Annotated in this window: 54 protein-coding genes (1 of these 54 running past the window's edge); 48 read left to right on the top strand and 6 right to left on the bottom strand. The window is 58.5% G+C overall.

Features of this window, described 5'->3' with window-relative positions:
• A protein-coding gene (locus H7K56_RS22525) for a DUF932 domain-containing protein (protein WP_150361465.1) crosses the window boundary here: on the top strand, positions 1–753 show its 3' portion. 69 nt of this gene lie to the left of the window's left edge; 753 of the gene's 822 nt are visible here — the last part of the coding sequence; its start codon lies beyond the left edge, outside the window; the stop codon is at positions 751–753.
• A gap of 22 nt (positions 754–775) precedes the next feature.
• Here the strand turns inward: H7K56_RS22525 and H7K56_RS22520 are convergent, their stop codons facing one another.
• Positions 776–1309, bottom strand: coding sequence for a lytic transglycosylase domain-containing protein (locus H7K56_RS22520; protein ID WP_150361481.1), 534 nt, complete (start codon positions 1307–1309; stop codon positions 776–778).
• Between the two features lie 612 nt (positions 1310–1921).
• Between H7K56_RS22520 and H7K56_RS22515 the strand changes: the two genes are divergently transcribed.
• Positions 1922–2335, top strand: a complete 414-nt coding sequence (locus H7K56_RS22515; protein WP_249042755.1) for a relaxosome protein TraM — start codon at positions 1922–1924, stop codon at positions 2333–2335.
• A gap of 568 nt (positions 2336–2903) precedes the next feature.
• On the opposite strand, the gene H7K56_RS22510 is transcribed toward H7K56_RS22515, so the two are convergent.
• Positions 2904–3509: a hypothetical protein gene (locus H7K56_RS22510; protein ID WP_150361464.1), complete on the bottom strand. Its 606-nt coding sequence runs from the start codon at positions 3507–3509 to the stop codon at positions 2904–2906.
• Between the two features lie 211 nt (positions 3510–3720).
• Here H7K56_RS22510 and H7K56_RS22505 point away from each other — a divergent pair, with 211 nt between their 5' ends.
• The 9 genes from H7K56_RS22505 to H7K56_RS22465 all read left to right on the top strand — a co-directional run bounded on the left by H7K56_RS22505 (position 3721) and on the right by H7K56_RS22465 (position 8785).
• Positions 3721–4143, top strand: a complete 423-nt coding sequence (locus H7K56_RS22505) for a type IV conjugative transfer system pilin TraA (protein ID WP_150361462.1) — start codon at positions 3721–3723, stop codon at positions 4141–4143.
• Between the two features lie 3 nt (positions 4144–4146).
• Positions 4147–4452 (top strand): type IV conjugative transfer system protein TraL, encoded by a 306-nt coding sequence (gene traL, locus H7K56_RS22500; protein ID WP_059012497.1) that lies wholly within the window; start codon positions 4147–4149, stop codon positions 4450–4452.
• Between the two features lie 51 nt (positions 4453–4503).
• A complete protein-coding gene (locus H7K56_RS22495) occupies positions 4504–5112 on the top strand; it encodes a TraE/TraK family type IV conjugative transfer system protein (RefSeq protein ID WP_150361461.1) in 609 nt (202 codons plus the stop codon).
• The gene (gene traK, locus H7K56_RS22490; protein ID WP_150361460.1) at positions 5109–5849 is read left to right on the top strand and encodes an F-type conjugal transfer protein TraK; all 741 of its coding nucleotides are present in this window, start codon (positions 5109–5111) and stop codon (positions 5847–5849) included. The genes H7K56_RS22495 and traK overlap by 4 nt, the downstream gene beginning before the upstream one ends.
• On the top strand, positions 5846–7228 hold the full coding sequence (traB, locus tag H7K56_RS22485; RefSeq protein ID WP_150361458.1) for an F-type conjugal transfer pilus assembly protein TraB: 1383 nt from the start codon (positions 5846–5848) through the stop codon (positions 7226–7228). The genes traK and traB overlap by 4 nt, the downstream gene beginning before the upstream one ends.
• A 12-nt stretch (positions 7229–7240) precedes the next feature.
• Entirely contained in the window at positions 7241–7768 is a 528-nt protein-coding gene (gene rfaH / locus H7K56_RS22480; RefSeq protein ID WP_150361456.1) for a transcription/translation regulatory transformer protein RfaH, read from the top strand.
• Positions 7769–7827: 59 nt separating this feature from the next.
• Positions 7828–8256: a hypothetical protein gene (locus H7K56_RS22475; RefSeq protein WP_150361455.1), complete on the top strand. Its 429-nt coding sequence runs from the start codon at positions 7828–7830 to the stop codon at positions 8254–8256.
• Complete coding sequence (locus H7K56_RS22470) at positions 8249–8428, top strand: hypothetical protein (protein WP_150361453.1); 180 nt, start codon at positions 8249–8251, stop codon at positions 8426–8428. The genes H7K56_RS22475 and H7K56_RS22470 overlap by 8 nt, the downstream gene beginning before the upstream one ends.
• A gap of 171 nt (positions 8429–8599) precedes the next feature.
• A complete protein-coding gene (locus H7K56_RS22465; RefSeq protein WP_150361452.1) occupies positions 8600–8785 on the top strand; it encodes a hypothetical protein in 186 nt (61 codons plus the stop codon).
• Here the strand turns inward: H7K56_RS22465 and H7K56_RS22460 are convergent.
• Positions 8773–9021, bottom strand: a complete 249-nt coding sequence (locus tag H7K56_RS22460) for a hypothetical protein (protein WP_150361450.1) — start codon at positions 9019–9021, stop codon at positions 8773–8775. The two genes, H7K56_RS22465 and H7K56_RS22460, sit on opposite strands and share 13 nt — an antisense overlap.
• A gap of 278 nt (positions 9022–9299) precedes the next feature.
• Between H7K56_RS22460 and H7K56_RS22455 the strand changes: the two genes are divergently transcribed.
• From H7K56_RS22455 to H7K56_RS22365, 19 genes are all read left to right on the top strand, one after another.
• Entirely contained in the window at positions 9300–9671 is a 372-nt protein-coding gene (locus H7K56_RS22455; RefSeq protein ID WP_150361449.1) for a hypothetical protein, read from the top strand.
• A gap of 104 nt (positions 9672–9775) precedes the next feature.
• Entirely contained in the window at positions 9776–10312 is a 537-nt protein-coding gene (gene traV, locus H7K56_RS22450; RefSeq protein ID WP_150361447.1) for a type IV conjugative transfer system lipoprotein TraV, read from the top strand.
• The gene (locus tag H7K56_RS22445) at positions 10312–10545 is read left to right on the top strand and encodes a hypothetical protein (RefSeq protein ID WP_150361445.1); all 234 of its coding nucleotides are present in this window, start codon (positions 10312–10314) and stop codon (positions 10543–10545) included. The genes traV and H7K56_RS22445 overlap by 1 nt, the downstream gene beginning before the upstream one ends.
• Complete coding sequence (gene traC, locus H7K56_RS22440; RefSeq protein WP_150361444.1) at positions 10535–13180, top strand: type IV secretion system protein TraC; 2646 nt, start codon at positions 10535–10537, stop codon at positions 13178–13180. The genes H7K56_RS22445 and traC overlap by 11 nt, the downstream gene beginning before the upstream one ends.
• Positions 13181–13195: 15 nt before the next feature.
• Positions 13196–13642, top strand: coding sequence for a type-F conjugative transfer system protein TrbI (trbI, locus tag H7K56_RS22435; protein WP_150361442.1), 447 nt, complete (start codon positions 13196–13198; stop codon positions 13640–13642).
• On the top strand, positions 13639–14262 hold the full coding sequence (gene traW / locus H7K56_RS22430; RefSeq protein ID WP_150361440.1) for a type-F conjugative transfer system protein TraW: 624 nt from the start codon (positions 13639–13641) through the stop codon (positions 14260–14262). Before trbI ends, traW begins: the two co-directional genes overlap by 4 nt.
• Positions 14259–14543, top strand: coding sequence for a hypothetical protein (locus tag H7K56_RS22425; RefSeq protein WP_150361439.1), 285 nt, complete (start codon positions 14259–14261; stop codon positions 14541–14543). Before traW ends, H7K56_RS22425 begins: the two co-directional genes overlap by 4 nt.
• The gene (locus H7K56_RS22420; RefSeq protein ID WP_150361437.1) at positions 14540–15109 is read left to right on the top strand and encodes a hypothetical protein; all 570 of its coding nucleotides are present in this window, start codon (positions 14540–14542) and stop codon (positions 15107–15109) included. The genes H7K56_RS22425 and H7K56_RS22420 overlap by 4 nt, the downstream gene beginning before the upstream one ends.
• Before the next feature lie 287 nt (positions 15110–15396).
• Positions 15397–15738 (top strand): hypothetical protein, encoded by a 342-nt coding sequence (locus tag H7K56_RS22415; RefSeq protein ID WP_150361435.1) that lies wholly within the window; start codon positions 15397–15399, stop codon positions 15736–15738.
• Positions 15735–16727: a conjugal transfer pilus assembly protein TraU gene (gene traU, locus H7K56_RS22410; RefSeq protein ID WP_150361433.1), complete on the top strand. Its 993-nt coding sequence runs from the start codon at positions 15735–15737 to the stop codon at positions 16725–16727. The genes H7K56_RS22415 and traU overlap by 4 nt, the downstream gene beginning before the upstream one ends.
• Before the next feature lie 10 nt (positions 16728–16737).
• Entirely contained in the window at positions 16738–17364 is a 627-nt protein-coding gene (gene trbC, locus H7K56_RS22405; protein WP_150361431.1) for a type-F conjugative transfer system pilin assembly protein TrbC, read from the top strand.
• Positions 17361–19217, top strand: a complete 1857-nt coding sequence (traN, locus tag H7K56_RS22400; RefSeq protein ID WP_150361430.1) for a type-F conjugative transfer system mating-pair stabilization protein TraN — start codon at positions 17361–17363, stop codon at positions 19215–19217. The genes trbC and traN overlap by 4 nt, the downstream gene beginning before the upstream one ends.
• Positions 19214–20011 carry a type-F conjugative transfer system pilin assembly protein TraF gene (traF, locus tag H7K56_RS22395; protein ID WP_150361429.1) on the top strand — a complete coding sequence of 266 codons (798 nt, stop codon included), beginning with the start codon at positions 19214–19216 and terminating at the stop codon, positions 20009–20011. Before traN ends, traF begins: the two co-directional genes overlap by 4 nt.
• A gap of 10 nt (positions 20012–20021) precedes the next feature.
• On the top strand, positions 20022–20495 hold the full coding sequence (locus H7K56_RS22390) for a hypothetical protein (protein WP_150361427.1): 474 nt from the start codon (positions 20022–20024) through the stop codon (positions 20493–20495).
• Positions 20492–20704, top strand: coding sequence for a hypothetical protein (locus H7K56_RS22385; protein ID WP_150361426.1), 213 nt, complete (start codon positions 20492–20494; stop codon positions 20702–20704). The genes H7K56_RS22390 and H7K56_RS22385 overlap by 4 nt, the downstream gene beginning before the upstream one ends.
• Complete coding sequence (gene trbB / locus H7K56_RS22380; protein ID WP_150361424.1) at positions 20694–21317, top strand: F-type conjugal transfer protein TrbB; 624 nt, start codon at positions 20694–20696, stop codon at positions 21315–21317. Before H7K56_RS22385 ends, trbB begins: the two co-directional genes overlap by 11 nt.
• An 80-nt stretch (positions 21318–21397) precedes the next feature.
• A complete protein-coding gene (locus H7K56_RS22375) occupies positions 21398–21715 on the top strand; it encodes a hypothetical protein (RefSeq protein WP_150361422.1) in 318 nt (105 codons plus the stop codon).
• Positions 21708–21986, top strand: coding sequence for a hypothetical protein (locus tag H7K56_RS22370; protein ID WP_150361421.1), 279 nt, complete (start codon positions 21708–21710; stop codon positions 21984–21986). The genes H7K56_RS22375 and H7K56_RS22370 overlap by 8 nt, the downstream gene beginning before the upstream one ends.
• Before the next feature lie 61 nt (positions 21987–22047).
• A complete protein-coding gene (locus H7K56_RS22365) occupies positions 22048–22485 on the top strand; it encodes a hypothetical protein (RefSeq protein ID WP_150361420.1) in 438 nt (145 codons plus the stop codon).
• Between the two features lie 319 nt (positions 22486–22804).
• Here H7K56_RS22365 and H7K56_RS22360 read toward each other — a convergent pair whose 3' ends face one another.
• Positions 22805–23551, bottom strand: a complete 747-nt coding sequence (locus tag H7K56_RS22360) for a hypothetical protein (RefSeq protein WP_150361418.1) — start codon at positions 23549–23551, stop codon at positions 22805–22807.
• Between the two features lie 140 nt (positions 23552–23691).
• Here H7K56_RS22360 and traH point away from each other — a divergent pair, with 140 nt between their 5' ends.
• From traH to tnpC, 18 genes are all read left to right on the top strand, one after another.
• Positions 23692–25059 (top strand): conjugal transfer pilus assembly protein TraH, encoded by a 1368-nt coding sequence (gene traH / locus H7K56_RS22355; RefSeq protein WP_150361417.1) that lies wholly within the window; start codon positions 23692–23694, stop codon positions 25057–25059.
• Between the two features lie 62 nt (positions 25060–25121).
• A complete protein-coding gene (gene traG / locus H7K56_RS22350; protein WP_150361415.1) occupies positions 25122–28202 on the top strand; it encodes a conjugal transfer mating-pair stabilization protein TraG in 3081 nt (1026 codons plus the stop codon).
• Between the two features lie 15 nt (positions 28203–28217).
• The gene (locus H7K56_RS22345; RefSeq protein WP_150361414.1) at positions 28218–28829 is read left to right on the top strand and encodes a hypothetical protein; all 612 of its coding nucleotides are present in this window, start codon (positions 28218–28220) and stop codon (positions 28827–28829) included.
• A 97-nt stretch (positions 28830–28926) separates the two neighbouring features.
• Positions 28927–30954, top strand: coding sequence for a type I restriction-modification system subunit M (locus H7K56_RS22340; protein ID WP_150361412.1), 2028 nt, complete (start codon positions 28927–28929; stop codon positions 30952–30954).
• The gene (locus tag H7K56_RS22335; protein ID WP_150361410.1) at positions 30951–32252 is read left to right on the top strand and encodes a restriction endonuclease subunit S; all 1302 of its coding nucleotides are present in this window, start codon (positions 30951–30953) and stop codon (positions 32250–32252) included. Before H7K56_RS22340 ends, H7K56_RS22335 begins: the two co-directional genes overlap by 4 nt.
• Positions 32253–35510 carry a type I restriction endonuclease subunit R gene (locus H7K56_RS22330; protein ID WP_150361408.1) on the top strand — a complete coding sequence of 1086 codons (3258 nt, stop codon included), beginning with the start codon at positions 32253–32255 and terminating at the stop codon, positions 35508–35510.
• A gap of 4 nt (positions 35511–35514) precedes the next feature.
• Positions 35515–36783 (top strand): ISL3-like element ISKpn25 family transposase, encoded by a 1269-nt coding sequence (locus H7K56_RS22325; RefSeq protein WP_150361407.1) that lies wholly within the window; start codon positions 35515–35517, stop codon positions 36781–36783.
• 287 nt (positions 36784–37070) lie between these two features.
• Entirely contained in the window at positions 37071–37802 is a 732-nt protein-coding gene (gene traT, locus H7K56_RS22320) for a complement resistance protein TraT (RefSeq protein WP_141496878.1), read from the top strand.
• Between the two features lie 30 nt (positions 37803–37832).
• Entirely contained in the window at positions 37833–38132 is a 300-nt protein-coding gene (locus H7K56_RS22315) for a hypothetical protein (protein WP_150361406.1), read from the top strand.
• A gap of 321 nt (positions 38133–38453) precedes the next feature.
• A complete protein-coding gene (locus H7K56_RS22310) occupies positions 38454–38813 on the top strand; it encodes a hypothetical protein (protein ID WP_150361405.1) in 360 nt (119 codons plus the stop codon).
• Between the two features lie 100 nt (positions 38814–38913).
• The gene (traD, locus tag H7K56_RS22305) at positions 38914–41448 is read left to right on the top strand and encodes a type IV conjugative transfer system coupling protein TraD (protein WP_150361404.1); all 2535 of its coding nucleotides are present in this window, start codon (positions 38914–38916) and stop codon (positions 41446–41448) included.
• Positions 41445–46916 carry a MobF family relaxase gene (gene mobF, locus H7K56_RS22300; protein ID WP_150361402.1) on the top strand — a complete coding sequence of 1824 codons (5472 nt, stop codon included), beginning with the start codon at positions 41445–41447 and terminating at the stop codon, positions 46914–46916. The genes traD and mobF overlap by 4 nt, the downstream gene beginning before the upstream one ends.
• Before the next feature lie 68 nt (positions 46917–46984).
• Complete coding sequence (locus tag H7K56_RS22295) at positions 46985–47782, top strand: DsbA family protein (protein WP_150059898.1); 798 nt, start codon at positions 46985–46987, stop codon at positions 47780–47782.
• A 725-nt stretch (positions 47783–48507) separates the two neighbouring features.
• Positions 48508–49443: a plasmid replication initiator RepA gene (gene repA / locus H7K56_RS22290; protein ID WP_150361401.1), complete on the top strand. Its 936-nt coding sequence runs from the start codon at positions 48508–48510 to the stop codon at positions 49441–49443.
• A gap of 836 nt (positions 49444–50279) precedes the next feature.
• Positions 50280–50546, top strand: a complete 267-nt coding sequence (locus tag H7K56_RS22285) for a hypothetical protein (protein WP_150059889.1) — start codon at positions 50280–50282, stop codon at positions 50544–50546.
• A gap of 410 nt (positions 50547–50956) precedes the next feature.
• A complete protein-coding gene (gene tnpA / locus H7K56_RS22280) occupies positions 50957–51616 on the top strand; it encodes an IS66-like element accessory protein TnpA (RefSeq protein ID WP_150059888.1) in 660 nt (219 codons plus the stop codon).
• On the top strand, positions 51613–51960 hold the full coding sequence (gene tnpB / locus H7K56_RS22275; RefSeq protein WP_150059887.1) for an IS66 family insertion sequence element accessory protein TnpB: 348 nt from the start codon (positions 51613–51615) through the stop codon (positions 51958–51960). Before tnpA ends, tnpB begins: the two co-directional genes overlap by 4 nt.
• 19 nt (positions 51961–51979) lie before the next feature.
• Positions 51980–53557, top strand: a complete 1578-nt coding sequence (gene tnpC, locus H7K56_RS22270; RefSeq protein WP_150059886.1) for an IS66 family transposase — start codon at positions 51980–51982, stop codon at positions 53555–53557.
• Positions 53558–53561: 4 nt separating this feature from the next.
• Here the strand turns inward: tnpC and H7K56_RS22265 are convergent, their stop codons facing one another.
• Both H7K56_RS22265 and H7K56_RS22260 read right to left on the bottom strand, forming a co-directional pair.
• The gene (locus H7K56_RS22265; RefSeq protein WP_223815742.1) at positions 53562–56189 is read right to left on the bottom strand and encodes an autotransporter outer membrane beta-barrel domain-containing protein; all 2628 of its coding nucleotides are present in this window, start codon (positions 56187–56189) and stop codon (positions 53562–53564) included.
• A 116-nt stretch (positions 56190–56305) separates the two neighbouring features.
• Positions 56306–57382 carry an acyltransferase family protein gene (locus H7K56_RS22260; protein ID WP_150059885.1) on the bottom strand — a complete coding sequence of 359 codons (1077 nt, stop codon included), beginning with the start codon at positions 57380–57382 and terminating at the stop codon, positions 56306–56308.
• Between the last annotated feature and the right edge of the window lie 289 nt (positions 57383–57671).

Raw genomic sequence — 57671 nt, 5'->3', positions numbered from 1 at the left:
GAATTAATGCGCGTCGTGCCGAGCGCATTTTCCGAAGAGAAACATGACTCGCGCTCAGACCGTTATACCTATATTCCGACCGTTACACTGCTGGATAAACTGCGCGGGGAAGGCTTTCAGCCTTATTTTGCGAGCCAGTCCCGCGTGCGCGACCCGGAGCGCCGCGACTTTACCAAACACATGATCCGTCTGCGCCGGGGAAATAATAACGGCGGCGGGGAAGTGCCGGAAATTGTATTACTGAACAGCCACGACGGCTCCAGTAGTTATAAAATGATCCCCGGTATTTTCCGGCAGGTGTGCAGCAACGGCCTGGTATGCTGGAAATCATTCGGTGAAATCAGCGTGCCGCATAAAGGCGATATCGTGTCGCAGGTTATTGAGGGCGCTTATGAAGTACTGGGCGTATTCGACAAGGTCGAAAATAACATCGACATCATGAAAGGGATTCAGGTTAACAATGAAGAACGCCGCCTGCTGGGTCAGCTGGCGCTGGAATATAAGTATGATGGAAAAGAGCCGCCGGTATCAGCCGAGCGGATTATTCAGCCGCGCGCCTGGTATGACAAGGGCAGCGACTTATGGACCGCGTTTAATATCGTGCAGGAAAACCTGATCAAGGGCGGCGTCACCGGCAGAACGGCGAAGGGAAAAAGAACCACCACGCGCCCGGTAACGGGTATTGATGGCGATATTAAGCTGAATCAGGCGCTGTGGAAAATGGCGGAAGAGTTCGCAAAACTGAAGTCATAATGTTTAACCCCGGCTGCCGGGGTTATTTTGATGCGGTGCTGACGTCCGCGCTGAGAAAGGTCTCCGGCGCGGGCGTTTTTTTATTCTGTTGTGACATGGCGGCGTAAACTTCATCGCGGGCGATCAGCACGCGGTAAATACTTTTTATGATGGCCGCATATTCACGCCGCTGTTTTATCAGCTTCAGACTGGGGCCGGTGTTATACATCCCGACGCTGTCCCAGTTCCTGCCGTACTGCCTGAAGTTGCGCGCCTCGATCCACGCGCCGGTGTAAATGCAGATGCACGGATCCTTAAGCAACCTTTCCCGCGTAATATCAAATTGTTTCAGCTGATTAAAGTGAGAGCTGTTAATCTGCATATTACAGACGTCGTGCGTTCCGCCGCTGCTTTTCGTGTTCAGGGCGTTATTACGCATGCGTGACTCCTGTATTGAATGTGCCATCAGCAGGCGCGGATCAATGCCGAAATCCTTACCAGCTTTGGTGAAACACATTTCCGGCGCGGCCTGCACGCTGAATACAGCGGCAAGCCCGAAAGCTGCAAACCATTTCATTCTTATTGTCTCACGTACATGCGCATAAAGCGCCAGGCGGGTTCGTGTGAAAAATACGCGCTCAGATCGTCTGATGCAAGATAATTCGTTACAGACGCGCACGGTGCGCTGACAGGCAGGTGATGAACATCGTCAGGGATATAAAGAATTCAGGAAGAAAGCGTTATTTAACAAGCCGCTCTTGAGATATATAACCACATCACACCCCACGCAAGATTTTATCTTGCAGTTTTTGTTTTTTAATTCATTGTGTTATGAGGCTTTGTTGGTTATTTGCAAGGTGTATGTGCCTGTTTTGTCGTAGGAAACGACGACACAATGGTGTCGTAAGCTACGATAGTGTATCGTCGGTTCCTACTACCTGTTGTCGTAGGTTCCTCCGATACAGTATCGTAGGAATGTAGATGTGATTTTTAATCAGTGTATTGTATGTCGTACAGTGTCACACTCTACGACACAATGGTGTCGGTAACGACTACCTGTATAAATCAGAATTCCAGAGCAAAGTGCATACTCAGTGCTGGTATCGTCTGATAGTGCAGTTAAACCGGCCACGGCACGAAACGCTAAAGAAAATATGACGGTGGTTAATTAATCCACTCAGGAGAAAAGATGATGGGCAGAATGGGCATTTACGTCAAAGATAAAATTGAGAAAGAAATCAGGGATATTTATCTTCTGGACATTCAGAACGGGGCCAGCCCGGCCGAAGTCAGTCTGTCATCAACGTGCAATGAATTATTACGACTTGGTCTGATTATGCATAAAGCCAAAAACAAAGAGGACACTTTCAATCAGAAAGAATTTAACCGCGAACTCATCAGAAAAGTCAGCGGCAGCAAAGAAGGCATTATGATATTACTGACCATGATGACAGAACTGTATGTTAACGCAACAGGAGGAGGCGGAACCGAGCGCATAGACACGCTGCTGAGCCAGTACCTGGCCGAAATTGACAGTTCTGAAAGCGATGCCGATAACCGGCATTTTGTCCGGCATGAAGAGAGCGGTCATGCTGACGCCTGACATCGTTATGAGTAACAGTTTTAAAACTTATTAATAAACGGTAAGGGACAGGGAGAAGTATTAAATAGTTTAAGTTTCCCCTCAGAATGGCTGCTGAGCGGAGCGGGGGGGGTAGAAAAACAAATGTATCCTTATCCCCTGCGCGCTCTCCGGGCATCCCGTTTTAATCCGGGTGGCAGTCAGCACCCGGTATGGCATACAGAGAGCGCCTGAAGAATGGGTGAATTTACCTGCCACGTAATAAAAGTTATGTGTTTCAGATGCAGTCAGGATGTGAACTCCATTTGTTAATGATGCAGGGGATGGCATCATTCAGTTACCTTCATGCAGACGAAGATAAATGTCAGGCATATGTTTATCATCAGTGAGAATTAAGCAGTTTCATAAATGCGCTGATAAATAATAGCGCTGAATTCCTTTTAACTGGCCACAACCACTGGCCGGGTGCCGTCTGTTTTAACGAAGCGGCTGGCGGCACCCTTCCGGTTGGTAAAAAGTGAAAATAATTAAGAGATTTTAAATTTAAAATGTTTGATTTAAGGCTGTTATGACTCGCCGGTTTTTCCCGTTACGACCCGGCATCTTTTCCCGCTATCGGATTTTCCGCCACCACGACCTTTTCCAGAATGAACTCGTCAAATAAAATAGCCAGTTCGCGCAGCCTTCTTACTTCCTCATTCTCCGGCAGCTGCTGCTCCGTCAGGTAATTAAACGAGTCCAGCAGACGCGCCTGTATTTCCATGTTCACGCTGCGGCGGTTAAAGCGCGCGCTGATTTCCATATCCCGCCTTAAGTTCTCCGGAAAGCTGCTGCTGAAGGCGGTCTTTTTTCCGGGAGTAAACGTTTTTTTATCTGTGTTTCCGCGCTCCTCATCCCTGTATTTCTCCCGGATAACATCCAGGCGGGACTGAATAAACTCATCGAACAGCCTGGCCAGCGCAACCAGCCGCTGTCCCTCACCGGTTTTAATGACGTGACGACGCGGAGAAAATTGCATCGACGTAATTAACCGGCTGATGATTTCGTCGTTGGTGGTATACCGCCGGATGCGTGCCGCCACGCGTAATTCCGTCAGCAGGTTCTCCGGTAACCACAGTTTCCTGTACTGCATTTCCCCGCGGGCATATTTACGTGGCCGTCCGCGACCGTCACCCATTTTGTCTTTTACTTTCATGCGTTATCACCTCCTTACGAGGCTCACCCTGGACAGGCAGCAAGCGTACGCCACGCCCTTTCAGGATTAATCCTAAAAAGGAGCGTGAGAGACTTTAAAAGTGTGATGTACGTCACAGATTTTTTTTTTTTGAGAAAATGTACACTTACGACGCGTTACATCCGTTTACGCAAGCTGACATTCCCTTAACTCAAATCAAGGACTGCTCACCATGAAATCCCATGCTTTAACCCCCCTGAATAAAGGGGAGGTGGCGGTAGCATTGCCTGAGGGGTCCCCCTCAGCGCGCGGCTCTGTTATCGGCCATTTTACCGCCCGCTTTATGCCTGCCCTTCGCGCGCTTAACGCCGCGCAGAAGTCCGGCCCTGCTTTTCGCTTCACCCTGCTGCTGTGGGCACTGATGCTGGTCGTCACCGCTTTTCCGCACCTGGCCCACGCTACCGACCTGCTGAAAACGCAGCAGCAGGACGCCAGCGACACCTTCGGGCTGCAGAGTTCAGTGATGCGCTGGATATACTTTGCGGAAATCATCATCTCGGTGGTGGGCTTCATTAAAACCCGCAACCCGCTGGTCTTCGTCGGCCTCATCATCGTTCTGCTGGTGACCCGCGCGTTCTACGGCATGATTGGGTGAGCCATGGAGGACAGGCAGTCGCAGCGGTACCGGTTCCCGGAAACCCTTAACCAGCAGAAGCGCTGGATGGGCCTGCCACCGGAAGAGTTCATTGTGCTTTTCGGCTGCGGGCTGCTGGGATTCTGGATCGACATGTTCGTCATCATGCTCCTCGCCGGGGGGGCGCTCTGGCTTCTCATCCGCCACCTCAAGAAGGGGCAGGGGTCCTGGTGGCTTCTTAACCTGCTCTACTGGTACCTGCCCACCACGCTCTTCCGCACGCAGCTCCGGCGCGTACCGGATTCCGGTAACCGCCACTGGATGCAGTAGTTTCCCGGCCGCCCCGCGGGGCGGCATTTTTCTCCGCTTACGGGAGGAGTCATGAAGCTTCAGATAAAAGAGACGCGCCATCGCGTGGTGGTTTACACCCTCTCGGGGCTGGTTGCGCTCGTTTTCATCCTCGCCATCGGGACCGGCGTGGCCGGCGCGATGGCCTGGCACTTTGCACACACGCAGAAAACCCTCACCGTGCCGATGGCCTTCGACCAGCCGTTTGTCTCCGACGTGAACGGCGGTGACGCCCGGCTGAACGGCATGCTGGTCCGCTCGCTGGTGAACCTGCGCCTCAACGTGACGCCCGAGACGGTCGACCGGCAGCACGCGCTGCTGCTGAGCTGGACGTCTCCCGCCGCGCGCTCAGAAATGAAGAAGGTGCTGGCCACCGAGGCCGCCTACGTGAAGAAAAACGGCATCGCCAGCGTGTACAGCATCGAGGACGAGGCCACCGATCCCGCAACCGGTGACGTCACCGTCGGCGGCACGCTTCACGCCAGCACCACCAATGGCAGCGTCCGCATTGACCTGCCGGAAGCCAGGCAGGCCTGGCGGCTCCGCCTGCACTATACAGACGGGCTTATCCGCCTTGAGGCCTTTCCTGAGGTGTCCTGGCCCGCCATCTTCAACGCCGATAACGCCGGAAACACACCATGAAAATACCCCTTCTTTCCCTTGTCGTGGCGCTGACTGCCGGTGCCGGAGTGGCACTGCCGGCCGCCGCCGCGGTGCCCGGCCCGGCCGGAACCATGTTTGAGAACAACGCGCACCTGAAGGCGCAGATGAGCAATACCAGCCCCAACAAAATCATCATCGACGGTGAGCTCATCACCGCCGTGACCGGTCCGGATAACGCCTACACGAAGGCCACCACCGCCGACGGCGCGCTGCTTATCACGCCGCTGACCGGGCAGGACTTCACCCTGTTCCTGGAAACCGCCGGGGGCGTCGGCGTCTCCATTGACGTCTCACCGAAACCCGGCAACGGCCGCACGCTGCACCTCATTCCGGCCGGCGTGCCGCTCAGGCCCAACCCGGATGCGAAGGCGTGGGAGGAAAGCCAGCCCTTCCAGAAGACGCTGGTGAGCGTTGCCCGCAGCGTCGTGAACGGTGACGTGCCGGAGAGCTACACCGAGGTAAAGGCCTCACGCGCGCCGGCGTATAACCCGCCCGCGGGCGTGCTGCTGACGCCTGAGCGCCAGCTTGCCGGCTCGCACCTGCGGGTGGTGCGCTACCGCATGAAAAACGCCGGCTACGTGACGCGGGCGCTCAGCGAAAAGCAGTTCTGGCAGAAGGGCGTGCGCGCGGTGATGCTGTCCTCCCGCACGCTTTACGCGAACGGCGAAGGCTTCGTGTGGGTGATTTTCTCCACTGACGCGGAGGGCGGGTCATGAGCAACATCAATACCGCCACGCGCCGCCGCCAGTGGATGATTGCCGGCGTGGCCGGCGGGGTCATGCTCGCGCTGGGTGGCGGCATCTGGGCGTATTCACAGCACCTGGCCGCGCTTAAGAATCCGCCACCGGCGAAGGCGGCCGACCTCACCGGCACGGGGCTCGTGAACAGCCGCTTTACCGGCGCGGTGTCCGAGTCGGTGCTGGCGCAGCAGCAGAATAAAACAGCAACGCTTGAGAAGGACCTGTCCACGCTGTCCGCCACGGTCAGCGCGCAGAACGACGCGCTGAGTCGCAAGCTGGAGCAGATTGGCACGGCGCTGGACAAGCTGCAGAGCCAGGCGGAAAAGCCGCCGGCGCAGCCCCCGTCATCCGGCCAGGCCACTCCCCCCGCCAGCGGTCCGGTTTCCGGCGGGCCGTCCGGCCCGGCGCAGTGGAGCATCAGCAATCCCGGCGGCGGACCGGCTGCCGGGCAGGGCGCACAGTTCTATCCCGCGCAGGGGCAGGGCTTCTACCCCGGTGCCGGCACGGTGCGTCCGGGCGGCCTGAGCCGCGACACCTTTACCTATGCGTCACTCACCGACAAAAAGACGAAGCTGCCCTGGATACCCTCAGGCTCCTTCTCCGGGGCGGTAATGATTGAGGGCGCCGACGCCAACGCCAGCGTGACCGGTCAGCAGAATACCTCGCCGGTGGTCATTACCCTGCTTGGTGACGTCTCTATGCCCAACGGCAAGACCTGGAACATGGACCAGTGCCGCGTCACCGGAGAGATGTACGGCGATATCTCCAGCGAGCGCGGCGAGGTGCGCACCCAAAACATCAGCTGCATCCTGAAGAACGGCAGGCATATCGACATGCCGTTCGACGGTCACGTGTCCTTCCAGGGCAAGGTAGGCATCCGCGGCAAGCCGGTGATGCGTAACGGCGCCATCATCGCCAACGCTGGCGCGGCCGGCCTGCTGTCGGGCTTCGGCGAGGGCATCAAGTCCGCCGCCACGCCGACGGTAGGACTCGGTGCAAGTGCCTCTGTCGGTGCCGGTGACATTCTTAAACAGGGCTTCGGCGGCGGCGCCAGCAAGGCGGCGGACACGCTGAGCCAGTACTGGATTAAGCGCGCCGAGCAGTACCACCCGGTGATTGATATCGGTGCCGGCAACGCTGTGACCGTGGTGTTCCAGAAGGGCTTCAGGCTGGAAACCATAGAAGACGCTGATGCCGAAAAGGCACAGAAAGAGGCACCGCAGCCGGTAGTGCAGCAGACCGCAGCGAATCAGCCGGTCAGCAACGGCGGCAGCAACAGCGCGCCGGTGTTAAACCCCGATGAAGTTCTGCGTCAGGCCAGCCAGCTGCGCCTCGGCGACACAATTCCCCAGTGAAGGAGCGTCCGGATGAAACAGTGGTACGTACTGAAAACGAAGTTTGCGCAGGAAAAGAAGGCAGAGGCGCACCTCTCCAACCAGCGCGTGGAAAGCTGGCTGCCGCTGTATCACGACAGAAGGCTGAGCGGCGGCCGCGTCAGCGCCAGGCTGGAACCCCTTTTTCCGGGTTACATTTTTGCCCGCTTCGACCCGGAGGAAATCCACACCACCACCATCAGGGCGACCCGCGGCGTGGCGACGATTGTAAGCTTTGGCAGCCGCCTCGCCATTATGGGCGACGCCGATATGGCCGTGCTGCAGCGTAGCGCGCCCGCGGCCGACACCGGTGAGCCAGCGCTGGCGCACGGTGACGCCCTGGTGATTGAGAGCGGCGTGTTCGAAGGGCTGTCGGCTATATGGCATGAGCCGCAGGGGGCGAAGCGGGCGATGATGCTTATCAGCCTGATGGGCCGGCTGGTTGAGCTTGACCTGCGACGGGTGCGTGCGGAAGGGATTAAGTTCAGGCGGGTGGCTGCCGCCGGGCAGGAGGCAGCATGATCAGGACATGCTTATCCGATGAGAAACGCCGGCGCCGTCAGCTGGGAGAGATACGGGGCATGGTGGCCAGCTGGGAGCACGGCCACCTGCCTTATGCCGGCACGCTGGCTGTCTGCATGACGGCACTGCTGTTCCTGGCCGTGCTCTGGCGCGAATACGCTCACGGGCGGGTCTGGGCCGGCTGGCTGATGGTGCTGCCCGCAGTTGTTGTGGCTGCCGCCGTTGTCATGCGGCTGCGGGAGCCACTTAACTGGCAGGACCTGATTGCCCGAAGGCTGGCGGTCTATCCCTATCGGGACGTCACGGCCTGGCGTGAACTGCAGCAGGTGGTGGTTGAGGCAGGATTTATTTCGGTCCCCATGCTTGCCTGCTGGCTTGATAAAGAGATGCAGACCTTCACGACGCCCGCCCGTCGTCGGACCTTTGCTTTCACTGAGCGTGAACGGGATGAGCGCGGGGAATCTGACTGCAGGAGCCATCATGAATAAACGCACCCGCCGGGAGCAGCGTATCCGGCTCTGCGCGCTGCAGCTCCGCTACCGTAAAGCATGGAAGACGCAGGCCAGCAGCTGCAGGCTCGCGGCGCTGCTCACCGAAATCGAGGTGATTCAGCACCGTCTGGCCGCAGACAGTACTCAGCCGGAGGCCGTATGCAGCTGAGTTTTCAGCGACTGGCGCTGTTCAGCCTGCTGGCCTGCTTCACCGCCGGTATAACGCTTATCCTGCACCAGCTCTGCTGAGTATCCCAAAAAAAGAATCACCGTGCCTTCACCAGGGTAACCAGCGCTATCCGGCGCGTCGGATCTCAATAACAGTCATCAGGAGTCACGCATGAAAACCGCGAAAAGTCAGTTACGTCAGAAAGCACCAGATCCGGATGTGTCAGTACACGAACGTCCTGCAATAATGGTCAGAACAGTACATTACAGAAACAACGCTCAGGCAATCAGTGAGCATGCAATAAGGGGCTGGCAGGAATTATCTGCCAGCATGAGCAAAGAAAATCAGTGCTCCTGAACGCGTGTGGATGTGGCAATCATTGCGTCAACCATTTCGGTGCAAAGCCTGTTGAGAGGGGGATTATCACCGTTTCCGCTGAGGTTTTTGACAACGTCCAGGGAGATGTCTTCAGGCATCATCCTGAGCAGGCTGAAGACAAAGGTTTTAAGTGCAATGATTTCTTCACAAATCTGCTTATCGTCGCAGGAGAATGTGATAACCGGCTTGCCGGAAACTGCATTACGTTCGCTCATTATATTTCCTGTATGTGTGTGAATGTTTGTCCGAAGCCCTGGGTAAGGTATTAACGGACAAACTGACGTTATCACACCGCGGCCAGGCGCGTAATCCTGGCACTTTTCAGAGGCAGACATCCGTAAAACAGCAACGTGCTGTATAAGATGACAGCCTTCACCAGACGCTCCTCTCATTATGATGGGGCGTTCATGTTAATCACCGTGGTGGCCCGATCGCTGCTGCTCCGCCTTTCCGGATTCGTTCCTTATCCTTTTATACGTTATCTGAGGTGCTTATGGTTCCCGATAAAACAGTCACTCCGCCGGAAGCGCTGCTCATCCGCGTGACGCATCCCGCCGGTAATATGGTGTTCCGGCTTGAAAGGCTTAATACCCTACCGGTTCCGGATGCGGCAATTCGCCCGCTGGTAATGAATTCCGGGCACGTACCCGCACTCGCGGACGTCACGATTGAGCGGCTGGCGGCGTACATTGCTGACGTCATCCGCCAGGTTTCACCGGGCACACCGCGCGCAGATGTCTGGGCACGCATAAAAGCACCGGTAAAAAACGTACCCGCTGCCAGCAGCCATCGCGTTATGAGCGAGGATGCGCCTAAGGACCTGCAGATGGTGCCAACCTTTATGAAAAAGAAGCATACAGACTGAATCGCGAATTTTTGTGCCTTCACCAGGGCAACCCGCACCATCCGATTAACCCGCACACTCATTTTTAATACCGCTGCGGCCCGGCCGCCACTGAGGATATTCCTATGCAAAAAATCTTTGCGTGCGCACTGCTGTGCGCTGCGCTGACCGGCTGCGCCGGCATGAACTCTGACTTTGACTGCAATAAAACCGCCACGGACCAGTGCCTGTCGATGTCTGAGGCCAGCAAACTGGCATCTAAAGGCAAAAGCCTCGACGACCTGACCGCGCAGAAGGAGGCCGGCCCAAAGCCTGCCGCTGAGGCGCTGGCGACGCCCGGCAACGTGAAGCCCGCCGTTAACCCTTACCGCCCCGTGAGCGTGGCGACGCTGACTCCCCGTCCTGTCTCCGGGCAGGCGCCGGGCGCAGACGGTCTCCGGGCATCCACGGTGCCGGTTCGCGCGGCAACTCCCGTGGAGCCGGGTGATTACAGCGGACCGGGACAGGTAGACGCCCGCCGCATTCCTGACGCGACGCAGCGCCTGTGGATCGCGCCGTGGGTCGACGAGCAGGACAGCTTCCATCAGCCCGCCGTGGTGGAGTTCGTGAAGCAGAAATCACGCTGGGACGAAGATTTCCGGGTTATCAGCGAGGGGGAGTAATGAAAAAACGCTTTTCTTTCCGTTCCGCGCATGAGCAGCGGGTGCCCGCATCGTCTGCGGCCGCGCTGCATCACCGGGTCTGGCCCGGTATCAGTCTGCTGCAGGCGAATGTTTCATGCGGTCATCATTTCATTATCAGCGGCACCACCGGCGCGGGCAAAAGCTTCCTGCTACAGGACATGATGAACACCGTGCTGCGCACACCATTCGCAGGAGGTCAGCATGCTCAGTAACGTTCTCGAACACCTTGCCGGCATCTTCAGCAGCAGCCGGGACGAGGGCGGTACGAAAGACGCTGCCGCCCTGCTGCGCCAGAGCTTCAGCTATCCGTCCCTGAGCGGCCTGCTGCCCTGGCGCGCCTATGACGAGACCCGGGAGCTCTACGTGAACAGCCGGTCCGTCGGCTTTATTCTGGAGGTGGCGCCCCTGACCGGTGCCAATCAGCAGGTGGTGCAGGCGCTGGACGACCTGCTCCGCAAGAAGCTGCCGCGCAAAACCCCGGTGACCGTGCTGATGGTGGCCAGCAAGTGCGTGGGTGAGATGCTGGACAAGGGACTCAGCCGCGACATGTGGCAGGGCAGCATGGCGCCCCGCCTGAACGCCATCACCAAAGCCTACTGGGAGCGGGCGGCGCTGATGGGGCTGACCAATAAAAACGAGTATCCCCTCTATCTGCGCAACTACCGCGTGTTTCTGGTTTACGGGCAGGCGGGTCGGGGCGGGATACGCGCAATGGACGAGGCGGTGCAGCTGCGTGAAACCGTACGCGTGTCGCTGCTGGCCGCAAAGATGGACTCCCTGCGCGTCGGACCGGAAGCCTTTCTTTCGGTGGTGCGTGAACAGCTGAACTATCGCCAGGGGCAGGTGGTCTCCAGCAGCCGTCACTGGAATGGCGATCAGGAACTGCACCGCCAGTGCGTGGATCCCAGCACGGAGCTCGAGGTCCATCCGGGCTACCTGCGGCTCACCACGGCGCGTCAGCGCGAAGACCGGACGCTGGGTGAGGAAGGGGAGTCTGACGTCACCAGCACGCGCATTGTGAGCCTGCAGATGACCAAAACGCCGCTCCAGTTCGCGCTCTGGCAGGCGTCCGACAACCTGCAGAACATGCGCTTCCCCGATCTCGGCATTCCCTGTCCGTTTATCCTGAGCTGGACGGTTTGCGTGGAGGATCAGGTGAAAAGCCAGAACGCCGCGTTCAGCAAAGAGCAGGATCTGGGCAAGAAGGCCGGCACCTCTTACGCGAAGCTGTTCCCGGGCACGGAGCGCGCTTATCAGGAGTGGCGGGGACTGCGCCAGGAACTGACGAACAACGAAATTGCCATGTGCGACATGTCGCTGAATCTGACCCTCTTTACGCCCGACAGCGCGAGTGCACAGCAGAAGTGCGAGGACGCGGCCATCAACGTGTTCCGCAAGAACGAACTGGAAATGTCGGCGCCCCGCTATCAGCAGCTGCGCAACTGGCTCACCACGCTGCCGTTCCTGATGCAGGAGGGGCTGTGGGACGACATGCGGCACATGGGGGCGACCCTGCGCTGCAAAAGCTTTAACGCGGTGAACCTGATGCCGGTGGTCGCAGAGCGGCAGATGTCGCCCTTCGGCAGCCCGCTGCCCACCTACCGGGGGCAACTGGCTTTTTTTGATATGTTCAGCAAAAAGAACGGCACCACAAACGCCAACATTGCGGTGACCGGTACCACCGGGGCGGGGAAAAGCTTCCTGATACAGGAGACGCTGCGGCAGGCGCTCAACTCCGGCGGCTTCGGCTGGGTTATCGACATGGGGCGCAGCTATGAAAACTTCTGCCGGCAGGCGGGCGGCGTCTATCTGGACGGTGCCACGCTGCGCTTTAACCCGTTTGCCAACGTCACCAGCATCAAGCGCTCCGCGGAGCGCATCAAGGGGCTGCTCGCCGTGCTGGCCAGTCCGGCAGAGGCGCTGGATAAAATCAGCGAGGCCATCCTGCAGAAGGGCGTGGTCGCGGCGTACGAGGCAAAGCAGAATAAGGCGCGCATCGACGACGTGGTGGCCTACCTGAAGTCGGATGAGGTAATGAAAGAATACGGCCGGCAGCCCACCATCATGAGCCGTATTGATGAACTGGTGCTGCTGCTGGACCAGTGGTGCACCTGGGGCACCAACGGCGAGTATTTCAACTCCGACACCCCGACGCTCGACGGGGAAACGCGCTTCACGGTGCTGGAACTGCTGAGCCTGGAGGACAGCCCCCACCTGCTTTCCGCAGTGCTGTATTCGCTCATCCTGGCAATTCAGGAAAAAATGTTCCACTCGTCGCGCAAGCTGAAAAAAGTGGCCATCATCGACGAGGCCTGGCGCCTGTTCAGCGGGCAGAACCCGCACGCCGCGCGCTTTATCGAAACCGGCTACCGCACGGTGCGTCGTCACAAAGGTGCCTTCATTACTATTACACAGAGTATCAGCGACTTTACCGGACTCCCGGACAAGCCCGCGCCGTCAGCGGCCGCAGCCGCCTGGAATAACAGCGGCATTAAGGTGACGCTGCTGCAGGATACGAAGGCGTTCAAAACCTATCTGGCCGCAAATAAAGACCAGTTCAGCGAGATGGAAACCGAAATCGTCCAGGGCTTCCAGCCCGCCGGCGACACGGGTTTCAGCTCCGTCATGATTTCCACCATGAAGGGCAGCTCCTTCCACCGGCTGTTTGTCGACCCGGTCACCCGGGCCATGTTCAGCACCGAACCGGATGAGTTCCAGTACATGAGTGACGCGCAGGCGGCGGGCGCGACCAGCGAGGAGGCGGCGTACCTGCTGGCCAGTGAACCGTGGAAGTTCGGCCCTGAAATGGCCGAGCTGGAAGCCTGGGCCGGCCTGCCCCCCGTATAAAAAGAGGAATCAACGATGCAGGAAGATATCCATGCCTTATCCGCTGTGGAGGGCGAAACGTCGGACGCGCAGCCAATGCGTGAGGGCGTAACCGTGAAGCGCGTTTCCGGCCTGCTGCACCGTCGTAGCGTCCGGCTGGCCGCGTTTGCCGCGCTGGTCGTCACGCTCAGCGCCGGCGTCAGCGCGCTGGTTGCGCAGGCCGTACAGCCCGACTACGTGGTGTTTGACATGAAGGGCACCATCGACACCTTCCGCCAGCAGACCGCGCAGTCTGCGCTGGATAAGGAGAGACTGGCGGCGCTCACGAAGCGCTTTGGCTCTGCGCTGGACGCGAGCCTGTCGGACTGGCAGGCCGCGCACGGCGGCGTCATCCTGGTGAAGGGCGCGGTGGTGGCCGGCGTCACCGACATTACGCCGGCGATTCAGGCCGATATCGCCCGCCAGATGCAGGCGACGCCATGAAGCGGCTCACCACAGCGGTTGCTCTGCTCGCCACAGCGGTTATCTGGTCCGCGCAGGCGAAAGAGCTCGGCACCATCGGCCACCTGTTTCCCATTGCCGAGCCCGACCTGCTGGCCTTTATCGGCCAGCGCCTGCAGGGCATGAAAGACAGCGGCGAGCTGGACCGGCTGCAGCGCGAGGCGGAGGCGCGGGTGAAGGCCCACGCCGTCAGGCCCGCACCGGTGGCCGGCCTGACGCCGGCGAAAAAGGACAGGGCATTCCTGTATGACCCGACCTTCACGGTGCGGGAAACCATCCGGGACATGCGCGGCAACGTCATCGCCCGGGCGGGAGACAGGGTCAACCCGCTGGATAAGGTCGCCTTCAGCGAGACGCTGTATTTCATCGACGGCGACAACCCGCAGCAGATGGCGTGGCTGAAGCCGCAGCTCGCCGGGCAGCAGAATTATAAGGTCATTCTGGTCAACGGTAACGTGCACGACAGCAGCATCGCGCTGGATGAGCCGGTGTACTTCGACCAGTACGGCACGTTAACAACAAAATTCGGCTTTGAGCACACGCCGGTGCGCATCACGCGCGCGGACAGGATGCTGAAGGTGGAGGAGGTGGCGCTGAAATGAGTCACAACGCACGGGGGCAGACGGCCCCGAAGAAGTTAAAGCGTCATGTCGCACAGGTGCGCCTCGATGACGACGACAAATCCGGGCTGCGCCGCATGACCGCCGAGTTCCCGCTGTACTCGGAGTCAATGATTATGCGCGCGGCGCTGCAGACGCTGCTGGCGTGCAGCAGCGAGGCCCGGTCAGAAATTGTGCTGGCCTCGCTCACGGATAAAGATGTGGGCGAGGTCATGCGCGGGTACGGTCTGCACGCCCTGACGGGCGCACGGGAGGGGCTGTGAACGACGGTTTCGGTGTAGATATTTCACAGCTGCCCGGCCAGGTGCATCTCTCCATGATGGGCTGGTTTACGGGGGTGCTGGTAGCAGGCCTCGCCACGGGAATAATTGTCTTCCTGGGCCGCCGGCGCGCATTAAGGGAGGCGAACAGGGGCGTTTCTGCGGAGACGCCAGACGACACCGGGCCGTCACCGTCACCGTTTGGCTGCCCGGCGATGGCCGCGCTCGCGGCAGCGCATGAGAACACTGACTACTGGCAGCAGCTGCTGGCCGCCTTCGCCGCCGCCATAGAGGCGGAAGGGTACACCTCCGGCACCGATGCACGGGCAAAAGTGGCGTTACCGCACGACACGCGGGCCCGTGCGGGCGGGGCAATTGTGAAAGCGCGTTCGCGACACATGACGCCGCTGCGGAGTGAAGCGGCGCTGGAAGATTTGCAGCTTCAGGCGGCGGAGGACGGTTACGCGGGCAGCTGGGCGGACTGGTGTCAGCGGGGCGCAGAGGCGGCCGGCTGGTATGTCATCAGGCGTGAGGTGAGCCAGCCGGCTGACAGTGCGGAGACGAAATGATGATACTGGTGGTAGTGACGCTGTGGTGGCGGCTGGTCACTGACTTCCGCGCGCAGCCGTCAGCGTGATGCCGGAATGCCTGATGGCAACGTTCGTCACCGCGTGCGTGCTCCTGCTGCTGAAGTTTCTCTTTCTTTGATCACCTTAACGTTCTTTTCCTCCCCGCGTTGCGCAGGCTGTTCGTTCCTCGCATACGCTGCGGTACGCCTCAGCCTGCACCCCGCAGGCAGGCCTGATTAACGTCTGACCCCGGCAGCCCGGCTGCCGCAACCACGGAATTTCCTCTTATGACACACCCCGCTGAAATATCGGCTCAGCCGGTCGTGCGCGATCGCTGGGGCGGCTGGACGCATCCTGCTTTTTTCCTGCCGGCAGGCGGCAATGATTATCCGCAGCCTGGTGAATTTGAAGCCTGGCTTGATGAACATAATCTGCAGTCGGCGACGACCTGGATGGAAAACGACGTGCCTGAATGGATGATGGATGTTTTCCGGAAAACCGGTAACTGCAGTCAGTGGCAGCCTTCCGGCCCCCCGGGCCAGGGCTGGTTTACCGGCAGCATCCACGATACGGACGACGGCCCGGTGTGCGTCTGGCTGCGGCAAAAGGCGGAGGCACAGGACGCATGAAGCGCTTTCTCCTCATACTGTGCCTGCTGACAGCGGGCACTATGGCAAAGCCGGTAATGGCGGCAACCAGCAACGCCGGCGACGGCCGCTGGGTGAATCCGATCAGCGACGTCTGCTGGAAGTGCCTGTTTCCCATGTCGCTCGGCAGCATTCAGCTGGCCTCCGGCGCGCACCCGGACACGCCGAACCCGGCCTCGCCCATCCAGCTTTGCCCGTACGGCATTTTTTACCGGCTGGGGCTGGCCATCGGCTTCTGGGAGCCGCTGGCGCTCACCGACGTGACCCGCGAGCCGGGCGTGATGGTGAACATGGGGGGCTTTAAGATCGACCTCGGCCGCACCGGCACCGGGCGCGGGGGGCAGAGCGATGCGCCCACGCCCGGCAGCTTCTACCACGTGCACTGGTACAAGTATCCGCTGATTTTCTGGCTGAACATTATTACCAGCGCAGGCTGCATGCAGACCGGCGACATGGACATTGCCTACCTGTCTGAAGTGGACCCGCTCTGGAACGACAGCACGCTGGCCATGATCCTGAATCCGGAAGTGGCGCTCTTCAGTAACCTGCTGGCGCAGGGCGCCTGCGCGGCTGACTCAATCGCTTCTACCGCGGGCATGCCGCTGGACCCGCTGTTCTGGTGCGCCGGTGCACAGGGTTCGATGTATCCGTTCACGGGCTATACCAGCAACGAGTTTTCTCCGCTGGAGGCTTCGCTGCTGGTCAGCGAACGCATGGCGTTCAAGCTGCATCGCGAGGGACTGGTTATGGAGACGGTCGGGGCGGACGTGGCGGTGTGCTACGAATATCCATCCCCGATCATCCCCAAGTCCCGATGGCGGTATCAGATGGTGAACATGTACCCCGAACCTTCGGACTGCCACCCGTTCGGCACGACCACGCAACTGTGGGGCAGCACGCACAACACGCCCGCATCAAAGAAAAACTTCGGCTACCTGATGTGGCGAAAGCGCAACTGCGTATACCTGTAAAGGAATCAGCATGAATATTACACTGACTACGGTGCTGGCCCTCGGCGCTGCGCTGCTCTGCGCGACCACGCAGGCGGCTGAGCAGCCCACCATTTCCGGCAGCGACATGACGTACATGAAACAGCGACAGCGCGATCTCGCGCTGTTTAAAAGTCAGCTGCAGGGCATGAACATCACCCTGCCGGACGCGCAACAGGGGCGGGTTGCGCAGATGCAGAATGAGATAGCCGCCGGACAGGCGGATCAGAACAGCGCTACCCGTCAGACCCCGCGCGCGGTATATTTCGTGAGCCTGGGCATTCCTGAAGAGGGGCTGCTGCCGATGCTCTCTGATGCCCGCCGCTTCGGCATTCCGGCAACCCTGCGCGGGCTGCTGAACAACGACTTTCGCCAGACCGCAGAGAAGATGTTTGAACTGTCGAAGAAGGACAGGCAGGCGGGCGTGCAGATTGACCCGACCCTGTTTCAGCAGTACGGCATTAAAGCGGTGCCTGCACTGGTTGTGACCTGCGGTGGCAAATTTGACGTGCTGTACGGCAGTCTGCCGGTGCAGCAGGCTCTGGAGGCGGTCAGGCAGCGCGGTGACTGTTCAGCCACGGCGGCGCAGCTGCTGCAGAGTGCGGAGGGCGCGCGATGAAGCGACTGCTACTCATCCTGCTGCTGTTCTCAGTCGCCGGGGCCCGTGCTGACGACGTCAGCGATGCTTATAACGCCGGTGCGGGGTATGCCGGCTCGAACAAAGGTCAGGGAACATCGGCAGCAAAAGGCACAGACCCGGCGTCCGTTATCCCGGGCTACACGTCAAGCCCATCGCAAAGCGGCTACTATGGCGGGGTGCAGGGCGGAGATGGTGGCATCAGCGACAAGGGCCAGACCGAACTCAGCCAGAACGAGGCCGGGCAGGCAATATCCGACTCGTCCACGAAGAACCCGGCGGTGACCATCGACCCGAACGCCGACTTTATCCGGAACGGCAAAAACGCCGAGGCGAACAGCGGCTCCATCGTGGACGGCACGAACCAGCAATGCACCACCAAAGTGGTGTCAAAGTCGGTATTTGAGAACTACAGCTGCGACCGGGACGTGGCACAGGTGCAGACGTGTGCACGGACCGGCAGCATTCAGGTCACAGGATCAAAGGAGACTTACACCACTGAACTGGTACTTGATGCTCGTAATTCAACGGCCAACTACGAAGCAGACTACTGGATTCGGTATGACTTCACTGCCCCTGATGACGGTACGTTAACGAGCGGTACATGGGAATTCAGGTATCCCAGATCGCCGGATTATCACGGTGATCGTCTGGGCTTTAGCTTTCATACTTTAGGAAACTCTGTCACAACAAAATACAACTATTCAGGCGGGTTCTCGATCAGTCCGCAGCACGTTTCTAAAGGCCAGGTTGTGTCATTGTATGTCCATTACGACACGGATGGACACTATGACGAAGGGCGCGATGGCCTGAAAAATCAACTTGAAAAAGGCAATCTGGTCTTGCGCGTAACACTTCCAATGTCTGCGGAGCGTGACACGACCAGCTCACAGGTTGTCTGGAGTGAGTCCTGCGGCTTCGATAAATCAAAGGCTACCGGCACGGCAGGTACGGTGTGTACCGAGCCGGGCGGGAGCCGGACGGTAAATCAGAACGGCAAAGACTACACGCAGAGCGCCCCCTGCTGGCAGTACTCGGACGCCTATATCGTGCCGGTCAGCTCAGCCGGCAACTGCAGCACGCTGATGGCCAACAAAAACTGCACGGTCTCAGCCCGCAGCTGTACTCAGAAAGAAGGCGGCACCTGCCTGCACGAGCAGGACACTTACCAGTGCCAGACCACCTACAGCTCAGAAGGGCTGCTGTGCGGCGGTCAGTACTTCTGCCGTACCGGTGACTGCAGCGGAACCGACGGCGCCGGCGACAGCGGCTTTGATACCGCGGTGGCGAAGCTTGCCGGCCTGGCCTCGGCCGGCGATGACGTCAAAGCCGATCAGGTAAACGTGAAGGCGTTCACCGGTCAGGCGCTCTACTGTCGCAAGGCAATGGCGGGCTTTTCCAACTGCTGCGTCGACACCGGCTGGGGCAACAGCGCCGGGCTTGCCAACTGCAACAGCGATGAGATGGCCATCGGCAAGGCGAAAGCCAAAAAGGTCACGGTGCTGGTCGGTGAAGCCTGCAACCGGGCGGTGCTTGGCGTATGCGTGCAGAAGAAGCAGGCATACTGCGTATTCGGCGGAAAGCTTGCCCGTATCATTCAGGAGCAGGGTCGCCGCGACCAGCTGCACGTGAGCTTCGGCAGCGGTGACTCCCCCAACTGCCGCGGCATCACGGTGCCTGAGCTGCAGGCGATTAACTTCGACCTGATTAACTTCCAGGACTTCTACAGCGACCTCATGGCCAGCCAGAAAATTCCTGACTCCGCCACGATGGTGAAGCAGGCGAAAGATCGCATCGCCGCGCAGGTGCAGGCGCAGACCGGAGGAAAAAAATGAAGCAGATAGTGCTTGCCTGCCTGCTGATGGCGGTCGCCTGTCAGGCTCTCGCGGACGATGCACCGTCAGCTGATGCGGTCGTGACGCCCGCAGAGCCGTTCACCGGCTGGCACTGGTACAACGAGCCGAAGAAAAAAACCGATCCCCCTGCGCCGAAGCCTCAGCCCGTGCCGCAGGTGCCGGACTTCAGCCGGCTGTCACCCAGCGAGCAGGCTGACGTGCTGAAAGGCTACACGAAGGAGGCGCTGAACAACGCCATCCTGCATCCGTCGGCGGAGAATACGGCTACCTTCCTGCGCTGGCAGAAGTTCTGGACTGACCGGGCCTCGATGTTCAGCCAGTCGTTCGCGGTGGCGCAGCTTGACCATCCGGATCTCGACTACAACCTGGAACACCCGCACTACAACAGCACCGCGCCGCTGCAGCAGGCGCGCGATCAGGCCGAGCAGACGCAGGCCATCAGCGAACTCGCCGGGCAGTATGGCCTGTTCTACTTCTACCGGGGCGGGGACCCGATAGACGCGCAGATGGCGGGCGTGGTGGCGGACTTTGCCCGCCTGCGTCACGTCTCGCTGATACCGGTGAGCGTGGACGGCACGGTGTCGCCGCAGGTGCCTGACAGCCGTCAGGACGCGGGACAAAGCGCGCGCATGGGCATTACCTACTTCCCGGCGCTGTTCCTGGTCGACCCGAAGTCAAAAAGCTTCCGCCCGCTCGCCTACGGTTTTATGACGCAGGATGACCTGGCGAAGCGCTTTCTTAACGTGGCCACCGGCTTTAAACCTAACTTCTGAGGAGTTCCTGATGCTGACGCTATCACCCGTCTGGCACGGGCGGCTGCGCGCTGCCCGTGGCCTGACGAACCTGCTGATGCAGACGCTGGTTATCCACCCGGCGCTGCTGTTCTTCCTGCTGTTTCTGCTGTCCGCACACCATGCCGGCGGCGCCGGGCAGATGCTGCTTGATGAGGCCGAAAAACTGGTGCGCGACGCGCCGCCGGGGCAGGTGTGGGACTGCGTCCCGCAGGGCCGGCCCGTGAAGGCCTTTCTGCCTGTAGCGTCCGATGAACCTCAACACGGCGCGCCTGTCCTGGAGGCGTTAAAACCTGCCCCCACGCCCGTGATGTGTGAGAAGGCGGCGGTCAGCCGCGAGGCGTGGGCTGCTGAGGCCAGCAGCACGCTGCTGTTGCTCTACAGGGCCGCAGTGGTGCTTTCCGTCATATCTAATCTGGCCGTGTGGCACCTGCGCCGCCGCCGGGCAAAAGGAGAACATGCATGAACCGACTGCCGCTTATCATCACGCTGTTTATGGCGGGCGTCATACTGAACTGCCTGCGCCAGCTGATGAACTACTCGCTGACGCTGACCCATCAGGTTCTGATCGCCGGCGCCGTGGCCGCCTTTGTGCTGGCCGCCGTGGCACTGGCGGGCGAACTCATTGCATACCGCCGCGCGCGCCGCGGACCGGGAGGCCATCATGAGGCTTAAGGTTCTGCTGGCGGCAGCGTTGCTGCTGCCGGTGCTGGCACAGGCTTCGGTGGCCGACGACATCGCCGCGCTGGAGCAGGCAAAGGCGCAGCAGGGGGCCCAGCTGCCAGACTTCGGGCTGCCCGGCAGCCTGCCTGCACGAACCGCGCCGGCGAAGCCGCCGAATCTGATGACGCTGACCGACGGCCGGCGTGTAAATCTCAACGACTACGCGGTGGTGGTGTTCATGCAGCGCGGCTGCCAGTACAGCGCGAAGTTTGATCCAAAACTGAAGGCGTGGGCGGATGAAACCGGCATAAAAGTGTATCCGTATACGCTTGACGGCTACGGCGACACGTCCTTCCCGGTGGCGCTCATTCCGCGTAAAGCCGGGCCGAACGAGCCCATCGCCGGCGAGATCCTGACGTTCTTCGGCAACGGTCTGCCCATCGCGACGCCGACCACCTTTATGGTCAACGTGAACACCAACATGGCTTATCCGCTTTATCAGGGCGACACCGACATGGGCACGGTAAGCCAGCGCCTCGCGCAGATGATAGAGGCCGACATTGACCACCTGCCGCCCGACACGCTGGGGCCGGTACCGAGCAGTGCTTCGCTGACCCCGCAGTAACGCAGGTGCGGACCGCGACACGCATTCATACGCTGCCACCGCGTTAGCTGGCGGCCTTAATTTTCTGCAGGATTAACCTCATGACACCTTCCGATAGACGGTTCGCCACGCGCGTTCACTATGTCCTGGTCCTCATAAGCCTGGCCTGCCTCACGACCGCCACGCTGTGGGACTATGCCGGTAACCGGTTGTTTGATGCCTGCACCTCGCTGCCCGTGTTTGCTCAGCATCCGCTGGCGTTTTCCGCAGTACTGCACCTGCCGGTATGGGCGTTGACTGCATGTGGTCTGGGGCTGGCCAGCGTGGCGCTCGCCGCACAGGTGATCACCGGGATGAGTGCATATGCCAGTCGCCGCCGGCTACGGGACATCCCTTATGCGGAGTCTCATTGTGACTGAGCACCCTTTAATACTCTCGCGAACCGAGACGGCGCTGCTGCTCGTCTGCGCCTCAATGCTGGCGGCGGCCGGGATTTACGCCTGGCTTGCCTGCGACCTCGCCCGCCTGCCCGCGGAGGTCGCTTACGGCTCCGATGCGCTGCTGCTGAGCGGGCTGCAGCTCTACCCGCTGCTGTTTCTGTTTGCCCTGGCCGGCGGCTTTGGCTGCGGCGCGCTGGTCAGCATCACGCTGCGCCGGCACGGATTTATGACTGAACATCCCTTTAATTAAAAGGCAGCAACGAGCCGGATTAAACCGGGCTGGCTCAGATTCAAGCCAACAGGAACAAATTATGAAGACAGAGAACAGAGCCTGCAGAAGCAAATTTGCAACCTGCGCAGAGAGGTTCGCACTCTTTTGTGCTGTGATGTGGGCCGGGGTGACCGGCTGGCTGTTTCTTTTCAGTGCGGTTGCAGAGCCTCCACTGCCACCGCCCCAGGTTGCACGTTTCCTGATGGACGTCAGAATGCTCAGCCTTTCGGGTTGGCTTTTGGCGCAAATCCCGTTGTGGTGCCTCTGGCTGGACTGTAAGAGTTACGGCGTGCTTCCGACGCTTTCAGGCTGGCTGAGACGCTATGGTTTCATTGCGGCAGCCAGCCTGGTTGCGGCATTCCGGATTTTTTACCAGCGGGGGTATCCTGCTATTGTGGCGGAAGGCGATTATCTCTCTTACATATTCTTATGGAGCATTTTTGGAATAGTTTGTTTGTTCCGTAAGCCAGCAGAATGATGCCGCACAATATCAGTGAATCCCTGATACTGATGAAAAAAACACTCAGGGACAGCCTGATATTTAACGCGTCCAGCCTCTCAAGACTCCATCCTGCTAAACGGTATATTACAGAGCGCTGACTTTTCAGCTTCAGACAGGCGTTATTGCAGTCTTCATCTGAAATTTCATTGAGCAGCTGTTGAGCTTTACCTTCCTCAAGGTGGTTGCTGAAATATCTGATGAGCAGCATTCTTTTTGATACGGAGGTAATGTCGGTCTTCAGTTCAGAAATCAGCGACAGTGCATCGTCACGTGTAATGACAGATTTTTGCTCATACTAGGCGTCCTGAACTGCAGGGTGGTCCGGAAACTGCTGCAGAAGGCTGATCAACAACGCTTTGCGTCTCTCTTCAGATGGGATCTTGTCGATGACCAGTGCCGGATAAATGTTTTCGGCATAGGCGGCGGATTCAGGCGTGTAATAAAAACGGCTGGGCGATTTACGGTAAAAATCCAGTCTGAGGTCAGCAGCCTGCCCTGTGTTGTACTGACTGGTTGTTTCCCAGTACAGCGGCTCATGTGTATTTTCATCTCTGTACGAGATGAAAGCATGATGCGGGGCATACACAATTTCAGCCTCGCGGCCTGCCGCGTGCATGGCATCGATTAACAGATAAGCGTTCAGGTCGCAGTCTGAGTAATGTCCGGCCCAGCCGTCTGATACGGCCTGCGCAGATGAGTAATAAAAATGCCTGCCCAGCAGACGGTTTGCACAGGCAAGATAATCCTTATTGCTGAGTGCTGTATCACAATGTTTTTCAACATCGCTGAGCCAGTCCTGCGTGTTACCAAATGCCAGGTTTGCTTTTTTTTCTGACGCAATTCCAGCCCACCTGTCGAAGTTAATCAGACGATGAGTCAGAAGTTCAGGATCATAGCTGCCTGAGATATCTGCACGTGAACGCGCAGGCTGCTCATGTTTTCTGTCTTTGTAATCAGTGTCATACCAGTTGCAGACAAACACATAGCTAAACGCACATACCATCAGGATGGCGAGAATAAGCATCTCGTATTTTGTTTTCACTCACAGTTCCTCATTCCCTTAAAAACGACAGTCCACGTAAAGCATGGGCCCTTTATCCCTGTTATCGGCTGGCTGTCTGTTGATTTTATCTGAGCCGTTAAATCAATCAGACATCATATCCTGTTACGGAGCGTCACTACATGAAACTCAGGCAGTTCCTTCTTTCCACCACTGTGGCACTGTTCATTAGCGCACCTGCGCTGGCCGACGTGCAGGGCGACCTCAACGGCTACTTTGGCAGCCTCGGCTTTGACGGCAACGTCTCAAAAGCGCAGGCGTGGCAGGGGCAGGCCGCGGGCTACTTCACCGGCGGTTCGGTTTATCTGCGTAACCCCGTCAAACAGGTGCAGCTCATCTCGATGCAGGTGCCCTCGCTGAACGCGGGCTGCGGCGGCATCGATGCCTACCTCGGGGCGTTTTCCTTTATCAACGGCGCCGAGCTGCAGCGGTTCGTGAAGCAGATTATGAGTAACGCCGCCGGCTACGCCTTTGACCTCGCGCTGCAGACGATGGTGCCGGAGCTCAAGCAGGCAAAAGACTTCCTGCAGAAGCTGGCCTCGGACGTGAACTCCATGAACATGAGCTCCTGTCAGGCAGCGCAGGGCATCATCGGCGGCCTCTGGCCGGTGTCGCAGGTGTCCAATCAGAAAATCTGCCAGGACATTGCCGGCGAGAGCAACATTTTCTCTGACTGGGCGTCGTCGCGTCAGGGCTGCACGGTGGGCGGGCAGGGTGACAGCGTCACCAGCAGGGCGTCTGACAAAGACAAAGACCAGGTGCTGAAAAACAAAAACCTCATCTGGGACGCGCTGGGCCGCAACCACCTGTTCGACGGCAACCGTCAGCTGAAGGAGCTGGTGATGAGCGTGGTGGGCTCCATCATCTTCAACAAGGACGGGCAGGTCACCATCCTGACCCCGCTGGTCGATAACCGCGACATCATCAATGTCCTGATGCGCGGCGGTACCGCAAAAATATACAGCTGCGACGAGCAGGATCTGTGCCTCGGGCCCATGCCTGCAGATGTAACGGTCAGCAGCGATGTGGCGCTGGTGACGCAGGTCCGCAACATCATGATTTCCATCGACAGCAAGCTCAGCGCCGACACCGGCCTGTCAGACAGGGAAAAGGGCTTTATCAACACCACCTCGGTGCCGGTGCTCAAGTACCTGACCAACTCACGCAGCATGGGCATGAGCCCGACCTACCTTATTCAGGTCGCGGACTTCATCGCGCAGGACATGATGATCCAGTACCTGCAGGAGCTGGTGAAGCAGGCGAGTCAGTCGCTGGCGGGTAAAAACTTCCCGGAACAGGCCGCCGGCGAGCTGCGCAACAACGTGCAGACCGCGACCTCCCTGCTGGCGCAGATGAAGCTGCAGTCGACCGCCGACCAGAACGCGCTGGACGGTATCGATCGCAACATGCAGTACCTGCAGCAGCAGGTATCGACCATTATCTCAACGTCCTATCAGGGCAACTATCAGTGGGGGACCGGCAATGACTGATTCTATGGTGCCGGACATGATCGCAGCGTCCTGGCAGGGCAATTCTCAGCGGGGTATCCGTCATGACTGAAGTCTGGACCATTTACGGCGGTGACATGTGGCGGCAGGTGTTCAACGGCGTCGTCACCGTCATCGGCGCCGGCACCTTTACCACCCTGCTGCGCATCGTCGGCCTGTTTGGCGTGCTGGGCGTGGTGGTGTCGTTTGTGAAAACCCGCAACCCGATGGTGTTTCTGTACTGGCTGGCGGTATTCATGTTCATCACCTCCGCGTTGCTGGTACCGAAGCGCAGCGTGCAGATCCACGACATCACCGACCCGGCGGCGGTGTACGAGGTGGACAACGTGCCGGCGGGGCTGGCCATGATTGCGGGCCTGTCTACCGGGGCGGGGTTCGGGGTGGCGCAGCTTTATGACTACACCTTTGCCCGCCCGGACTCGCTGACCTACACGAAGTCGGGCATGCTGTTCGGCTCGCAGGTGGTGGCGCAGACCACGGACTTCCGTTCGCAGAACCCGCAGCTGGCGCAGATGCTGACCGACTACGTCGAGAACTGCGTGGTGGGCGACATCCTGCTCAACAACAAGTACACCGTGTCGCAGCTGCTCAACAGTACCGATCCGCTGACGCTGATCACCGACAATCCGAGCCCGCTGCGCGGCCTGTATCAGGACACCGGCGGCGGCCGGCAGTTCATTACCTGCCAGCAGGCGGCGGCGGTCATCAAAAACCTTATCGGGGCGGACGTGCGCATCGGCGGCACCACATGGCATAAGCTTGCCACGCGCGTGTTCGGCAGCCGGGTGAGCGCCGACAGCCTGCTCGGCAACGCGATGGACGAGAGCTACAACTTCTTTTACGCGGGCGGGCTCAGCGCCTCGCAGATTATGCGCAACAACATCACCAACGCGGCCATCCGCGACGGCTGGAAGGGGTTTGCTGCGCGCTCGTCGGATACCGCGAACCTGGTGAACCTGGCCACGGAGTCCAGCCTGACCAAGCAGCGCCTGAGCTGGGCCTCGTTTGGTACCATCATGGGCCGTATGCTGCCGATGTTCCAGTCGCTGCTGATGCTGATACTGATTGCGCTGTTCCCGATGGTGATCGCGTTGGCGCTGGTGAATCACACGATTTTCGGTCTGAACACGCTGAAGATCTACGCGGGTGGCTTCCTGTACTTCCAGATGTGGCCGGTGATGTACGCCATCCTCAACTCGCTGGCCAACTTCTACCTGCAGACCAAAACCGGGACGACGGCGCTGGTGCTGTCTAACCAGGACCAGGTGGCGCTGCAGCACTCGGACGCGGCCAACATTGCGGGCTACCTGAGCGCCTCTATCCCGGTGCTGTCGTTCTATCTGACCAAAGGGGCCGGGGCCATCGCCTCGCAGGTGGCGGGCAGCGTCATCAGTTCGGCGGCGTTTACCACCGGCGGGCAGGCGTCCACCACGGCGGACGGCAACTGGTCGTTTAACAACATGTCGATGGACAACGTCAGCGCCAACAAGTTTGACACCAACATGCTCCGCCGTTCGGGGTCGCAGAGCGTCCAGACCGGCAACAATGCGATGATGACGCAGACGGCGGACGGCCACACGGTGGTGGATACCAGCCAGGCGATATCCAATCTGCCGGTGAGCATGCGGCTGAGCTCGCTGGCCAGCAGCGGGTTTTCCGAGCAGGCGCGGCAGGCGGAGCAGCAGGCGCAGAGCTCGCTGGATGGCTATAACCACAGCGTGACCAGCGGCTTCCAGCAGCTGAACCAGCTGACGCAGCAGAGCGGCAACAGCGACAGCGTGACCCAGGGCAGCGACAACAGCGTGGCCACGAACATTTCAAAAGGCACAAGCCAGATGCAGTCTGCCGTGGAGGGGTATGCGAAAGCCAACCATATCTCCCAGCAGGAAGCTTACAGTCGGCTGTCTAATGCTGCAGTAGATCAATCTGTAAATGCTGGGGTAAGTGGTAAGTTTGATTCGAGCAAAACGCTCTGGGGCAAAGCCGGTGAATGGGCTGTTGGGGTCAGTGGTGAAGCGCATCTCGGAGCTGAAAAGAAGGGGAGCTTAAGCGATCAGCATGGGGTACAGGACTCGCATTCAGCCGGCACAGACCTTCGTCAGGACAAGAACAGCCAGTATGTGCGTGATTTCCGTCAGGGTGTGGACATGGTGACGTCGACCCGCCTGAGCGAGTCGGGCAGCCACACGGACAACCAGTCGAACTCACTGGCACAACAGTTCGCGGCGACGCTTAACGACGCAAAAAGTCAGTACCATCAGTACACCGAAAGCAGCACGCGCAGCCAGGAGTTCAGCCGTATGGCCACGCTGTCGCAGACGCAGAGCGCGAGCCTGGATGCCAACTACAACCAGGAGTTCGTGGACTGGACCACCGCGAAGTACGGCAGCGACGCGCAGAACATACTGACCAACGTCCGGAGCGCGCAGGGTGCGGCTACCGAGTTTATGCACGAGCGGCTTGAGCCGGAAATCATGCGGAATTATGCAACACGCAGTGACCAGGTGAATAGTGAGCCGCTGCAGCCCACCCGTTCGCCGGATGCGCCGGGTGCCGGTGCCCCGCTGCCCGCAGGGGGATACGCCGGAAGCGGCAGTCAGGGCGGCATTCGTGAGCATCAGTCTGGACTTTCAACAGAGCGTTCTGGGGGGGCGGAGAGCAGCGAACAGCAGAACGGCCGTGACGTACTGGCGGGTGAATCGCAGGCACCGCACAGCGGAATCCGCCGCGTAACGGCAGCGGACGTACATGACCAGGAACGTCACCTCAGTGTTCCGGCAGACGCCCCGTCTCAGACCATGACCGATAATTTCCACAGCGGGTCGCAACGCGTAAGTGAAGAGGCCTCGGGTGCCGGCATTCAGAGTAATGTGGCAGACAGGGTCGCAGCACAAAGATCTGGCCTGATGGAAACTGTCAGGGATAATGACGGGAAAATCGCCGAAAATAAAACCACTGTTCAGACGTCCAGTGATATACTGAAAGGAGAACATGATAAGGGGCAGGGGCAGTTTGCCAGAGGCTTTGTAACGGAGCAGGGCAAACAGAAACTATGGACGCACACACCTGAAAATAAAGAGTTTGAGGAGAAGCTGCAGGAACTCCGCAGACGAACCGGCAACTGATACAGGAATTTAACGATGGCTACCATGACGCGCAATGACATCAGTAATGACGTGAATATGCTGGTACAGAATCTGGAAGACAAAAACCGTCCACTTGTTTCGCCTGCTGCTGCTTTAAAACTGAGTATGACGTGGCCTGTCGGCTGCGTCTCAGGGTACGTACTGGCACTGCTCTGGATGGCATACAACTTCACTCCGGAGCAGGACCTTTTTGGGAATAGTGTGGACTTCACTCAAAAAATGGACATCGAGATATCATTTACAGGTGTAATTATATTGATGGCATTAGGTGTTGGCGCATCTCTTTATAATTCAGCCTTGGTATATCTTTCCTTTGATGAAGAAATACGTAATAGCTCTTTAGTGATCAGTCGGATTAAGAAGCTGATTAGCCGACTTGCTATCGGATCCTTGGTTATAAATTTTATGATCGCGCTTATGAGCGTTCTTTTTAGGCCTGAATTTATTGTAATTGGAGCATTTTTTTTCGTGGCGTCTATGATAGTCATTCAGATGGTGATTAGCGCAGAATTAACTCGCTATGGCATTGCCGGCGCGATGAATAAATTCGCCAGACTCGTTAAAAAGATTGGCTATTTGCATTCTGAGGTAGGAGCGCAAATTTAGTCAAGAATTGAAATCCATCCCCTTTTGTGCAAAACCTGGTTGACATTCGCAAATTGACTACAGTACCGTTCTGTGCAAAAAGTGGTTGGAGTCCAGAATGAACGAATTTACGGGATCGGCAGCTTCACAGGCTGACTTTATTTGGAAGAATGCGGAAGACCTTTGGGGGGACTTCAAGCATACGGACTTTGGCAAGATCATTTTGCCGTTTACCTTGCTGCGCCGCCTGGAGTGTGCGCTGGAGCCGACCCGCGAGGCGGTGAGAGAAGCGCTTGACGCTTTCAAGGATGCCGATGTTGAGCTGGATACCATTCTGCGCTCAACCGCTGAATACCCCTTCTACAACACCTCTGAATACTCCCTCGGCACCCTTGGTAGCACCAAGACGCGCCGCAATCTGGAAGACTACATCGCCCTGTTTTCGGATAACGCCCGCGCTATCTTCGAGGAGTTTGAGTTTGGCAATACGGTGATCCGGCTGGAGAAAGCGGGCTTGCTGTACAAGATTTGCCAGAACTTCGCCAAGATCGACCTGCACCCGGACGTGGTTCCGGATCGGGTGATGAGTAACATCTACGAACACCTAATTCGCCGCTTTGGTGCCGAGGTCAATGAAGGGGCCGAGGACTTCATGACGCCGCGCGACATCGTTCACCTGGCGACCGCATTACTACTTGACCCGGATGATGCCCTGTTTGAGGCCAGCCCCGGTTTGATTCGTACTCTGTATGACCCGACCTGTGGCACGGGTGGCTTCCTCACCGATGCAATGAACCATGTGGGCGACTATGGTAACCGCGACAAGATCCCGCCAGTGCTGGTGCCGCACGGGCAGGAGTTGGAGCCGGAAACCCATGCGGTTTGTGTGGCCGGTATGCTGATCCGCCGTTTGGAGTCCGACCCTGGCCGAGATCTGTCGAAGAACATTCGTCAGGGCAGCACGCTGTCCAACGACCAGTTTGCCGGTGAGCGTTTCCACTACTGCCTGTCCAATCCGCCTTTCGGCAAGAAATGGGAGAAGGACAAAACTGCCGTCGAAGCGGAACACAAAAAAGGCGAGCGGGGCCGGTTTGGTCCGGGCCTGCCGAAAATTAGCGATGGCTCCATGCTGTTTTTGATGCACCTGGCGAGCAAGCTAGAACTGCCGATCAACGGCGGTGGCCGCGCCGCTATCGTGCTGTCGGGTTCGCCACTGTTTAACGGCGGTGCCGCGTCTGGCGAATCGGAAATACGCCGTTGGTTGCTGGAAGACGACCTGATTGAAGCCATTGTAGCTCTGCCAACGGATCTGTTCTTCCGCACCAATATCGCCACCTACCTGTGGATTCTGTCCAACAAGAAGCCGCAGGAGCGCAAAGGCAAGGTGCAGTTGATCAACGCCACCGACCTGTGGGCTCCAATCCGCAACGAGGGCAACAAGCGCCGTATTGTCAGCGATGAGCAGCGCCGCCAGATTCTGGACATTTACGCCGCAGGCGAAACCGGTGCGCTTTCCCGGATGCTGGACTACCGTACCTTTGGATACCGCCGTATCAAGGTCCTGCGCCCGCTGCGTATGACCCTGGAGCTGGATAAGGTGGGCATGGAGAGGCTGGAAGCCGAAGCTGCCTGGGAAAAGCTCTCTGACGCGCATCAGACATTCTGGCGCGAAGCCCTCAAGCCGTTGATCGGGCAAACGCAGCCCTATAGCTGGGCAGAAACCTTTGTTAGGAACTCTATCAAGTCCGACGAAGCCAAGCAGCTCAAGGTCAAATCCAGCAAAACATTGATCATCGCGCTGATCAACGCCTTTGGTCACAAAGACCCGAAAGCCGAGCCAGTCACGGATTCCAACGGCGAGCTGGTGCCAGACACAGATTTAACTGATTACGAGAACGTCCCCTATCTGGAGGACATCGACGACTACTTTGCTCGCGAAGTGCTTCCTCATGTGCCGGATGCCTGGATGGATGAGAGCTTTACCGATGCCAGGGATGGTCAATTGGGCCGCGTTGGCTACGAGATCAACTTCAACCGCTTCTTCTACCAGTACCAGCCGCCGCGCAAGCTGCAAGATATTGATGAAGACCTGAAGCAAGTAGAAGCCGAGATTGCCGCGCTACTGGCGGAGGTGGCCAGCGAATGAGCCAGTACAGAGCATATCCCGCGTACAAGGATTCCGGTATTGAGTGGATTGGGCAGGTGCCTGAGCATTGGAAGGTAGCGAGAGTCAAGCGACTGGCGTCATTGCGCAATGAACGACGAAATGATGTATCTACTGATACCATTTATATCGGACTTGAGGATGTAGAAGCAGGATCAGGGCAGTACAAGCCAACGAATGGAAGCTCTCGTCAATCAGAAGATTCAACTGTAGGCATCTTTTCTGAAGGGGATGTCCTGTACGGTAAGCTGCGTCCATATTTGCGAAAAGCCATTATTTCAGAGATGGCAGGGTGCTGCTCAACAGAATTTTTGGTTCTGAGGGCTGAAAAAACAGAACCCAGATGGCTGCAAGAATGGCTTTTAACTCCTGATGTAACGCATCAAATAGAGTTAGGATGCGAGGGAGCCAAAATGCCTCGTGCAGATTGGGAGCATATCGGTTCAATTGAAGTTGTATACCCAGATCAGCCTGAGCAAGCGCAAATACTAACCACCCTCGACCGCGAAACCGCCCGTATTGATGCGCTTGTCGAGAAGAAAACCCGCTTTATTGAGCTTCTGAAGGAAAAGCGCCAGGCGCTGATTACACATGCGGTCACCAAGGGGCTAGACCCCAACGTGAAGATGAAAGATTCCGGCGTTGAATGGATTGGGCTGGTGCCGGAGCATTGGAAGATTGCGCAGATTAAGCGTATTTCCGCATTGAATCCCAGAAAATCGACCTTAAGCGAGGAAAAGGATTCTCTTTGCACATTTCTCCCTATGGAAAAGCTGAGAAACAATGCTGTAACACTCGATGAAACTCGTCCTATTCATGAAGTGTATGGTGGATATAGCTATTTCTGCGATGGCGATATTCTAATCGCCAAGGTAACGCCTTGCTTTGAGAATGGAAACATAGCGGTAGCCAATGGTCTGGTTAACGGTATTGGGTTTGGCTCTACAGAAATCAATGTTCTTCGGGTAAATGGAAAGGGACATAACCGGTTTCTTTACTACCGTCTGCAAGAAGAGCAGTTCAGAACAATTGCCAAATCTGAGATGAGAGGCACTGGGGGTTTAAAGCGAGTTCCAACGGATCTGTTTGAGTCATTTACTATCGGGCTTCCCGATACTGACGAACAAGCCACCATCGCGGCCACCCTTGACAGCGAAACCGCCCGTATTGATGCGTTGATCGGCAAGGCAGAGCAAAGTATTACCCTACTCAAAGAGCGCCGCTCGGCCTTTATCACCGCCGCTGTCACCGGCCAGATTGATTTGCGAGGAAGACAATAAATGCAATCAGCAGCACATCAGGAAAAACACTTCCAGCAATACATCATCGACCGGTTGGTAGATGAGGGCTGGAAGCTGGGTGATTCCAAGTTCTACGACACAGAGCGGGCGGTGTACCCCGAAGACCTGGAAAGCTGGATTAAAACCAGCGGCCAGCAGGAAAAATGGGACAAGCTGGAACGGCTCAACGGGGCCAAAACTCTTGAAGTGCTGATGGATCGCTTGGATAAAGCACTGGAGAAACAAGGCACCATGCAGGTGTTGCGCCAGGGCTTTTCCATTGCCGGTTGCGGCCTGATCGAGATGACCGAGGCCGCACCGGAAGACAAGCGCAATGCAGCAGTCATTGAGCGCTACCAGGCCAATATCCTGCGCGTGGTGCCGGAGCTCAAGTATCACCCGGCCCGTGAATTTGCCATTGATCTAGTGCTGTTTATCAACGGTCTGCCGGTGGCAACCGTCGAACTGAAGACCGACTTCACCCAGTCCTGCGAAGCGGCTATGGATCAGTACCGCAATGATCGCCTGCCGTATGACGCCCAGACCAAACGCCGAGAGCCATTGCTGACCTTCAAGCGTGGGGCGGTGGTACATTTCGCCATGTCCGACTCTGAAATCATGATGGCGACCAAGCTGGATGGAGAAAACACCTTTTTCCTGCCGTTCAATAAGGGGCGCAAGGATGAAAGCGGCACGGTACATGCGGGTAACCCGCCAGGTGAGATTAAGGCCGATGGTACCCAGGAATACCCGGTAGCCTACTTCTGGGAGGCGGTCTGCCAGCCGGATGCCTGGCTGCGGATTTTCCATAGCTTTGTCTACGTCGAGAAAAAGGACGTGGTGGATATTCAGGGCAACTGGTCGAAGAAAGAAACACTGATTTTCCCGCGCTTTCACCAATGGACGGCAGTGAACCAGATGCTGGCCGATGCTCGCGAAAATGGCGCAGGCATGACCTACCTGTGTGACCACAGCGCAGGTTCCGGCAAGACCAGCACCATTTCCTGGACGGCCCATGACTTGGTGAAACTGCGCGAAGATAACGGCGACGCGGTATTTAACAGCGTGATCATTGTCACCGACCGTAATGTGCTGGACGGCCAGCTTCAGGACGCTGTGAAGCAGATTGACCATCAGTTTGGGGTGATCGCCGCCATTGACCGGCAGAAGTCATCCAAGTCCAAGAGCAAGCAGCTCTCGGATGCCTTGTTGTCTGGCACGCCGATTGTGGTAGTCACGATCCAGACCTTCCCCTACGCGATGGAAGCCATCATCACTGACAAGGCCCTGAAAGGGAAAAACTTTGCTGTGATCATTGATGAGGCGCATAACTCGCAGACTGGCTCTACCGCCGCTAAGCTGCAAGCCGCGCTGGGGATGAGCGGACAAGGCAAGATGTCCACCATGACGGTGGATGAACTACTGGAGCAACTGCAAAAGTCTCGCGCCCGCCCGGACAATATCAGCTACTTCGCCTTTACCGGCACGCCCAAGCACTCCACTTTGATGCTGTTTGGTCGCCCGACAGATCCAAGCCAACCGATCTCGGACGATAACCCGCCGCAAGCCTTCCACCTGTACACCATGCGCCAAGCCATTGAGGAGAAATTCATTCTCGATGTGTTGAACGGCTATGTGCCCTACAAAACGGCCTTCAACCTTTCCAAGCAGCTTGAAGACAGCAAGCGGGTAAGCGGCAAGGCCGCCAAACGCGCCCTGGCACAGTGGATGTCATTGCATCCCACCAATGTGACCCAGAAGGTACAGTTTATCGTTGAGCACTTCACCAAAAACGTCGCCCACCGGCTGGATGGCAAGGCCAAGGCGATGGTCGTGACCAGCTCCCGTGCCGCTGCCATTCGCTACAAGAAGGCGTTTGACCGCTATATCGAGCAGCACAGCGAGTACGGCTTTATTCATTCACTGGTGGCCTTCTCCGGCAAGATGACCGGTAAGCAGGTGATGCACCAAGATGACAGCGAGTTCAAGGATGATGTGTTTATCGTCGATGAGAACGAGGAGTTCACCGAGCAGAGTATGAACCCAGATGTCCACGGGCAGGATTTGCGCTTTGCCTTTGACCGCCCGGAATACCGAGTGATGTTGGTGGCCGACAAGTTCCAGACTGGCTTTGACCAGCCCAAACTGGTCGCCATGTATGTGGACAAGAAAATCGCCAACCATGTGGAGATTGTGCAGACCTTCGCCCGCCTGAACCGGACGGCACCTGGGAAGGATGAAGTCTTTATCATCGACTTCGTGAACGATCCAGAGAACGTGCGCAAGGCCTTTGCCACCTATGACAAGGGCGCTCACATCGGCGAAGTGCAAGACCTCAATGTGGTCTACGAGATCAAGGAGCGACTGGACGAGCACGGCCTGTACGACGAGAAGGACTTGGCCGTGTTCAAAGAAGCCCGCTTCAAGACCATACGTGACATCATCCATACTAAATCGCCACAGCACAAGGCGCTGTATGCCGCTACAGCTGGAGCGACGGCCTTGTATAACGACAAGATGAAAATGTTACGCGATGGCATGGCAACCTGGGAAGCAGCGTTTGAGAAGGCCCGCGCCAAGGGTGATGAGGCGGGCATGAAGTCTGCCGATCACCACCAGGATGAGTATGCCGAGCAAATCAAGGCGCTGATGGGCTTCAAGTCGGACTTGGGGCGCTTCTGCCGTACCTATTCCTATATCGCCCAACTGATTGATTTTGGCGACCCGGAGTTGGAGAACTTTGCCGCTTTCGCCAAGCTGCTGCAAAAGCGCCTTCAGCACGACGCACCGGAGACCGTGGACTTGACAGGCCTTGTGCTTACTGGCTTTGACATCAATGCTCGACCCGATGACGTAGAAGACGAAGGCAAAACCCCGGTATTGCAACCAGCAGGTGCAGGCGGTGGTGGCGCGGCAGGCGACAAGCCGAAATTCGTCAAAGAGATTATCGAGAGGCTCAACAGCCTGTTTGGTGAGGCGACGCCGATCCAGGATCAGGTGGCTTTCGTTAATCAGATTTCAGCGATTACCGGTGAAAGCGATGTCGTCATGGCTCAGGTGGAAAGCAACACCCGTGAGCAGGCTATGAAAGGCAACCTCCCTGGTGCTGTGCAGCAAGCGGTTGTTCGTGCTTTGTCCAGTCATCAGAAGCTGGCAACCCAAGTGCTCAAGTCTGACCGTCAGGGCATGACCGCATTGGTTGATATGGTGTATGACCTGCTGCGCGAAGGCAAAGACATCGATCTGGGTATGGATTAAGCCGATGCTTGACCTGCTGAATCTGCCAGGCATCAAGCCGGTCGATATGCGCCACGAAGGAAAGTGCCTTGTGATAGTTGCTGAGCCGGTAACGGTCGAGGTGCCGTTATGTGGGGACTGCAACATCCCTGTGCACAGACATGGTACGCGCAAAAACAAGTTCATGGACACGCCGTTGTACATGGAGCCCGTCCGCCTTGAAGTTCAGCGCCCGCGCTTTCGCTGTGAGTCGTGCGGAAAAATGTCCATGCCGGAGTTGAGTTTTCTGGATGACAAACGCCGAGCCACCAAACGGCTGGTCGATATTATTCGGCAACAGTGCCTGGGAACCACCTTCCATGCTTTAGCCGAGCAAACCGGTGTGGCGGTGAACACCGTCAAGAACATCGCTCACGATCTCATTGAGGAACTCTCCCAAACCGTTCGTTACGAAACCCCGGTCATCATGGGTATTGACGAAGTGAACCTGGCCGGAGGGTATCGCTGTGTAATCACCAATCTGGCAACCAACAACGTCTTTGATATGTTGGAGCATCGTACTCAAGAGCATTTGAAGCCCTTCTTCAAGGATTTGCCGGATGCTGACAAGGTGGAATGGGTCTGTACGGATATGTGGCGCCCCTTCAAGCGTTCCTTTGCTCAGTATCTCCCTAACGCCAAACTGGTAATCGACAAGTTCCATGTCGTCAAGATGGCCTCTGAAGCCCTGGAGACGGAGCGCAAGAACTATCAGGCACAGTTAAGCAAAGCAGATCGCATTTACGTCAAAAAGTCCATTCGCTGGCTCACCCTGAAGCGACCCGGCAACTTAACGCCCGCAGAGCAAAAGGCGCTGGAGGTTGTAAAGCAGGCGATCCCAGCACTTGCCATGGCCTATGACTTCAAGGAAGCCTTCTTCTGCATCTACGACGAACCCGACAAGCAGAGCGCTCAGAACGCCTTTGAGGCTTGGGAGAACAGCCTGCCGCCTTATGGCATGGAGCCTTTCAAAAAACTTGTAAAAACGGTACACAACCATTACGACGACATCTTTGCCTACTGGGATGCGCCGTTCTCAATCACCAATGGCTATACCGAAGGGCTCAACGGCTTGATCAAGATGTCCAACCGGTTAGGTCGAGGTTATAGCTATGAGATCATCCGTGCAAAGACGTTGTACTCCAAAGAAGCCCGCAAGGTTGGCAGTGGTATTCGAGCAGGACGAGGCAAGGTCGAGTATGGACCGCACATTCCGACATTGTTGAAGCAGGCAGAAGGTGGAGAGTTGGATTAACGCGAGAGAGGGCGCGTCTGAGAATCCAACCAATGTTAGATTTTCGCAGGGTGGTGAAAACAGAAAAATCCAACCAGAAGCAGCTTTTTGTCCGACTAAGAATCAAGGGTAAGAATGGATGAATTCCAACCCTTGAATGCAAATAGCCAAAAGATTTAAGTTCGCGCGGCTCCTGCCGATACCCCTTCCGGCACTCTGACGGAAGGGTTTCTCTCCAAATCCCTGTATAAAACAGCGTGCCCCGGGGCGCGCCTGTCCCGTTTTTTCCATTTAACAAGGATACGTCTATGAAATACCGTAACGCCTTCGTGGCGGCGATTGCCGCTGCCTCCCTGATGCTTTCCGGCTGTGGTGCCATGAGCACCGCCATCAAAAAACGCAACCTCGATGTCAAAACCCAGATGAGTCAGACCGTCTGGCTTGAGCCGTCCAGCCAGAAGACTGTTTACCTGCAGGTTCGCAACACCTCCGACAAGGACATGAGCGATCTGGAGCCGATGCTGGCGCAGGATCTGCGAGCAAAAGGCTATACCGTGACGTCAAATCCTGACGCTGCGTACTACTGGATTCAGGCCAACGTTCTGAAGGCCGAGAAGATGGATCTGCGTCAGGCACAGGGCTTCCTGTCCTCCGGCTACGAAGGGGGCGTAATGGGTGCGGCGCTGGGCAGCGGGATCACCGCCTACAACAGTTCTTCCGGTGGTGCTATCCTCGGCGTCGGCCTGGCGGCCGGGCTCGCGGGTATGGCTGCAGACGCACTGGTAGAGGATATTAATTACACTATGGTGACTGATCTGCAGATTTCTGAACGCAGCAAAACTGCCGTAACCACGGACAACGTGGCGGCGCTGCGTCAGGGCACTTCCGGCATCAAGCTGCAGACCAGCAGCGAAGAGGGCAACCGCATGAAATACCAGACCCGCGTGGTGTCAAACGCGAACAAGGTCAACCTGAAGTTTGAAGAGGCGAAGCCGGTGCTGGAAGCGCAGCTGGCGAAGTCCGTTGCCGGGATCATGTAATTCAGTCAGCTGACAGATGCGGGAGGCGCCATGCGCAGAAAAATTGAACGACTGGCGTCTTCACTGCCCGGCTTCCTGAATCTGATGCTGACAGCCGCCATCATCACCCTGCTGCTCGTGAACGTAACGGACAGCTGGCTCCCCTGGCGTTTTGTGGACGGGCTCAGGTTGCTCGATGCCGCGCCGGGTGGGGCGGGAACGGGAGAGTTCTGCCTGTTCATGCTGGCGGCGATGTTGCTTTATATCATCAGTATGGGGGCGTGCGGGCTGGTCCTGACCGCCGTGCTGCAGGCTGCCATAAAACGCATTCTGAAGCTTGCAGGCCGCTGAATTACCTGGTATTACTTAACGACCGGTGAGAACCGGCGGCACGCGCCTTAAGGAGAAATGAGAACACTCTCCTGACAACGGGGCGCCTGCCGCCCCCCGTCTGTGCCCCCGGGCAGCGGACACCGGGACAGCACCACCACCACGGGTGCTGTCCTCCTCCCTCACGGGATCCCCTTTTACGCTTTCCCCCCTGATGCACGGGGTGGCGGGAGCGTGGCTCTGATTTCCCTGACGTATTACTCCTGCGCTTCGCGCGCGTCGGGAATAGCGTTGTAACGGCTGTATTTAACCCCTGTTCTTAACTTCCTGAAGGAAACCCCCATGCTCACATTCAACGGTGCGGCACGCACCCTTATTGTCTGGACTACCCTGTTTTTTGCCTGGAGCGCCCTCGTGCTGTGGCAGTTCGGGCCTGACATCGTCAGAACCCTCATGACCCACAGCCAGCTCTACGCGTATGACCTTGCCACCCGCACGATGCAGGGCAATATGATGCCGCCGGGCGTTATCACTGCGCTGCTGGTTTTACTGGTGCTGACGGCCGGCGGTGTGCTGTCTGCCCTGACGCTCGCCTGCTGGAACCTGCTGTTCCTTGCCTGCGGTCTCCCCCTGATGGCTGGTCACTGGCTAATGCGCCGCACGGGACATAACCGCACGCCCGCACTGCGCACCCTGAAATAATCTCCGGGGCCCGTACGGCCCCTCAGCCACTTTCTCTCCCTGCAACAGCCTGCCCGCTTTCCCCGGGCGGGCTGCGCCTGCGCGCTTTCCGGAGTCTTCCATGAGTTTTACCCCTAAAAACCTCACCCGGGGTGGCCAGATGACGGCCTACCGCCTGCGCATGTTTGCGCAGGTCAACGGCTGGATCAGCGGCTGGATACTGCTTTTCTACCTTCTGGTTACGGGCGCCGCGTTCTGGCTGGTCACGCCGGAGGATGCGCTGCGCAACGGCTTCTGGTACGGGTGCGCCAGCCTGTTCAGCGGTTTTGTGCCTCTGATAAATCCGTCCGGGGCGGCGACCTGGGACGTGACCTGGCACTGTGGCACCGGTGCCCGGCTGTGTACGGCGAAACTGACGCTGGCGCAGCTGCTGACTGACCCGTGGATGCAGCAGCAGGGGGCCATCGTCCTGCAGAGCCTGCGGGTCTGTGCCGCCGCCTGCGGCGCGGCCTTCGCCGTTCTGCTGTGCGTGGTCTACTGGTACGTGGGGCGCATTGGCAGAAAGGAGAGCGAGGACGAGTTTATCTCGGGTATGACGCTCACCGATAAGCCGAAGGAGGTGAACCGGCTGCTGAAAAAGGCCGGCGAGAAGTCCGATCTGCAGATTGGCGGCCTGAACATGGTGAAGAACGCCGAGGTCATGAACTTTCTGATCCACGGCACCATCGGCGTCGGCAAGTCCACGCTCATCCGCTGGCTGCTGGACTATATCCGCCGGCGCGGCGACCGCGCGATCATATACGACTCCGGCGGCACCTTTATCGAGACGCACTACGACGAGCGGCTGGACAAAATCCTGAACGCGCACGACAGCCGCTGTAAAAACTGGGTGCTGTGGCGCGAGGCGCGCGACGTGGTGGACTACGAGAACATGACGGCGGCGCTGATGCCGGTGGAGGGCGACTCCGACCCGTTCTGGGTGTCTTCGTCGCGCACCATCTTCAGCGACACGGCCATGCAGTTTGCCTCACGCCCCGATCGCAGCATCGAGACGTTCCTGAAGACCTGCCTCTCGATCGACCTGAAAAGCCTGCGCGAGTTTCTCAGAAACACCCCGTCGGCCAACCTGGTCGAGGAAAAAATCGAGAAAACCGCCATCTCCATCCGCTCGGTGCTGACCAACTACGCCAAGTCGCTGCGCTACCTGCAGGGTCTGGATAAAGAGGGCAAACCGGAGTTCAGCATCCGAGAGTGGATGACCGACGCGCAGTACGACAGCAGCTGGCTGTTTATCTCCACCACAGCCCGCCACCGCAAGGCGGTGCGCCCGCTGATATCGATGTGGCTGTCGCTGGCCACCCTGCTGCTGCAGAGCATGGGGGAGAACAGCGACCGGCGCGTGTGGTTCGTCGGCGATGAGATTGCCAGCCTGCAGAAGATACCGGAGTTCAGTGAAACGCTGGCCGAAGCGCGCAAGTTCGGCGGCTGCTTCGTGCTGGGGATCCAGAACATCCCGCAGCTGGTGCACATCTACGGCCGCGAGATGGCCAAAGCCATCCTGGACCTGCTCAACACCCGCGCCTACGGCCGCTCGCCGAGCGCCGAGGTGGCCAAAATGGTGGAAGAGGAGCTGGGCCATCAGCGCCGGCGCGAGGCGCGCGAGCAGAACAGCTATGGCCTCGACCAGGTGCGGGACGGTATCTCCATCAGCAGGGACAAGGTCAACGAGCCCATCGTGGACTACGACCAGATCATGAAGATGCCCAACCTGCGCTTTTACGTGCGCCTGCCGGGCGAATACCCGGTGGTGAAACTGAGCCTGAAGTACCGCAAACAGAAGAAGTATCACCCTGCGCTGATGGAGCGCGACTTCCGCGACCGGCTGAGTCCCGAACTCGAGCGCATCATCGAAAGCAACGAGCGCAGCGCGCGGGCGGCGGACATTTCGTTCCCGACCGGAGATGAATTGCTGGAAGGGGATGACCGCGCTTCCGCGCCCGCACCGGTTAAACCTGCGGCTGTCTCACCGTCCGCCGCGCCGGTAAAAGCTGACGCCCCCGCGACGAAACCGGAGGCGGCCGCCGTGCAGGAGGCGAGACCGTCTGTCGCACCGGGCCAGCCTGCTGTTCCCGCTACGCCTGCCCCCGACATAAGCGCATCGTCAGGGTCTTCTAACGTGCGACCGTTCCCGCGCCGTGAAGTAGTTCCGCGCGTCACTACGGTTCCGGCTGAATCATCCACACCTGCCATTGTCCCGGAGGCCGATACCGCCACAGCACCGTCGGAAACCATCAGGGTTGTTTCCACGCCGGCACCGGCCAGGAAAGAGGCGGGTTCGCCGCTTTCTCCACTGGAGAGGATGAGAAGGCTCCAGAACAGCACATCAGGTAATGCAGAAACCGACAGCGAAGCCCCCGCGGGTGAAGCCCCCGAACTGCACATGCAGATGGAGAAAGACGACGGGGGCCGGCTGACCGTGCGGCACATCAGCCCGCATAAGACCGAACAGCAGCGTGAGGAGGAGCGCGCCGTACAGCACGGCGACGCCAACGAGCGTATGGCCGACGACGAAAAAAACATCCTGCAACACCGCGACGACTACGCGGCGTACCAGGAGATGAGTGACAGCCTGGACCCGGGAGGATATGAACGATGATGACCGTTGCTCCGGTGGCCTCTGCCGCCGACGCTGCCGGCTACTACAGCAGCAAGGATAACTATTACTTTCTGGACGACATGCCCACCCAGTGGCTGGGAGAGGGCGCGCGCGAGCTGGGGCTGGAAGGCCCGGTCGATCTCGATACGTTCACCGGAATTCTGCACGGCAGCCTCCCCAACGGTGTGGTACTGGGTAAGGACGTTCAGGGTGCACACGTGCACCGCCCCGGTCATGACTTTACCTTCTCGGCACCCAAGAGCGTCTCAATGCTGATCCTCGCCGGCGGCGATAAACGCCTGCTGGAGGCGCACCACGATGCGGTGAAAGAAACGCTGGCCATCATGGAACAGATGGTGAGCTCGCGCGACACGAAGGACGGCGTCACGCGCATCACGCCAACCGGCAAAATGGTCGCTGCGCTGTTCACGCACGACACTTCGCGTAACCTCGACCCGCAGATCCATACTCACGCAGTGGTGGCCAACGTGACGGAGCTGGACGGGAAGTGGAAAGCGCTGGCTACCGATGCGATCCACGGCGCCGGCTTCATCGAAACGGTGTACCGCAACCAGATAACGTACGGCAAAATTTACCGCAACCTGCTGAAAGGTAAGGCGGAGGAGATTGGGTATGAAACGTTGCCCACCGGCGGCCGGCACGACCTGTGGGAAATAAAGGGCTTTACCGGGGAGGTGCTGGACGAATTCTCATCGCGCCATCGTGAAATTCATGCGCGCGCAGGCGAAGACGCTTCGCTGAAAAGCCGCGACGTGGCAGCGCTGGATACGCGCCAGCGCAAGCAGGATATCAGTCAGTATGGCGCAGACGAAACGGTACCGTTACGCACCCGTCAGGAACCGCCCGCCTCACCAGAGCTGGCTGTGAATGCGTCTGACAGAGTCCCTGAAGCAGGCACTGAGGCGACGTTAAAATCTGCAGTCCGGGAGCAGGAAGAACCGATCGATAAGCCGGAAACCGCAGACGGACGGGCCCGTCTGCGTGATCGCTGGCAGCGGCAGATGGACGACGTCGGTTTTGATCTTCAGGGCGTCATGAATGAAGCCCGCGAGCGTGAAAAATCCCGGCCTGATGCCGGTGAGGTGCAGGACGCGCCAGTGCAGGCGATGGAGGCGGTCCGCACCGCCATTTCCGTGCTGAGCGACAACAAAACGCGGTTTACCTATGGGGACATCCTGCTGACCGCACACAACGCCGGTGAACTGCAGAACAGCATTCCGGACCTGCGCAGGGCGCTGGATCAGGCGATTCATGACAACCTGCTAGTGCCTCTCGACGGTGATAAGGGCGTATTTACCTCGCACATTCACCTGCTGGATGAGCTGTCGGTGCAGTCGCTGGCGGCGGATATTCTGAAAGAGAACTGGGTGGTCAGTTTCAGCCTCACCGGCAGTCCGGTTCCCGGGCACCTTGAGCACGTGGCCCGGGCGCCCGCCGTTATCATCAGCGCACCGGCCTCAGTCGGCCGTCTGCGTGCGGTAACAGAAGAACTGGTGACAATGTCACGTGAACAGGGGCGTGAGGTCAGTGTACTGACCAGTTCAGCCGAGCGCGCACTCAGCTTTGCCAAATCACCGGCGCTCAAAGACCGGCTTCTCCACCGCAGCCGTATGCTTGATGGCACCTTCAGCCTTGCTCCCCAGAGTACGGTCATCGTGGAAAGTGCGGAAAAGCTCAGCCTGAAGGAAATGCTGGTGCTGACCGGAGAGGCTCAGCTGCAGAACGCGCAGCTGCTGTTTCTGGACAGTGCCGGACGGCAGTCAAACGCGAACGCACTGTCCGTACTGACCGCAGCGGGGGTAGAACGTCAGAGCCTGAACGCACCGTCTGACGGTATTGAGGTCCGCGTGACCAGCATTCAGGACAAGCGCGAGCGCTATCGTGCACTCGCAGAGCGTTTTGCCGGAATGGACCCCGCAGACGGCCCCGTGACGGCGGTTGTGGCCGGTCCGCGTGAGCAGGCCCAGCTGACCGGTGTCATCCGGAATGCGCTGAAAGATGCCGGACGACTGGGGGAGGCGCCGGTCAGCATTGTGGCGCGCACGCCGGTGTATATGACAGCAAAAGAGCGTCGCCTCCCTCAGACCTACCGCGCCGGTATGGTGCTGGAAGACAGGTCGGAGAGAAATGAAACGCGTCACTACGTCATTGACCGCGTACATGATGAAACCCGCATGCTCTCCCTGATTGACGGGGATGGTGTACTGTCCCGTGTAAAGCTCAGCGCACTTTCCGGTGACTGGCGCCTGTTTACACAGTCTCAGCTGGAGGTTGCTGCGGGGGAGCGGCTGTTTGCGCTTGCCGGCGACAAAAACGCCGGGCTGAAGGCACGTGATCGCCTCACCGTCACGTCCGTTGAGAATGGCGCACTTGTCGTGCAGCGGGAGGGGCAGAAAAAGCCGCTGCGTATCGACCCGGCAAATCCGCTTTACGTTACATACGGCTACGTCAGTGCCCCCGGAAGCCGGGACAACGAGCACGGTACCGTGCTGGCCAGCCTCGGGGCTCAGGATCTGTCGGTCAACATGATTAACGCGCTGGCGCAGTCTGGCCATGAGGCCGAAATATTTACCGGCGAAGCCCTGAGCCGGGCGGAAGAGAAGCTCGGCCGCCTGCGCTCAACACGCTCCCCGCTGTCTCTGGTCCGTCAGGCCAGCGGGAAGGAAGACGCCAGTGAGGCCATAGACACGCTCAGTACGCAGCTGCTCTCTGACGCGCAGAAAGCCGTTACGCGCGGCGTCGCGCAGATGCGGGAGGTCGCTTTCTCCCGGACAAAACTGCTTGATGAGGCGCTGACGTTCTGTGGTGACCTGAAGCTCATCGAAAATGAAATTACCCGGCAGGTCAAGGAAGGTGATCTCATCGGGGTACAGACCAGCGGCGGGCCCCACTTCGTTGCGCGGTCCACATGGGAGATGGAAAAAGCCATCCTCGGTGAAATCGATCGGGGTAAAAACACACAGGTTCCGCTGATGGCACAGGTCGATCCGGCTCTCCTGTCAGGCCTGACGCAGGGGCAGAAAGAGGCCACCTCGCTTATTCTGAAGAGTCCGGACCGCTTTACGGCCGTGCAGGGGTATGCGGGCGTCGGTAAAACCACCCAGTTTAATGCGGTAAAGGCGGCTATTGATACCCTGCCGGCTGACGTGCGTCCGGTTATCGTCGGGCTGGGGCCGACTCACCGGGCGGTAAAAGAGATGGCGGGGACGGGCATTGATGCACAGACGCTTAAGTCGTTTGTACTGGACTGGCAGACGCGCAGCGCCGCCGGTGAGGACGTCCGCTACGACAATATGCTGTTTCTTATCGATGAGTCTTCCATGATCGGTAACCAGGACACCGCGGCGGCGTACCGCGCAATCGCTGCCGGCAACGGCCGTGCCGTGGCGGTGGGGGACATTGCGCAGCTGCAGTCGCCTGAGAGCGGCGCGCCGTTCCAGCTGATGCAGGAGCGGAGCCCGATCGACGTCGCGGTGATGAAGGAAATCGTACGCCAGCGTGATACGGCGCTGAAATCTGCGGTTTACAGCATCATCGGTAATGATTCCGCAGCGGCGCTGAGAAAGATTGAAAGTGTCGCGCCAGACGTCGTACCCCGCCGGGCAGGTACGGTGGTACCTGGCGGGTCAATTGTTCAGTCAGCAGACCCGGTGTCCAGCATTGTGGCTGACTTTATGAGCCGCACCGATGAGGCGCGTGAGCAGACCGTGATCATGGTGCAGTTGCATGAAGACCGCAGAGCCATCAACGAGGGCATCCATAATGCGATGGTGGTGGCGAAAGAGCTGGGCGGGGAAGCCCGGACCGTCTCTGTCCTGGACCGGATTAATGGCGGGCGGCACGATTTTAACCGCATAAAGGACTGGGAAACCGGTCAGGTGGTTATGGCAAACCAGCGGTATCTGCACGTTACCGGCGTGGACCACGAAAATGGCAACGTCACCCTGCGGGATGAAGCGGGGCGCACGCACTACTGGTCGCCGCAGGAGCTTAACGCAATGGAAATCGAGGTTTTTGAACACCGTGAAATTGAGCTGCGCACCGGTGACAGCGTCCGCCTGAGTAAAACCCAGAAGCAGGCCGGTCACGCTGCGCACGAGCAATACCGCGTCGATGAACTGCGCGAAAACGGTGAGATTGTTCTGCGTAACGGCAGCGGGGTGAAGGTCATCGACCCGGCGACAACGCTGGCAGACCGGCACGTGGATTACAGCTGGGCGGTCACCGGCTATGGTGCGCAGGGTGCCAGTGCCCGGTACTCGCTGGCGCTGGAAGGCGTGGAAGGTGCCCGTAAGCGGATGAGCGGCGCGCGGGCGTTTTATATCAACGTCTCACGCGCGAAGGACCATGTCCAGATTGTTACAGATGACAGAGCCGGCTGGATGGAGACGCTCGGCGTCCGGAAAAACGGACCGGCGACGGCGCATGACGCGCTTATGCCGGAGCCTGAGCGGGATCAGGCCCGGCGGATCTGGGCGATGGGGCAGGCCGCGTCGAAAACCGCAATTGGCCGTGCGTACCTGCGGTCAAACGGCCTCAGCGGCAGCCCCGTGACGGCACGTATCATCCCGCCGACGCGAAAGTTCCCTGAACCCCACCTGGCCCTGCCGGTGTTTGACGGTAACGGTAAACCGGCGGGCCTGACAATGGTTCCGCTGCGCCCCGGAAGCGGTGACGTCGATCGGGGGGCCGAGCGGCGTATCGTCACCGCTGGCGCGCAGGCTGCACTTGTACAGAAAAGCCGGAACGGAGAAACACTTGTGGTGGCCACGCTGGAAGAGGCGCTCAGCGCGGCGCGAAAATACCCGACGTCCGGCATTCTGCTGAAGACCGGGGACGCCGCTCCGTCTCCGCAGCTGCTGAAGGTTTCCGGCGGCCTGGAGCCGCTCGCCGGGGCGGCGGTGGAAGAGGCGGTCAGAAGCCTGCAGAGCCCGCCGCCTGTTCCGGATGAACCGGTCACGCCGGCGGCACCCACCGGCATTGGCGACGAGACCATCAGAGACCTCGTCAGGCAGGACGCGCATCAGCCTGATGTGCCGGACGCGCCGGAGGTGCAGTTCAGCGTCAGAGACGGGCGGGCAGACGTGGCGGCAGAGGAAAAGCTCGCCGCAGACCTCAGCCGTGCAGTTCCACAGGAGGCGGCTGACATTGAGCAGCCTGTGGAGCCTGTCGCGAAGCCTGCCGTGGACGAAACGGACCTGGCCGGCCGGGTTCTGGAAGGCAGCCGGCAGGCTTATCCGGAGGTCAGGATGCCGGAGGAGAGCCGGGAGCAGCCGGTGCCTTCAGGAAAAGGAGAATCAGAACTGGCAACAGAGCTTGCCGCAGGTTCGCGGACGTACAAAGAGATTGCGGCGGGGATCAGCATGCCGGCTCAGCACGAGGGGCCCGAGCGCCTGCCGCCCGAACTTTCTCACGAACCGTCCCGGAACATACAAAAAGAACGTTAATTACTGCGGCCCGCCCTGTGCGGCCGCCTCACCTTCCGCCTGCTCCGCGCAGGCATGCGAGAGAAATCATGAAACAGATCCTGAAACTGGCCGCCATTGCGCTGGCCATGAGCACCGCTTTGCCCTCAGCACCATCGAGTGCGGCTGAGGCTGCAGACTTTACCCCCGCGCAGCAGGCCCGCATTGGTGAAATTGCCGCTGACTACCTGGTGGCGCATCCCGACGTGCTCATTGAGGTGAGCAAAAAGCTGCAGGCGCGCCAGCAGGCGATGCTGCAGCAGGCTTACGTGCAGTCTGCGCTTAAAGCTCACCGGCTGCTGATGCAGCTCGACGGCGTACCGGTTAAGGGGCCGGCGGATTCGAAGGTCATCGTTACGGAGTTCTTTGACTACGAATGCATCGCCTGCAGCATGATGGCGCCGGTGATGGAAAAGGTGATAGCCGCCAACGCCGGCGTACGCTTTGCCTTCCGCGACTGGACCATCTTTGCCGCACGCTATCCGGAATCGACGCTGGCCTCGCACCGCGGGCTGGGTATTTACCGCAGGCAGGGCGCGGAGGCCTACATGGCCTTCCACAACGGGATTTACCGGACCGGGCACAACGAGGGGAAACTCACGGCAGAGGATATTGAAAAGGTGGCTACGGCCGCCGGCGCAGGTACGGCTTCCGGTGATGGCAGTGCTGCCTCCGACAGGCTCATCGAAAACAACGACGCGCTGGCGGAGATGCTGGGACTGACGGGCACGCCGGGCATTATCGTCATGCCGGCTGAGAATGCCACGGCAGACAACACCACCGTCATCCCGGGCGTCGTCAGTGAAGACGTCCTGCAGCAGGCCATCCTCCGCGCAGGCGGAAACTAAAAAAGCCCGGTGCAGAACCGGGCAACCAGCAGCGAGGGCATTATCAGAATGGTTTCACTGCCGGCGCGTGAGGGGGTATCGGCCATCCCGCCAGAACCTTTACCCCCTGACAGCCACGTCGTTCAGGCTGTTCGTTCCTCGCGCCGCTGCGGTACGCCTCAGCCTGAACGCCCTGCCCGTCGCATCAATGGCGATCGTCCGCGATCGTTCCGCTGAATAATGAAAAATTACCCGTCCCCCGTGCTCTCTGTCGTTTCAGCGTCCCGCCAGGCGCAGAACTGCGTTAAGCCACAACCGCAGTTGTGATGACGGTCACGGTAAAATTTATCGGTGAACTTTTTTTATCCATACGATTCGTGCTATGTGCAATCTGTGCTGGATTTAACCGGTTGAGATGGGTATTCTTTTCAGAATTCGCCGGGCGGCGATCCTTTTTAGATCCCTGTCGAATACTGTGGTGGTTGACGACGGGGATGTGCGAAAACCTGTGGCCGGACATGCGCGGCGCGGGCAGAATTGAACCGGATGGGACGTATCCGTTAAAACGTCCAGGGTACGGAGCGCGGGATTTACCGGGCTCTGAATGCAAAAACCCCCCGAAATCTGGATTCAACTTGGCGGAAGAGTCAGAAATCAGGGGGTCCAAAAGCAGGCGCTGGCCTGTGAAGGATTATAACGCATGCAGTTCATAAGACAACCCCTGTCCGCCATAAGTTCAGGACAGGGTGAATGACCAGATTTTAATCGGGTTAAACGACCCGACCTCCAGACCTGACGGGCGCCATCGCGGCGATCACGCCGTCACCTGCAAATGTCCTGAGCCTGTCTGGTTCGCGCCGCAGAACTATCGCCCGCTGCCGGGCGAGTTCGGCCACGCCATGCGCCGGCTCGTCGTGAAAGACCAGGCCACCGGCCAGCTGCGCCTGCGCCAGCGGATCTCACGCAATCCGTATTTCGTCAGGCTGCGCCACGCGGCCGGCCGCGAGCGCGACTTCCGGCCGGAGCGCCGCGCGCTGATTGACGCGATCATTCCATTGCTGATACAGCGCGCTGATATAGCCACCTGGGTAGTCACCGTTAACGTTGGCAGTCTCGCAGAAGAGCTCAGCCCGAAAGATGAGAACGGCGACGTCATACCCGGCACCCGGGTCGAGCCGTGCCGGCTGTCGCGCCTTTTTCCGGAGCTGGCGCGATACGGGCTGCTGGAGATGCCTTCGCTTGAGTGGGATCCGGTTGAGAAATTCTGGATGCCGCGTCATATCGTGCTCACCGATCGTTTCTGGCAGCTGTGCGGCGTCAACATGGATAAGCTGTATTTCCAGCGTAACGAGCGCCTTGTAGCTGAAGCGGAGGGCATTATCGAGCCGGGTACGCATGAATCGGTGCGCGCTGCCCGCCAGCGCTGGTATGAGAACATGCGCATGGCCACGCTGCTGAAGCGGCGTGAAAAGGCCGTGAAAGAGAAGCGCCGCAAAAAGCTGGGCAAACTTCCGCTCGACGAGCGCCGTACGGCGATGGCCAGCTGGCTTATCCGGACGCTGCCGAACCACGAGCTGATGAACACCGACGCGGACGCCTTTGACCGCCTGGTGTGGCAGAACCTGAACCAGCTGGAGCTCGGTCTCGGCTACGAGCCCGCCCCGCCCGACGTCGTCCACTGACGAACACCTGCGAATTTTACCGCCTTGACTGGCGGTAAAGGCGTTTGTGCCGCAGATAAAATCGCGTATTTCCGGCCCGTAGCGGCATCCTTTTTCCCGCAAAATATCCCACATTCGCGCCGCTCTCCGGTCGCGGAATTTTTTATCCACAGTTATCCGCAATCGTAAAGCGTGACTTACCTGCAAACAGATCTGAAATTACCCGCAAAACATTCCTGACTTACGTCAGAAAGAATTAATCAGAAAAGATAAATAAGGTGTTCATGCCGGCATTCTGCGGGGATAAATAAGGCCTTCACTTGCAGCGACCGTAAACGTCCGCGCCGCTCAGAATCTGAAGCACCTCCCGCTCACGCGGGCCCCCTCCCGAGTAGTTAGTTACAACAGACAAAAAATTCACTGTAATCATCCAGTCCTGAACCATCCAGCCCCTCTCAGGCCGGACCCGAGCCGTACCTGAAGCCCGGTTGCCCCCACTGACCAGCCCCGGCCGCCCGGCCCGGAGGGCCGGAACTGCAGTGGCTGATAAATGGATGCTGTAACTACAGAGTCTGAACCGCTTTGTAACCAGAGGCCCGCGGTTTCTTTCTTTCGTCTCCGACCGTCCGACTGATAAGCTGCTGACAGGCCGCTGCTTAAACGGCGTCAGTCAGGGCGGGGTTGGGCTTTCGCCACCATCGGCCCTGTAACCGGCTGTGCCGGGCTAACGGCGCCAGCTGGCATCTGAGCCGTCCTGAACGGTTTCTGGCGCCTCCATGCCGCTCACGCGGCATTCACAGGACTGGCTGCGCACTGCTCGCCCGTCCGGCTACGTCTGAGAGGTTAATGCGATGCAGATGGCTCAACAGCAGCACGGGGAGCTGGAGAGGGTTTACACCATGATCGGCGCCGTGGCCATGGCCGGCGATGGTCTTGAAACCACGCGGCTACGGATTGCCGGCTTTATCCGCGGAGAACTGGCCAGAACGCAGGCATGGTCGCCGGAGATGGAAACGGTCATGCTGGGTGCGATCGAGACGCTGGAAATCTATCCTGACCAGGAGGTTGTGGAGAGGCACCGGGATTGCGGCGACTGGGTTCTCTCAGGGCTGATGACGTCCTGAAATGCCGGATCTCAGTGCCAGTTTATTCTGTGGTATGGGCGCTGTTACCGGCTCCGCCGGGCTCACTGCGCCCGATGGCATCAGTGCCGTCCTGAATGGTTTCTGACGCTTCCATGCCGCTCATGCGGCATTCAGGGGCCGGCTGCGCACTGCTTGCCTGCTTCTATCAAAATCCTCGTTATAAATGGTATCAAGCCACGCATAATTCAGCCGATATAGTGAACAGGTCCCGCATAGAAACAGGAATAAAATGAAACTATTAACCAGCTTAACTCTGGCTGCAGCTGTTCTTTTGACAGGCTGTGCAATACAACCGCAATCTTCTGCTCCCCTCTATCTGAAAACGGAAATGCAGTCGTAAGCGTCTCAATTAGACCGTCTGTGCAGCAGACTCCGGTTCCGGGGAAATAGTGTCCATCATTTTTAATGGACACTATCGTGTGAAACACCGGACATGGCTTCTTGAGGTACTTCGCCTCCACTTTGAAGAAAAACTGCCGTGTATTGAGGCTGGACGCCGGTTAGGCATCCCCAAAACCACGGCCTGCGAACTCTTTGTTCGCTTCAGGAAGGCAGGTCTGTCCTGGCCTTTGCCACCACGAATCAACGCAAAAAATCTGGATAAACGCCTTTACCGACAGGCATCCCGAAAATCCCCCGTTCCACCCCGTGCCCCGGTCCCCTGCAAAATCCCTGTCGCCCGCAAGCGACCACGACGCCCCAACTTCTCCCGCGACTTCAAAATCGCTCTGGTGGAGCAGTCGATGCAGCCCGGCGTCAGCGTGGCTCAGCTTGCCCGCGAAAATAACATTAATGATAATCTGCTGTTCAACTGGCGGCGCCTTTATCAGCAGGGGCTGCTGGCTGCACGGACAGACGCTCCACTCATGCTGCCCGTGATGCTCGCTGCTGAATCCGGCCCCGAGCCGACTCATCTTCCCTCCGCTCTGAGCGACGGAGCTACCTGCTGTGAGCTGGTTCTGCCCGTCGGGACGCTTCGTATCAGTGGAAAGCTGACGCCAGAGCTGCTCAGGATGCTTATCCGTGAAATGCAGGGAGGATGCCGGTGATATCACTCCCTGCGGGCTCCCGCATCTGGCTGGTCGCCGGCGTGAGGGACATGCGCAACGGCTTCAATGGCCTTGCTTCCAGGGTGCAGAACACGTTATGGGATGACCCCTTCAGCGGGCATCTGTTCATCTTCCGGGGGCGTCGCGGCGACATGATAAAGATACTGTGGGCGCAACGGGATGGCCTGTGCCTGTTCACCAAACGGCTGGAGCGGGGACGCTTCGTGTGGCCGGTGACCCGCGACGGTAAAGTCGACCTGACGCCGGCGCAGCTGTCGATGCTGCTGGAAGGCATTAACTGGAAACATCCGCAGCGGACGGAACGCCCTGGAATACGCATATAACCTGCTGTAAAGTGGGGTTATGGACTTCTCATACCCTGATGAAAACGCCCGGCTCAGGGCACTGCTGCAGGAGCAGCAGACCACCCTCCGCAAAATGGTGGAGTATAACCGCCTGCTCTCACAGCGGGTGGCGGCGTACGCCAGCGAAATATACCGGCTGAAGGCGCTGGTTGCTAAGCTGCAGCGTATGCAGTTCGGCAAAAGCTCCGAAAAGCTGCGTGAGAAAACGGCCCGTCAGGTGCGCGAGGCAGAGGAGCGCATCGGTGCCCTGCAGGAGGAGATGGCGGAAGTACTGGGTGAGCAACATGACCCGGTGCTCCCGCAGCCGCTTCGCCAGTCTTCTGCCCGTAAACCGCTTCCTGCCGCGCTTCCCCGCGAAACCCGCACGCTGCCGCCGACAGAAACCGCCTGCCCGGCGTGTGGTGGAGAGCTCAGCGCGCTGGGCTGCGACGTATCGGAGCAGCTGGAGCTTATCAGCAGCGCCTTTAAGGTTATCGAAACGCAGCGTCCAAAACTGGCCTGCTGCAGCTGTGACCACATCGTTCAGACAGCCATGCCGTCAAAACCCATTGAGCGCAGTTATGCAGGCCCCGGCCTGCTGGCGCGCATCGTCACGGCGAAGTTCGGCGAGCACACGCCGCACTACCGTCAGTCGGAGATATACCGCCGTCAGGGTGTGGAGCTGAGCCGGGCCACGCTGGGGCGCTGGTCCGGCGCGGTCAGCGAACTGCTGGAGCCACTGTACGACCTGCTGCGCCAGTACGTGCTGATGCCGGGCAAAGTGCATACCGACGATATCCCGGTGCCGGTGCAGGAGCCGGGCAGCGGTAAAACCCGCACGGCCCGGCTGTGGGTCTACGTGCGGGATGACCGCAACGCGGGGTCACAGCTTCCACCGGCGGTGTGGTTCGCGTACTCGCCGGACCGGAATGGCGTTCATCCACAACAGCACCTTGCCGGGTACAGCGGTGTCCTGCAGGCGGACGCGTACGGTGGCTACAACGCGCTGTACGAAGAAGGACGCATAAGGGAAGCGGCCTGCATGGCACACGCGCGGCGAAAAATCCACGACGTTCACGTCCGGACACCAACAGACATTACCACTGAAGCGCTGAAGCGCATCGGTGAGTTGTATGCCATCGAGGCAGAGATACGCGGCAGCCCGGCAGACGAACGGCTGGCGGTACGAAAAGAACAGACCGTCCCACTGATGCAGTCGCTGTATGACTGGGTGCAGGGGCAGATGAAGGTGCTGTCGCGCCACTCAGATACGGCGAAGGCGTTCGCGTACCTGCTTAAGCAGTGGGACGCGCTGAACCTGTACTGCAGCAATGGCTGGGCGGAAATCGACAACAATATCGCTGAGAACGCGCTGCGTGGCGTTGCCCTGGGCAGGAAAAACTGGCTGTTCGCCGGTTCAGACGCGGGTGGGGAGCATGCAGCCGTCCTGTACTCACTTATCGGGGCCTGCAGGCTGAACGGAGTGGAGCCGGAGGCGTGGTTGCGCTATGTGCCGGGTCATATCCAGGACTGGCCGGTAAACAGGCTGCGCGACCTGCTGCCGTGGAAAGCTGACCTGCCGCCCGCGACGGGATGATATCTCAGAACCGGTAGCTTACCTGCAGCGAGCCCTGACTGTCGCGGTAGCCACCGCCTCCGGCCTGCTGCGTGAACACCAGGGCGCCCGACAGGCTCCTCGACAGACGCCCCTCTACACCCGTTTTCAGCTCGGCCACGTTCCGGCTCCCCCGCACATCATCCGTTTCTTCATTCATGCGCACGCCGTACACCTGTGTGTTGTGCAGCCAGTTCACCTCCACGAACGGCTGGAACTCGCGCACGGTCTGCTGGTCCAGCCGGCTTTTCCCGTTCAGGTAGGTTCTGAGTCCCAGGCGGGTGGTGACCCCGTCGTTTCCCGTCCCCTGCACGCGGGTGCCGCCCGCCTCGGTGTGGTCATCCGCCCGGATGCCGGACCAGACGGCCTGCGCGTGCGGTTCAAGGAACAGGCGGTTCTCCGTTCCGCTGCGGCTCTGCCAGCGTCCCGCCAGCCAGGCATAGCCGCCCTCCAGCGACGCCTTTATTCCCTGACTGTTGTAGCGCTCCACAGGCAGCATATCCCCTGAGACCTCGTTGCGGAACCAGTTGTACTGCGCCCACGTCTCGGCCCATGCGCCGGTTTTGGCCTCTGCGTTCTGGTACCACGTGCCGTACACCCCTGCACTGTATCCGCTCACGCTGCCCTTTGCGTCCCGGCCGGTCAGGCCGTTGTGTGAGCCGCTGTCCGCCCGGCCGTAGCCGCCCATAAGGCCGGCGTGAAGCGCGTCCGTGCCGTTTGTGGAGCCCTGAATAATATCCCCGCCCAGTTGCAGTACGTAGCGGTTAGTCTGAGTGCGGTTCTGGCCGTCCGCCATGGACGCGCGCCCGTGGCTGCCCAGATTACGCATCCACAGGCTGGTCGTACGGGCCTCCCCCGTTACCGGGTCGCTGTAGCGCGTTTCCCCGCTGCGGTCCCGCATTGACAGGTCAAACAGGGTATTCGCCGCCTGAAGGTTAGCCGTGTAGGCCGACGCCTCGGGGCGATACATGCGGACTGGCTCAGGTGAAGGCCCGGGAGAAGGTGTGGGGTCAGGGACTGATGCGAAGGCAGTGCTGGTCAGGTACCAGCCCGCCGTGTCGGTACCCGAAACGTTTCCTTTGCGCAGCCTGTAGTCGTAGGCACCGGCCACCACGCGGTTACCCAGCGAGAACACGGCGTCAGAGCGCCCGCCCACGCTGATGAGCTGGATGCCGTCCAGCGTCTGCGCGCCGCCGCCGTTCTCATTGGTCACGAAGAGGGTGCTGGCGCCGCTTGTGTTGCCGGTCACCACGAGGCGGTCAGTCAGGGAGTCATCGCCGCCCAGCACGCTGCCGAGCGATACCGAGCTGCCGGGCAGTCCGGTGTAGTCACCGTTAACCGTCAGGGTGTTGCCCGCGCTGGCCGGGGTGGGATTCAGCACGAGGCTTCCGCGGTTGGTCAGGCTGGCATTAATGACTGAGGAGGCGTTTTTTTCCGTACTGAAGAGCAGTGTGCCGTTCTGTGACAGGGCACCGTCAAGGATACTGCCGCTTTCCAGGGTCAGGGTGCCGTTATTTACCGTGCCGTTAGCGGCGGACCAGCGGGCAGATGGTGAGAGCGTCAGTGAACTGCCGGACGTGACGGTAATCTTGTCCACGCTTGCGTTATTCGTGGCGGTGAACGCTGCGGACGAGTTTCCATCCCCCACGAACACTGCAGAGCCCGCCTGACCGGTTAATGCGCCGTTAATAACCGCTCTGGTCCCACTGATATAAATAGCTGAGTTGCCAAGGTAAACAGAGCCATCAAGCAATCCTGAGTTGTGAATACCGCCGCTAATGTTGCCTGAATTGTATACAGACCAGTTTCCCCCTCTGATTGTGCCGCTGTTTACAATCTGAGAGATGTTACCGGCATTGCTTATACCCGTGTCTGCCCCCTGAATGATTCCACCAGACTCATTGAGGATACTGCCAATCGTTCCTTCGTTGAGAATACCATTGCCGACGGAGCCCGTAATGGTGCCCGTATTGTCAATTTTACCTATCCGGTTGGTTATTCCACTCGTTGTAAGGTTAGTAATACCTGTCGCAGCTTTGATTTTCCCGTTATTAAAAACCGCGTCAATTGATGAAAGGTTATAAAGGGCGGTGGTGTAATTGTCGTTTCCGGTCAGATCGCTGTTGAGGGCCATATTGGTGATCAGGGAATCATTCTGCAGTGTGCCGCTGTTTGTAAAATCCCCAATAAACCCTGAAACGTTATAAACGGCGGCAATACCTGTCCCTCCGGTCACGGATATAAGTCCGTCATTAATAAAGTCATCAATGTGAGTTTCGTTTGACACCCCAGGCCCGTTACTGGCTATGCGTATACCCGTGTAAGCAGAAGTGATGGTGCCACCATTACCAAACACTTCCAGATTGTTGTCCGGAATATAGACCGCGACGCCACCCACGCCCTCACGGGTAACATCAACAGAAGCTCCCTGAGCCACCGAGAAAAAACCCAGTGACGGCGAAACCGTACATTCTTCGGTTTCCTGACTGGTGACGGTCTGTGAATCGTCATCGGCAACCGAGTCACAGACACTGGCTGCCACTGATGAAAATGAAAGTAAATTTAAACTCATCAGGCTGACGGTCCACAATACGTGCTTTTTTTCATGAATCATTTTGAACCCCGTTCAGGAAAAAACTTCATAAATACTGGCGTGAAATAAGCGAAGTCTGGTTTCATCAATACATATATCTGATGCTTTAAAGATTCCGGCTCAAATGACTTTTCCCTTTAAGACTGGCTGCTTTCGGAGGCTCTTTTTAGCAAGAGGCTCCTGGTGATTTTTTTCCCTAACTGTACCGAGGGTATTTCAACCAGCCTGAACACCACTGACGCTATTCCCGTGCTTATGACGACTGACAGTATAAATACTGCCGGGTTACCGTTTTGCATCGCCGATGAAGGTAAAGCGTTTTTGATAAAAAGCATCACCGGGTAATGAACCAGGTACAGTGAGTAAGAAATATCACCCAGAAATGACAGCGCGCGAATGTTTACGGTTTTTATATGGCAGCTCAGCGCAATGACCGAAGCCATAATTACCAGCGCCGGCCAGAAGCCGCCGCTCATGCCGAAAACCTGCGGCCCGGTGATGGTGACAAAAGTAATGGCTAAAGCGAGAGCACCCCACGCCACTGTCCGGATAACGCGGGAGTCACTGATTTTGTTATTCACCATCAGTTCTGCCAGAAACATACCCGCAATGAATTCAAAAACAACCGTGTTGCTGGCAATTTTAATCCAGCCCTGCCACCAGTGCGAGACGACCATTTCAGGCGACACCTGTGAGGAGAAGCTGAAGCTGCCGTTATAAAAGAGCTGAAATCCCACCATGGTAGCCATAAAAATCAGTGCGCAGAGACAGCTGCGGTAGCGATAACTGAGACGCATGGAAAGGGCAAAAACGGCGTAGAACATGACTTCATAGGACAGCGTCCAGGGTGGCCCCAGCGGGCTGTAACCAAACGTCGGCCCCTGACTGCTGTAATCCTGAAGGCAGAAATAAAGGACACATGACATCTGGCCGATGGTCCGTTCAGGGTAAACAAAGACAAGCGAGGCGAGCCAGATCAGAAAGAGGGGAGGCCATATGCGGAAAAAACGCTTAATTAAAAATGTATCGGCCCGCTCCGGTACCTGGCGGGTGATGAACGTCATAATGAAACCACTGACGATGAAAAAAACATCGACACCCAGGGCGCCGGGAATGTGGTTTACCCAGTATTCCCCCAGAAAGGCAGAATTATGGGCAATGACCACAAGTAAGGCCGCCAGTCCGCGTACGTACTGAATAGTCAGAATTCTCACGGTTTAAAGCCCACTCTCTGAACGGAAATTATTAAGAAATACTTAATTTATCAGCATTCCCCTTACCAGACCAGATACCGACCGGAACTAAAATGAGCGCAGGGCATAGCGGGTCATACGGCAGACTCTCCCCTGACAAACTCACACTGACGTTCAGTACTGGCACCTCACCGGCACTTAGCCCGGACTTTCACGGTTACCACCGTTATGAAAAGACTGTTTTGGACACCGCTTTTCAGTACCGGTGTTAATCAGAGTAATGCCTGAATTTTGTGGGAGTTGTGTTATT

Origin of the sequence: Pantoea dispersa, assembly GCF_014155765.1 — a bacterium.
In the GTDB taxonomy this organism is placed as follows: Bacteria; Pseudomonadota; Gammaproteobacteria; order Enterobacterales; family Enterobacteriaceae; genus Pantoea; species Pantoea dispersa.
The sequence above is the reverse complement of the archived record's forward strand: the minus strand, read 5'-3'. Positions and strand labels throughout refer to the sequence as shown.

Excerpts from the sequence above, each read along its gene's own strand:
- rfaH (WP_150361456.1), top strand. The coding sequence starts at position 7,241 with ATGAAACAGTGGTACGTACTGAAAACGAAGTTTGCGCAGGAAAAGAAG.
- traN (WP_150361430.1), top strand. The coding sequence starts at position 17,361 with ATGAAGCGACTGCTACTCATCCTGCTGCTGTTCTCAGTCGCCGGGGCC.
- traW (WP_150361440.1), top strand. The coding sequence starts at position 13,639 with ATGAAGCGGCTCACCACAGCGGTTGCTCTGCTCGCCACAGCGGTTATC.
- H7K56_RS22460 (WP_150361450.1), bottom strand. The coding sequence starts at position 9,021 with ATGAGCGAACGTAATGCAGTTTCCGGCAAGCCGGTTATCACATTCTCC.
- H7K56_RS22340 (WP_150361412.1), top strand. The coding sequence starts at position 28,927 with ATGAACGAATTTACGGGATCGGCAGCTTCACAGGCTGACTTTATTTGG.
- H7K56_RS22285 (WP_150059889.1), top strand. The coding sequence starts at position 50,280 with ATGGCTCAACAGCAGCACGGGGAGCTGGAGAGGGTTTACACCATGATC.
- H7K56_RS22315 (WP_150361406.1), top strand. The coding sequence starts at position 37,833 with ATGCGCAGAAAAATTGAACGACTGGCGTCTTCACTGCCCGGCTTCCTG.
- traK (WP_150361460.1), top strand. The coding sequence starts at position 5,109 with ATGAAAATACCCCTTCTTTCCCTTGTCGTGGCGCTGACTGCCGGTGCC.
- trbI (WP_150361442.1), top strand. The coding sequence starts at position 13,196 with ATGCAGGAAGATATCCATGCCTTATCCGCTGTGGAGGGCGAAACGTCG.
- H7K56_RS22510 (WP_150361464.1), bottom strand. The coding sequence starts at position 3,509 with ATGAAAGTAAAAGACAAAATGGGTGACGGTCGCGGACGGCCACGTAAA.
- traG (WP_150361415.1), top strand. The coding sequence starts at position 25,122 with ATGACTGAAGTCTGGACCATTTACGGCGGTGACATGTGGCGGCAGGTG.
- traH (WP_150361417.1), top strand. The coding sequence starts at position 23,692 with ATGAAACTCAGGCAGTTCCTTCTTTCCACCACTGTGGCACTGTTCATT.
- mobF (WP_150361402.1), top strand. The coding sequence starts at position 41,445 with ATGATGACCGTTGCTCCGGTGGCCTCTGCCGCCGACGCTGCCGGCTAC.
- H7K56_RS22385 (WP_150361426.1), top strand. The coding sequence starts at position 20,492 with ATGAACCGACTGCCGCTTATCATCACGCTGTTTATGGCGGGCGTCATA.
- H7K56_RS22475 (WP_150361455.1), top strand. The coding sequence starts at position 7,828 with ATGGTGGCCAGCTGGGAGCACGGCCACCTGCCTTATGCCGGCACGCTG.
- traF (WP_150361429.1), top strand. The coding sequence starts at position 19,214 with ATGAAGCAGATAGTGCTTGCCTGCCTGCTGATGGCGGTCGCCTGTCAG.
- H7K56_RS22495 (WP_150361461.1), top strand. The coding sequence starts at position 4,504 with ATGAAGCTTCAGATAAAAGAGACGCGCCATCGCGTGGTGGTTTACACC.
- H7K56_RS22425 (WP_150361439.1), top strand. The coding sequence starts at position 14,259 with ATGAGTCACAACGCACGGGGGCAGACGGCCCCGAAGAAGTTAAAGCGT.
- traB (WP_150361458.1), top strand. The coding sequence starts at position 5,846 with ATGAGCAACATCAATACCGCCACGCGCCGCCGCCAGTGGATGATTGCC.
- H7K56_RS22520 (WP_150361481.1), bottom strand. The coding sequence starts at position 1,309 with ATGAAATGGTTTGCAGCTTTCGGGCTTGCCGCTGTATTCAGCGTGCAG.
- tnpC (WP_150059886.1), top strand. The coding sequence starts at position 51,980 with ATGGACTTCTCATACCCTGATGAAAACGCCCGGCTCAGGGCACTGCTG.
- H7K56_RS22265 (WP_223815742.1), bottom strand. The coding sequence starts at position 56,189 with ATGATTCATGAAAAAAAGCACGTATTGTGGACCGTCAGCCTGATGAGT.
- H7K56_RS22470 (WP_150361453.1), top strand. The coding sequence starts at position 8,249 with ATGAATAAACGCACCCGCCGGGAGCAGCGTATCCGGCTCTGCGCGCTG.
- H7K56_RS22515 (WP_249042755.1), top strand. The coding sequence starts at position 1,922 with ATGATGGGCAGAATGGGCATTTACGTCAAAGATAAAATTGAGAAAGAA.
- H7K56_RS22465 (WP_150361452.1), top strand. The coding sequence starts at position 8,600 with ATGAAAACCGCGAAAAGTCAGTTACGTCAGAAAGCACCAGATCCGGAT.
- H7K56_RS22365 (WP_150361420.1), top strand. The coding sequence starts at position 22,048 with ATGAAGACAGAGAACAGAGCCTGCAGAAGCAAATTTGCAACCTGCGCA.
- H7K56_RS22445 (WP_150361445.1), top strand. The coding sequence starts at position 10,312 with ATGAAAAAACGCTTTTCTTTCCGTTCCGCGCATGAGCAGCGGGTGCCC.
- traT (WP_141496878.1), top strand. The coding sequence starts at position 37,071 with ATGAAATACCGTAACGCCTTCGTGGCGGCGATTGCCGCTGCCTCCCTG.
- traU (WP_150361433.1), top strand. The coding sequence starts at position 15,735 with ATGAAGCGCTTTCTCCTCATACTGTGCCTGCTGACAGCGGGCACTATG.
- H7K56_RS22335 (WP_150361410.1), top strand. The coding sequence starts at position 30,951 with ATGAGCCAGTACAGAGCATATCCCGCGTACAAGGATTCCGGTATTGAG.
- H7K56_RS22390 (WP_150361427.1), top strand. The coding sequence starts at position 20,022 with ATGCTGACGCTATCACCCGTCTGGCACGGGCGGCTGCGCGCTGCCCGT.
- H7K56_RS22310 (WP_150361405.1), top strand. The coding sequence starts at position 38,454 with ATGCTCACATTCAACGGTGCGGCACGCACCCTTATTGTCTGGACTACC.
- traC (WP_150361444.1), top strand. The coding sequence starts at position 10,535 with ATGCTCAGTAACGTTCTCGAACACCTTGCCGGCATCTTCAGCAGCAGC.
- H7K56_RS22375 (WP_150361422.1), top strand. The coding sequence starts at position 21,398 with ATGACACCTTCCGATAGACGGTTCGCCACGCGCGTTCACTATGTCCTG.
- H7K56_RS22325 (WP_150361407.1), top strand. The coding sequence starts at position 35,515 with ATGCTTGACCTGCTGAATCTGCCAGGCATCAAGCCGGTCGATATGCGC.
- H7K56_RS22345 (WP_150361414.1), top strand. The coding sequence starts at position 28,218 with ATGGCTACCATGACGCGCAATGACATCAGTAATGACGTGAATATGCTG.
- trbB (WP_150361424.1), top strand. The coding sequence starts at position 20,694 with ATGAGGCTTAAGGTTCTGCTGGCGGCAGCGTTGCTGCTGCCGGTGCTG.
- H7K56_RS22455 (WP_150361449.1), top strand. The coding sequence starts at position 9,300 with ATGGTTCCCGATAAAACAGTCACTCCGCCGGAAGCGCTGCTCATCCGC.
- H7K56_RS22505 (WP_150361462.1), top strand. The coding sequence starts at position 3,721 with ATGAAATCCCATGCTTTAACCCCCCTGAATAAAGGGGAGGTGGCGGTA.
- traD (WP_150361404.1), top strand. The coding sequence starts at position 38,914 with ATGAGTTTTACCCCTAAAAACCTCACCCGGGGTGGCCAGATGACGGCC.
- traL (WP_059012497.1), top strand. The coding sequence starts at position 4,147 with ATGGAGGACAGGCAGTCGCAGCGGTACCGGTTCCCGGAAACCCTTAAC.
- H7K56_RS22415 (WP_150361435.1), top strand. The coding sequence starts at position 15,397 with ATGACACACCCCGCTGAAATATCGGCTCAGCCGGTCGTGCGCGATCGC.
- H7K56_RS22330 (WP_150361408.1), top strand. The coding sequence starts at position 32,253 with ATGCAATCAGCAGCACATCAGGAAAAACACTTCCAGCAATACATCATC.
- traV (WP_150361447.1), top strand. The coding sequence starts at position 9,776 with ATGCAAAAAATCTTTGCGTGCGCACTGCTGTGCGCTGCGCTGACCGGC.
- trbC (WP_150361431.1), top strand. The coding sequence starts at position 16,738 with ATGAATATTACACTGACTACGGTGCTGGCCCTCGGCGCTGCGCTGCTC.
- H7K56_RS22295 (WP_150059898.1), top strand. The coding sequence starts at position 46,985 with ATGAAACAGATCCTGAAACTGGCCGCCATTGCGCTGGCCATGAGCACC.